Genomic DNA, 57671 nt, shown 5'->3' with positions numbered 1-57671 from the left:
GTGCCCAGCGCATCGAACCGGGCCGCAAACGGACGACGGCAGGGCGGCCTGCGGTAAACGCTAATGCAAGTTTACTTGCATTAGCGGGCGGGATGCGAAAACATGTCGACTCGTTCAATCGCGCTCAGGAGGGTGGAGTGAAGTCAGTGACGTTTTTCAAGTCAGGTACAGAGGTGGCCGGCGAGCACATCCTCAGGATGGAAGTCCAAAGGGCAAGACATGTGATGGCCCTGTTGATGGAGAAATTGGGCGCGGAAGGCATGGTGCGCCTATTCGCGAAGGAGATCGCGGAGCACGAGTCGAATGAACGGGACTGGGCGCTAACGGCAAATGGGCACTTCAGGTCGTCGGCTGTCGAAGCGCACGTCGCGGTCGGAGACGGCGCAGCGTTTGTGAAGTGGTTCTGGGAGGGCTATGGCGGTCCGAACAGTCCTGCGATGCTGCGCGCTCATCCCGAGCATCTCGGTGCGCTGCCGTTCTCCGACGGACGTGTGGGCATTCTCGAGGTGCCAGGCCATACGAAGTCACCGGCACTTTTGAGGTTGCGGCATCTGGAGAACTGGAGTGGCATCCCGATCGAACTGGCGCGCGATATGCCACATCGCATGATGGGAAGAATCGAATCGCCTGACGGGGAGACCGTCGGCTACTTGCTGCATCAATTCAGGGATACGTCTCCTGGGTTCGATGCGCGGCTGGAAATCTACTGGCCATCGACCGCGCCGGACGAACTGGTTCGCGGCCACGCCGATCACCTGATGGTCGAGTGGTACAACTGGTTCCAGCTTTACGCCGTCACCCGGACGCAACCGGACGATCTGATGCCTCTGGCGCTTTCCGTGAGTGCATGACATTCGCAGGCTCGCTCGTTTCGAGCGAGCCGTGCGGCGCACCGCACACCTGTGGCGCGGAAGATGGCATCGATCGTGTGACGCAAGGTTCAGATTCAATTGATCAGTACAACTATTTCATCAAGGGAGGCACCGGATCATGAGATACAACAGGAGAGCCCATTCGCTTCTACTGACACCAGTTGCGATCGCGATGTCGGTTTGCTGGTCGAGCGCCTATGCGCAAAGTAGTGTCACCCTGTACGGTGTCGTCGACGCTGGCATCATGTACGCGAGCCGCAGCTTCGACATGGGATCGGGGGCGGGCGGCTCACACCAGATATCGGCAACGGATGGGGGCATCTCGGGTTCCCTCTTCGGAATAACCGGTACGGAGGATCTTGGGGCGGGCACACAGGCGATCTTTACATTGGAAAGCGGTTACACCGCGAACAACGGAGCGCTCGGCAATTCGAACGGGAACCTGTTCGGACGACAAGCATTCGTCGGCCTGACCGGGAAATTCGGGACGATCAAGGCCGGCACGCAATACTCGCCGTTCGGACTCGCAATCGTCGATACGGATGCGAGGCATGCATCGTTCTTCGGCAGCCAGGCCGGCATTTACATGGGCAACTTTTTTGCGACGGGCATCTTCGTTGCAAATGCCGTGTCGTATACGAGCCCGACCATCGCCGGCATACAGGCGAGTGCACTGCTCGCCCTGGGCGGAGATCCGGGCGGATTTCAGGCCGGCCGCCAGTACGCTGCTCGTGTGAGATACGAGTGGAGATATCTGGTGGTCAACGCAGCGCTATTCAGCGGGAACCCCGGTGGTTCGGCAAGCAAATCCACCCCGTTTCCGTCGACGGTCGAATTCGTCGGTCGTACCGTCGGCGCTGCCTACAAATGGGGTGCCGCGACATTCAAAGGATCGTACACGAGCTACAAGATTGCCAGCTCCTTCAACGAGACGGTGTACGCCGTGGGAGGCGAGTATTTCATCACGCCGGCACTGTCTACCGACGTGGGTGTCTGGTACATGCGGGACAGTAACGATCCCTCCAATCATTCGCTGCTGACGTCGGCAGGGCTCTACTACTATCTGTCGAAACAGACGACCTTGTACGGCGCTGCGGCCTTTGTGAATAACCATGGGTTGATGCATACGGGGTTTACGGTGAACGGTGCGTTATACGAACCGACCGGAGGCAGCACGGGTTGTGTTGTCGGTATTCGCCACCTGTTCTAGGCACCTTCGGCACGACGTGAATCGAAGCCCCCGCCAGCCACGGTTGCCGACGCGGGCTTCGCGACTGTGCCCGCACATAGGGTTATACGTTCGAAGCGTCTACGCCGATGGCCATGCATGCAAGGCCATCGTGCTGCGAGAACCGCTTACGTGGCTCTCACGCTTGGTGATCACCGGTTAAAGAATGATCGATCGGCTTGCGTTTTCCGTGGCTGGCGCCGGCAATACCGTGCCATAGTTGGTGCCGAAACCGATTCGTGCAAAACCGTCGCGCTCGCACCAGCCTCGGAAGATGACGGTATCCCCGTCTTCCAGAAACGTGCGATCCTCACCGTTGCGGATGTCTACGGGGCGTGTTCCCCTACCGTCAGTTCGATCAATGCACCGGCTTCGTTCGACGCCGGGCCCGAAACGGTGCCGCTTCCGAGCAAGTCGCCGCTCTGGAGGTTGCAGCCTCCCTTCGTATGGTGCGCAATCATTTGTCCGAGCGTCCAGTACTGGTGCCGGAAGCTGGTGCGTGTCAGGGTGTGCGGTTGCTGCCCTTGCGCGAGTTGCCGCGCGCTGAGGATCGACGCTTCGAGCTGGATGGCGAATGCGCCTGTCAACTGCGAATTCCGGTTCCTATATCATTGCGGCAGTCCGTACTGGGTATCCGCGCTTGCAAGTACAAGAGTAGATTTCTCATACCCGCATGCCGCCGACGGCATCAATCGTTCCTGATATGCAGTAGGGAGTTGCCACATGGAAAAGTCCGAGTTGCGAAATGATCTAGCGGCGTTGCGCGAACTCGTCCGGCAGTTCGTTGACGAGCGCGACTGGGACAAGTTCCATACGCCGAAGAATCTGGCTACAGCGCTTAGCGTCGAAGCAAGCGAATTGCTGGAGCCATTTCAGTGGCTTGTTTCGGGCGAAAAGAGTGAGCTTGGCGAAGCTAACCTGACAGCCGTTCGTCACGAGATGGCTGACGTATTGGTTTATCTGATTCGCCTCGCGGACAAGATGGATGTCGATCTGTTTCAAGCGGTGCTGGAGAAGATGGAAATCAATCGCGCGAAGTATCCTGCTGACAAAGTGCGGGGCGATTCGCGAAAATACTCCGAGTATAAAAATTCAGGGCAATGATGTTGTGCGGCGCCCGGGGCGTGAAGCGACATCCATCGAGGAGCGACTAATGAAAATCATCACCGGTCCGCTGAGCATGTTCGGCGCGAAGGTCGAGATTGCCGCGCACGAGAAGGGTATCGAATTCGAGCGCGTGCTGGTGCCGTTCAGCCAGCAGCGCGGCTACGACCCGAAGCATCCGGACGTCGTGCGCATCAACCCGAAGCGTCAGGTGCCGGTGCTGATCGATGGCGACCTCGAGATGTTCGATTCCACGCAGATCTTCGAGTATCTCGAAGACCTGAAGCCCGACCCCGCGCTATGGCCCGCGCAACCGAAGGCGCGCGCGGTTGCACGTCAGCTCGAACATTGCAGCGATGAAGTGTATTTTCCGCACGTGATCCGGCTGATGGGCCTGGAGGACACGCCGGACCATCCGGCGGCGCAGGCCGCGCGCGACGAAGCAGCGCAATACTACCGACGCATGGAGCGTGTGCTGGCGGATCGGGAATTTCTCGCGGGAACCTTTTCGTACGCGGACATCGCGTTTTACATGGCGCAGTTGTTCGGTGCGCGCAAGGGCGCGCCGATGACGGCGGAGACGCCGAATCTGCTGGCCTGGCGCGAACGGATGACCGCGCGTCCGGCCGTGCGAAAAGTGGCCGGCGCGATGGCCGGCTATCTGGCCTCGATCGACCATCCCGTCCCGGACTTTCTTCGCGGGCTGTATTAGCCGTTTGCGATGCATCGCCCGGCTGACAGCCTGCCGGCCGCCCGGCCGCTAGATGCCGGGCAGCGGATCACCCACCCGTCACCGGCGGAAAGAACGCCACTTCGCTGTCCTCCCGCACGACGAACCCGCCCGTCACCATCTCGAGATTCACGGCCGCCCGCACGGGGCGGTCCATCCGCAGCGCTTCCCCGCTGCGGGCGTCACGCGCGGCGAGCGTGCGGCGCAACGCGTCGACGGTGAGTTCCTGCGCATCGATCTCGACGATTTCCTCGTCGATATGGAGTTGTTCGCGAATGCTCGCAAAGTATTTGATCGTCAGTTTCATGGCGAGGTACGGAGCGTGATCGATGGAGTCCGAGAAATCGGCGCAAGCCGAACGAATACGGCCGGCGCGTTCACCCCCATCGCCGCATCGCGTGATCGTCGTGCGCCTTCGGTTCGACCCAGCCGGCCACGCCGTCGTGCCGGATCTCCTTCTTCCAGAACGGTGCATGCGTTTTCAGGAAGTCCATCACGAACTCGCATGCGTCGAACGCCGATGCGCGGTGCGCGGCGGCCACCACGACGATGACGACGGTGTGACCGAGCGGAATGCGTCCGACCCGATGCACGATCTTCACCGCTTCGAGCCGCCAGCGCGCGCTGGCTTCCTCGACGATGCTCCATAGCGCCTGCTCGGTCATCGTCGGGTAGTGCTCGACTTCGAGTGCGACGACATCGTCGACGTCGCCTTCATTGCGTACGACGCCGAGGAAGTTCACGACCGCGCCGACATTCGGATTCCGAATGATCGGCGCGAGTTCGGCGCCGGCGTCGATCGCAGCATGCTGCACGCGTACCTCGAAACCGGCGGCAATCGACGGCGACGGTTCGGTGTGCGGGTCAGCGACATCGGGATGGCTGCCGGCACGCGACGGATCGTCGGGCGGCGCGGCACGGGATTCGGTGAAACTCGTCATGAAGATTCTCCAGTAGGCGGTGCATCGCGCTTCGCACGGCGGCCGGTCAGCCGCCGACGAGCGACATGCGCACGGTCGGATAGGTCTTGCCCGATGGCCGGGCCGCGCGCGCGGCCCGCCGCTCGGAATAACGATCGTCGCGCTGCGTCCATCGATCGCGCACGGCGGCGGCGAGGCGCTCGTGCGGCTCGGCGTCGTCGAGCCACGGCCGCAGGTCGGTGCCCTGCGTCGCGAACAGGCACGTATAAAGCCGGCCGTCGGCCGATACGCGCGCGCGCGAACACGTGCCGCAGAACGGATGCGACACGCTCGCGATGAAACCGACTTCGCCGGAGCCGTCGATGTGCCGGCAGCGGATCGCGGTTGCGTCGTGCCCCGGCTCGCCGACGAGCACGAGCGGATAGCGTGCTTCGATCAGCTCGCGCATCCGCGCGGCCGGCACGACCTTGTCGCCGGACCACTGATTCGCGCCGCCGACGTCCATGTATTCGATGAAGCGCACGGCCACGCCGCTATGGAGGAAATGCCGCACGAGCGGCAGGATCTGATCGTCGTTCGTGCCGCGCTCGATCACCGCGTTGACCTTCACCGGTGCGAGCCCGACCGCCTGCGCGGCTTCGATGCCGGCGAGCACGCGCGCGACGGGTACGTCGGCGTCGCTCATCCTGCGAAACACGGCTTCGTCGATCGCATCGAGGCTCACGGTCACGCGCGTGAGGCCCGCGTCGCGCAGCGAGCGCGCCTTCGCGGCGAGCAGCGAACCGTTGGTGGTCAGCGCGATTTCGACGGGCTTGCCGTCGACGGTGTTCAGCGTCGCGAGCCGTTCGATCAGCGCTTCGAGGTTGCGGCGCAAAAGCGGTTCGCCGCCGGTGATGCGGATCTTCTCGACGCCGAGCGAGACGAACGCCCGCGCGATCTTTTCCAGGTGGGCGAACGACAGCCGCTCGGACGACGGCATGAACGCATAGTCCGCGCCGAAGCTGTCGCGCGGCATGCAGTAGCCGCAACGGAAATTGCACTGGTCGATGACGGACAGCCGCAAATCGCGCAGCGGCCGCTCGAGCGTGTCGAGCGCGCGGGACGAGGGGCCGGGCGAGGGGCCGGGCGAGGGGCCGCCGGATGACGCGGCGGCCGATGTGGCGGAAACGATGGCATTCACGATCGGTGCGTCTGCCTGCATGAAGTGAGCGGGGTGGCGTCGCCGATCGGCCGCGACTGCGCCGACGTGTCGGCGCACAGATCGTGGCGAGCCTCATCGTGAGGATAGTCTGCCGGACTTTCCCGGCAGAGACACAATCCCGAGCGAAATGCAGGAATACAGTTCCTGCGCGTGCGTGCGCGGCGAGCACGCGTCGTGCCGGCGCTCATGCGAGCCACTGCGCGAAATCGTAGTACGGCACCGCGTCGCCGCGCGCGATGCGTCGTCCGGCCGGCAGCCGCGCGAGCCCGCTTGCCTGCACGAGCGACTGCAGCGTGCCGGCGCCTTGCTCGCGCAGCGTGTCGAGCACGGGCGCGCCGCCGGAATCGACGGTGCGGCGCACGCGCACGAAACGTTCGCGCTGCGGATCCGGCTCGACGTTGATGTCGATCGGCAGCGACGGTACGTCCGGCACGCAATCGTCGCGGCCCTGCAGACGGCGGATCAGCGGCGCGACGAACAGCGCGAACGCGATCATCGCGGCGCCCGGATTGCCGGGCAGCAGCACGACGGGCCGCGCATCGAGCCGCGCGAGCGCCACGGGCTTGCCGGGCTTCATCCGCACGCCCGACACGACGAACGATGCGCCGAACGCGCTCAGCGCGGGGCGCAGCAGGTCCTTGTCGCCGACCGACGCGCCGCCGACGCACACGACCACGTCGCAGCGCGCGGCCAGCCCGTGCAGCGTCCGGCCGACGGCGATCGCGGTGTCGGGCGCGTGCTCGTTCGCCGCGACGATGGCACCGGTTCCCGCGACCAGCGCGGCGAGCATCGGCGCATTGCTGTTGTAGATCTGCTGCGGCGCACGCGGCTGGCCGCACGGCACGAGCTCGTCGCCGGTCGTCAGGATGCCGACCCGCAGCGGCGCGCGCACGTCGATGTGCGCGCAGCCTTGTGCCGCGGCGACGCCCACGTGTATCGCGCCGAGCCGCACGCCGGCCGGCAGCAGCAGATCGCCGGCGCGGACTTCCTCGCCGCGGCGCCGGATATGCGACCCGCTGCGCTGCGGGGCATCGAACGCGACCCAGCCGTCGTTCTCGTGCGCGTGCTCCTGCATCACGACGGTGTCGGCGCCGGGCGGAATCATGCTGCCGGTGAAGATGCGCGCGGCCGTGCGCGGCGCGAGCGGCGCCGGCGTGTCGCCCGCATAGCACCGCTGCGCGACGCGCAGCGGCTCGCCGTGCGCAAGATCCGTGTGACGCACGGCGTAGCCGTCCATCGCGCTGTGGTCGGCGGGCGGCTGGTCGAGCGCGGCGGTCAGCGGCGCGGCGAGTACGTGGCCGGCCGCTTGCGCGATCGGCATGGAGACGGTCGTGTGCAGCGGCGCGAACGCGCCGGCGAACTGCCGTTGGGCGGTATCGAAATCGATCAGGGGTTTCATCGAGCGGTGAGCGCATGCGGTTGTGCATGCGTGGGTTCGGGTGACGGGAGCGCGTCGGGCGACACGTATTCGACGAAGCCGTCGTTGCGGCAGAAGCCGAGCAGCCGTACGCCGGCCTCGCGCGCGACGTCGATCGCGAGCGAGGTCGGCGCCGAGATCGTCGCGATCATCGGGATGCCGACCCGGGCCGCCTTGCGTACCAGCTCGTAGCTTGCGCGGCTCGACAGGAACACGAAGCCCGCGTGGAGATCGGCGCGACGGCGCGCGAGCCGGCCGATCAGCTTGTCGAGCGCGTTGTGGCGGCCGACGTCCTCGCAGACTTCCAGCACGGCGCCGTCGCGGTCGCACCATGCGGCCGCGTGGATGCCGCCGGTCGTGCGCATCAGGATCTGCTGCGCCGGCAGCGCGCGTGCGGCACGCGCGACGGCGTCGGCGCCGATGCCGGCCGCCGCGCCGGCCGCCGCGATGCGCGGTGGATGCAGGTCGAGCTGCGCGATGCTTTCGATTCCGCAGACGCCGCAGCCGGTGCGGCCGGCCAGCGCGCGCCGATGCGCCTTCAGCGCCATGAACGCCTGCTGCGACACGGTGAGCCGCACTTCGGCGCTGCCGGGCCGGCATTCGCTTTCGATGTCGAAGACGTCCGACGCGCGCTCGACGATGCCTTCGCTCAGCGCGAAGCCGAGGCCGAATGCGTCGAGATCGATCGGGGTCGCCATCATCACCGTGTGCGCGATGCCGTTGAACACGAGTGCAACCGGCGTCTCGTCGACGACGCGATCGACGGCGTCCCGCGCGTCGCCGGCGCGATGGCGCATCACGTGGCACGCGCTGCTGCCGGCGGGCGCGTCGGGGCGGTTGCTGGGCTCCATGCGGTTTTCTCCAGGGGATCGGCGGGCGCGTGCGCCAGCCGGCGGGAACGGGGTTCTGCCGGCGGCGGGGCGCGGCGTCGCGCCCGTTTGCCACCGGCAGGTTTCGGGACGATGGTAAGAGCGCGCGATCATCCCGCGGATATACAGCGTTGCACTGCGCAAAGCAGTACAGCTGACGGCCTTTCGGCGCCGAAATGGGTTTTCCGTACACACATCTCCGGCGCCCGGAAAAGCACAGTTTCAGCGCACGTTTGCACGATTGCGAGTATCGTCTGAAACGCGATATCGTCATTCACGCTTCGTTGCCGTGCACTGTTCGATCCGTCCAAGTTGCACGTGCCGTCGCGAAGCCGTCGCGCGATTTCCTGCTTCGAGCTGACGTCCTCACAACCACGAGCAAATTACGGTCATGGAAATCTTCGATGCGTTCCATCTCGCCCGATTGCAGTTCGCGTTCACGGTGTCGTTCCACATCGTGTTTCCCGCGATCAGCATCGGCATGGCGAGCTTCCTGGCGGTGCTGGAATGGCGCTATCTCGTCACCGGCGACGCCGCCTACAAATCCATGTTCCAGTTCTGGTCGAAGATCTTCGCGATCGGCTTCGGGATGGGCGTCGTCTCCGGCGTCGTGATGGCCTACGAGTTCGGCACGAACTGGGCGGGCTTCTCGCGCGTCGCGGGCAACATCACCGGCCCGCTGCTGACTTACGAAGTACTGACGGCATTCTTCCTGGAAGCCGGCTTTCTCGGCGTGATGCTGTTCGGCTGGCAGCGCGTGAGCCCGCGTGCGCACTTCTTCGCGACGCTGATGGTCGCGGTCGGCACGCTGATCTCGACGTTCTGGATCCTCGCGTCGAACAGCTTCATGCAGACGCCGCAAGGCTACAAGATCGAGAACGGCCTCGTCGTGCCGGTCGACTGGTTCAAGATCATCTTCAACCCGTCGTTCCCGTATCGCCTCGTGCACATGACGATCGCGGCGTTCATCGTCGCGGGCTTCATCGTCGCCGCATGCGGCGCATGGCACCTGCTGAAGGGGCGCCGCGACGAGCCGGTGAAGCGCACCTTCTCGATGGCGCTGTGGATGCTGCTGCTGCTCGCGCCGATCCAGATCGTCGTCGGCGATGCGCACGGCCTGAACACGCGCGAATACCAGCCGGCGAAGATCGCCGCGATCGAGGGGCTGTGGGAAACCGAGAAGGGCGGCACCGCGCTGAACCTGTTCGGCTTGCCCGACATGCAGGCCGAAACGACGCGCTATGCGATCCAGGTGCCGCACCTCGGCAGCCTGATCCTCACGCACAGCTGGGACGGCGAGATTCGCGGGCTGAAGGAATTCCCGCCGCAGGACCGCCCGTATTCGCCGGTCGTGTTCTGGACGTTCCGCATCATGGCCGGCCTCGGGATGCTGATGCTGCTCACCGCCGTGCTCGGGCTGCTGTTGAGAAAGGGCGGGCGTTTGTATGAAACGCGCTGGTTCCAGTGGTTCGTCGTGTGCATGGGGCCGTCGGGCATCGTCGCGCTGCTGGCCGGCTGGATCACGACCGAGGTCGGCCGGCAGCCGTGGACCGTGTACGGCGTGCTGCGTACCATCGATTCGGTCGCGCCGCTCAGCGCGCAGCAGGTCGGCGTGTCGCTGCTGATCTTCGTGGTCGTGTATTTCCTGGTGTTCGGAACGGGTATCTACTACATGCTGAAACTGATGAAGCGCGGGCCGGCCGCGCACGCCGGGTATATCGAAATGCACCGGCATCCGGGGTTGCGCAAGAGCGCGCTGTCCACGCCGCTGAACGTCACCGAAGCGGAGTAAGCCATGCAGATCGATCTTCCTGTCGTGTGGGCCGCGATCATCGGCCTCGGCGTGTTCATCTACGTGATGCTGGACGGCTTCGACCTCGGCATCGGCCTGCTGTTTCCGTTCTTCGATGCCAAGGTCGAACGCGAAGTCATGCTGAATACCGTCGCGCCGGTGTGGGACGGCAACGAGACCTTTCTCGTGCTCGGCGGCGCGGGGCTGTACGGCGCGTTCCCGGTCGTCTACTCGACGCTGCTGCCGGCCAACTACCTGCCGCTGATCCTGATGGTGGTCGGGCTGATCTTCCGCGGCGCGGCGTTCGAGCTGCGCGCGAAAGCGAACCGCACGCAGCACCTGTGGGATCTCGCGTTCATCGGCGGCTCCGCGCTCGCCGCGTTCTGCCAGGGGATCACGCTCGGTTCGCTGCTGCAGGGCATCCATATCGTGAACAACCAGTTCGCGGGCGGGCCGTTCGACTGGCTGTCGCCGTTCAGCCTGTTCTGCGGGATCGGCGTGCTCGTCACCTATGCGACGCTCGGCTGCGGCTGGCTGATCCTGAAGGTCGACGGCGAGCTGCAGCGCAAGATGCGGCTCCTGATGAAGCCGCTCACGGGCGTGCTGCTGGCCGTGATGGGCGTGGTCAGCCTGTGGACCGTGATCGGTCTGCCGGCGGTCGCGCATCGCTGGTTCGGCAGCGGCAATCTCGGCTGGTTCCTGCCGGTGCCGGTGCTCGTCGTCGCATGCGTGTGGGGCATCTTCCACACGGTGAAGCACCGGCACGAGGCGACGCCGTTCCTGCTGACGCTCGCGATCGTGTTCCTCGGCTACACGGGGCTCGTGATCAGCATCTGGCCGAACATCGTGCCGCCGTCGCTGACGATCTGGGAGGCATCGTCGAGCCATTCGAGCCAGCTGTTCGCGCTCGTCGGCACCGTGATCGTGCTGCCGGTCATCCTCGTGTACAACGCGATGCAGTACCGCGTGTTCCGCGGCAAGGTGCGCGAGGGCGACGCCGGCTATCACTGACGCGCGGGCCCGGTGACGGGCACGGCCGGTGCGGGCGTATCATCACGCGCAGCGCATCCCGTCATCAGGCCTGGTATCGACGCGACAGCGGCCCGCCACGCGCGGGCCGTTTCGCATCGGGCGCACGGTGTGCATTGCGTATTCCTTTGGCAGTCGAGACAAGATCATGATCGTCAGACCAAGACAAAACTGGCTCAGGATGCTGTTCGTGTGGAACGGCTCCGTGCTGCAATCGATCATTCCGCAACTCGTGTTCATGGCGATCGTCAGTACGCTGGCGGTGTTCACGAACGGGCGCATCTTCGGCGAGAAGATTCCGCTCAATACCGCGCCGTTCACGCTGTTCGGCCTCGCGCTCGCGATCTTCCTCGCGTTTCGCAACAACGCGAGCTTCGAGCGGTTCAAGGAGGCGCGGCATCTGTGGGGCAACCTGCTGATCGCGGCGCGCACCGTCACGTCGCAACTGCGGCGCTACCTGCCCGACAGCGTCGGCGACGCCGAACGCGACCGGCTCGCCGATCTGCTGATCGCGTTCACGTATGCGCTGAAGCATCAGCTGCGCCATACCGATGCGTCGGCAGACCTGCAGCGCATCCTCGGCGCCGAACGTGCCGCCGCGTTCGCACACAAGCGCTACCAGCCGGTCGCGATTCTCGACGAGTTGCGCGGCGGCATCGTGCGCGCGCTCGGTCGCGCGCCGGGCAGCGACGCGACGTGCTGGATGTTCGACGCGCAACTCGCCGAGCTCGGCAAGTCGGTGGGCGGCTGCGAGCGGATTCTGACGACGCCGATCCCGTTCTCGTACAGCGTGCTGCTGCACCGTACCGTGTATGCGTACTGCGTGCTGCTGCCGTTCGGTCTCGTCGATTCGACGGAGTTCTTCACGCCGCTGATCTGCGTGTTCATCGCGTACACGCTGATCGCGCTCGAAGCGATCGCGAACGAGGTCGCGGAGCCGTTCGGTCTCGCGCCGAATGCGCTGGCGCTCGATGCGATGACGCGCACGATCGAGCGCTCGGTGCTGGAGCTCGGCGATCGCGCGATGCCGGAGGAATTCGTGCCGGCGTCGACGTATCAGATCACGTAAGCGGAACAGCAATGCGCGCGGCCGCGCGCGTCATCCGGAGAGGAACGAATGCGTATCTACGTGACGAGCATCTTCGTCGACGACCAGGACAAGGCGCTGGCGTTCTACACCGGCACGCTCGGCTTCAGGCTGAAGAACAACGTGCCGGTGGGCGAGTTTCGCTGGCTGACGGTGGTGTCGAAGGACCAGCCGGACGGCACCGAGCTGCTGCTCGAGCCGTGCAATCATCGCGCCGCGGGGCCATACAGGCAGGCGCTCTACGAGGACGGCATTCCGGCGGCGTCGTTCCAGGTCGACGATCTCGACGCGGAGTTCGCGCGGCTCGACGCGCTCGGCGTGCGCTTCACGCTGGCGCCGATCGATGCGGGGCCGGTGCGCGTCGCGGTGCTCGACGATACGTGCGGGAACCTCGTGCAGTTGATGCAGATGAAGTGACGCCGAGCAGCGTGGGTGGCGATGCGCGGCTCACGGCCGGAGGCGGGCGTGGAAGCGGCCTGCGTGGCGACGCTGCAGGCAATGCCGGCAAATGCGGCGCGATCGGCTCGCGATTCCCGCGGGAGCTAGCTTTCGATCGTTTCGGAATGCCATGTTCCGAGTGACACCGATTTGCGCAACATGCCGACGGTCAGCGCATGTCGCTGGAACGTATGGGGCTTTCCGAGCAGGTATTTTCTCAACACGTGATAGAGCAGCCCTTCTCCCTCCATCAGGAAGTAGCGACCGAAATCGTAGTCCCCGCGATCGACGCCGAACCGGTCGAAAAAACGCTCCATCAAGATGTCGGCGTCGTCGCCGGTCTGCCCCAGATCATCCGCGATCGAGGTGCTGTCCGTAATCGGGTGACGGTCCGATATGGCTGCTTCCTTGCGAATGAATGCTTCCAGCGTGTCCCGGCTTTCGCGGTCGTCCATCAGAAAATCCTGTCCTCGGGTTTCACAATCTGGTTGTACCGGTAAACGGTGCTTCGGACAATATGGAAGACATCCGTGGCAAGCAGCACCCAGCCGACCCCCGGTATTGTTCGTCCGACAAACACGGCGAGTCGATGTGTCAGGATTATCCGCAATCTCTTGATGCTTTTCAGCGTGACCGTCGGCAATACCTTGCGCTTGAACTCATACCGAAATATCGACCTTGACATGACGGAGGCGACGGACGTACCTCGGGTCGTGCCCAACGGCTTGGCTCGGGTTGGAAGAATGGGTAGCCCGGACAGAATCAAAACAACGGCTTCGACATCGTCGATGTTGGGCTGCTTGCAGGTTTCGTCTGCGGCAATCAGGAAGAACAACTCGATCGGAGTCAGGTTTTGCTGATTCTGGTAACGATAGGTGGTCACGCCGTGTCCTCGAAATGCAGGCCAGGCAGGCCGCACGCGCTATACGCCCCGTTCGCCGTCGTTGTTGTCAGCGGCCCACGTTAGCGAAGCGGTCTTTACGGGTCAATGCCGGGAGCCGGCTGATCGCGGCGGCTGTGCTGACGGGCGATCCGCACGCGAGCCGCACGATGGCGGTGGCAGCCCTCTGGTGGCCGGCGAGCGACACGGAACGCTCGCGAAATCGAGCACTTTCTTCGAGGCAACGACGGGAACGGAATCTTTTCCAACTGTTGCGGGCTGCGTCCCGTGTCAACGCGCATGTCGGGCGCACATCGCGTGGCGCAATGCGCGCCACCGTCCCAACTCAATCGAAATACGTGAGCCCCATCGCGCCCTTCACCTCCGCCAGCGTCGCCCCGGCCACCTCGCGCGCGTGCAGCGTGCCGCGCTTCAGGATCGCCATCACCTCGGCCTTGTCCGCCTCGAACTCGCGGCGGCGCGCGCGAATCGGCTCGATCAGCGCCTGCAGCCGCTCGTTGAGCACGCGCTTCACGACGCTGTCGCCGAGGCCGCCGCGACGATAGTGCGCCTTCAGCTCGTCGACCTTCTGCACGTCCGGCTCGAACGCGTCGAGGAACGTGAACACGACGTTGCCCTCGACCTGGCCCGGATCGTTCACGCGCAGATGGTTCGGGTCCGTGTACATGTCCTTCACGGCCTGCGCGATCTCGTCGGGCGTCGAGCCGAGGGTGATCGCGTTGCCGAGCGACTTGCTCATCTTCGCCTTGCCGTCGATGCCCGGCAGCCGCGTGACCGCCGACAGCACGGCCTCGCATTCGACCAGCACCGGCTGGTCGACGGTCGCGTTGAAGCGGCGCACGAGCTCGTTGGTCTGCTCGATCATCGGCAACTGATCGTCGCCGACGGGCACGTGCGTCGCCTTGAACGCGGTGATGTCGGCCGCCTGGCTCACGGGGTAGGTGAGAAAACCGGCGGGGATGTCGCGCTCGAAGCCGCGCAGCCGGATCTCTTCCTTGATGGTCGGATTGCGCTCGAGGCGCGCGACCGTGACGAGGTTCAGCAGATATTGCGACAGCTCGGCGAGCTCGGGCACCTGCGACTGGACGACGATCGTCGAGATCGCCGGGTCGATGCCGACGGCGAGGTAGTCGAGCGCGACTTCGATCACGTTCTCGGTGACGCGCTGGCGGCGGCCCATGTTGTCGGTGAGCGCCTGCGTGTCGGCGAGCAGCAGGAACTGCGTCGCTTCGTGCTGCATCTGCACGCGGGCGCGCAGCGAGCCGATGTAGTGGCCGAGATGCAGCGGGCCGGTCGTGCGGTCGCCGGTGAGGATGATCGGGCGGGTCGGGTGCGTCATGGTAGGGGTTGGCTCCGGGTTATCGAAGCCACCAGCCATGACGCACGCGCAGAAACGACAATGCCGCCATGGCTGGCGGCATCACGTTCGGGACATGCAAAAGGAAACGGGCCGCCTGGGTCAGGCGCGCCACCAGCAGTGCATGTTCGGGGAGGCAGGTCGGGTTTCCATCGCGCAAGTATAGCGCAGCGCCGGCGGGGTGTGCTTCAGCGTACGACGGATTCCAGCGCGAGGCGCGCGACTTCGGCGGACGGCCACAGCAGGTACAGCAGGCCGGCCATCAGCAGCAGCGCGCCGGCGCGTACCACGGGCGTACTGTCCATCTCGCGCAGGGAACGGATGTGCCGCTTCAGTTTCTTCATGCTTGCTGGCGCAACGTGCGCCACTCCAACGGTTGCTGCAACGGGCCGGATTGGCCGGCGCCGGGGTGTTGCGGGTTTGACGGGGCAGGAGGCCGTTCGGCGCGCCGTGTCGACCGGGGTGACCGCTGGGTCGGCCGGCAGGGCGCCGAAAAAAGGGGGCGATCAAACGCCCATTGCCTGCGATCCAGGCCAGGAGACCGGCATCCTAACAGGTCCGCGGGATGGGCACAGTCAAGAATTGTATGACGGACCTGCAGCCGCTCTATCGATTCGACGCTCGGATACCGCCGAGGCGCGCAGCGGAAGAACGCGCGAGACGCCGTCGGACAGCCGCGTCGGGACCGCCGACTTTCGGGCGAACGGGGTACCGGCGGCAGGCGAGACGTCGCTTCAGGGAGTCGGGATACCGATTGCGCTGCCGTACAATGCGCACGGGCGCGAGGAAGCGTCACGGGGCGAGCGCGGAACTCCCGGATGACGCAATCCGAGCGGCATCGATCGACTGCCGGCGCACGACATCCCACCACACCATCAGGAGAAGTCAATGGCACGGCACGAGCCTACGGATCAGAAGCGGCTGCCATCCCCGGCAGTCTTGAAGAGCGATCTGTCGTTTCCGGTAGTAGGCATCGGAGCTTCGGCAGGCGGCACGACGGCCCTGCAGACCTTTTTCGAGAGCGCACCGACCGGCATGGAGATGGCGTTCGTCGTCGTCATGCATCTGGCGCCCGAGCAGGTCAGCCACATGGACGGTGTGCTGCAGCGCACGACCGGTATGCCGGTGCATCAGGTGACGAGCACCATACCGATAGAGAAAAACCACATCTACGTCATCGCGCCCGGCGTGCAACTCGAAATGTCCGACGGTTGCGTTCGCTGTCGCGATAGGGAACCGTCCGACGGCCTGCCGCTCACGATCGATCACTTCTTTCGGACGCTCGCCGATGCGCACGACTGGCGCGCGATCGGCATCGTCATGTCCGGTACCGGCTCCGATGGCGCCGCCGGCCTGAGCGCGATCAAGGCGGCGGGCGGCATCACGCTCGCGCAGACGCCGGACGACGCGGAGTATGCGGAGATGCCGCAGCACGCGATCTCGACGGCCCGCGTCGATATCGTGCTTCCCGCGTCTGAAATGCCGCAACGGCTGCTCGATCTGTGGGCGAACGCACAACGCATCGAACACCAGAGCCTCGAGGCCGAACACGCGCTTCACGGCGTCGACCGGCCCGCGGCGAACGACCCGGAACGGGCGCTGGCCGATATCCTGATGCACCTGCGGGTGCGCACCGGCCACGATTTCAGGCTGTACAAGCGGGCGACCGTGCTGCGGCGCATCGAGCGACGCATGCAGGTCAACGGGCAGCGCGACCTCCTCGCGTACCGCGATTTTCTGCGGACCGCACCCGACGAGGCCACGGCGTTGCTGGCGGACATGCTCATCGGTGTCACGCAGTTCTTTCGTGACCGCGAAGCCTTCGATTACCTCGAACGCGAAGTGATCGCTTCGTTGTTCGGATCGCAATCCCTCGAGGAGCAGGTGCGCGTGTGGGTGGCCGGGTGCGCTACCGGGGAAGAGGCGTACTCGATCTCGCTGCTGCTGGCGCGTGCGAAAGAAGCGGCCATGTCGAGCCAGGCCATTCAGGTGTTTGCCACCGATATCGACGATGCGGCGATCGTGCGGGCGCGGACCGGTTCCTATCCGCTGTCGATCGCGGGCGATGTGCCGGCCGCGCTTCTGCAGCGGTATTTCACGCGCGAAGGCGCGCACTACGTGATCGCGAAGGCTGTGCGCGAACGCATCCTGTTCGCCGCGCACAGCCTGCTGCGCGATCCGCCGTTCTCGCATCTGGATCTGATCTCGTGCCGCAACGTGCTGATCTATCTGGAGCGCGCGGTGCAGCGGCAGATCCTGGAGCTGTTCCATTTCGCGTTGCGCCCCAATGGCTACCTGTTCCTGGGCACCGCGGAATCCGCGGACGCCGCCGACGATCTGTTTACCGTCGTGGACAAGAAGCGCCGGATTTACCGCGCGCGTATCGTCACGCATCGTGCAAAGCCTGCCACGGGCTTTCCGCCGATGTTCCAGATCGAATCCGGCATGTCCGACGAGCGAGCGTCGCCGCAGCCGCAACTGCGTGTGCCCGTCAGCCCGGTGCAACGCAATTTCTCCTATTCGGAACTCCATCAGCGCGCGCTGGAAACGTATTCCCCGCCGAGCGTCATCATCGACCGCGAATCGAACGTGGTTCACCTGTCGGATAATGCCGGGCGGTTCCTGAGACATGTCGGGGGCGAGTTGTCCAGCAACATCATGACGCTGGTGCTGCCCGACCTGAGGCTCGATCTGCGCACCGCGATCTTCCGGGCGCTGCAAACCGGTACGAGCGTCGAGGCGCGCCGTGTCAAATGGGCGCACGACGCGCGCGTGTCGTGGATCAACATGACCGTCAGGCCGTTTCACGACAAGGTCGCGAGCGCGGAGTTTCTGCTCATCGTATTCGACGAGGTGGCAGGCCGCATGACCGACGAGGACCAGACCGAAGCGAGCGGACAGGATCCGGTTCTCGCGCAGCTCGAACAGGAACTGCAGCATAGCCGGGAGCAGCTGGCGACGATCATCGAGCAGTACGAAACGTCGGTCGAGGAACTGAAAGCGTCGAACGAGGAACTGCAGGCGATCAACGAGGAATTGCGTTCCACCAGCGAGGAGCTGGAAAGCAGCAAGGAAGAGCTGCAATCGGTCAACGAGGAGCTGACGACGGCGAATGCCGAAATGCAGGCGAGAATCGAAGACACGGCAAAGGCCAACGACGACCTCCACAATATCATCGCGTCGAGCGAAATCGCGACCGTGTTCGTCGACAAGGAGATCCGCGTCAAGCGATTCACGCCCAACGCAACGGCCATCTTCAATCTGATCGATACCGATCTCGGCCGCTCGCTGTTTCATATCACTCACAAGCTGCGCTATCCGACGTTGGCCGACGATGTCCGCCAGTCGTTTCAGTCGCTGCGACTGATCGAGCGAGAGATCGAGAGCGACGCGGGCCGGTGGTATCTGATGCGGCTGCTGCCGTATCGTACGGCGGACGACCATATCGACGGCGCGGTGATCACGCTCATCGACATCACCGACCGGCATCACGCGGAAGAAGTGGCCCGCGCGGGCGAGCAGCGCCTGCGGCTCGTCGCGCAGTCGACCAAGGACTACGCGATCATCATCCAGGACAACAACGGATCGATCGTGAGCTGGAACGCCGGTGCCGAGCGCATCTTCGGCTATACGGAAGACGAGATGATCGGCCAGGACGTGGAGCTGATCTACGAACCGAACGACCGGCAGGCGCGAGCGCCGGCGCGCGAGCGCGACGTCGCGACCCGCGAAGGACGCGCGGACGACGAGCGCTGGCACCGCACCAAGGACGGGCGCCGGATCTTCTGCAGCGGCGTGGTCGCGCCGATTTCCGACACCTCGTTCAACGGTTTCGCGAAGATCGTCCGCGACATGACGCAGCACAAGGAGAGCGACGACGCGAATCGCGAAGCGCTCGCGCGGGAACAGGCGGCACGCGAGCAAGCGCTCAGCTCGAATCAGTTGAAGGACGAGTTCATTGCCGTGCTGTCGCACGAATTGAGGCATCCGCTCAACCTGATCGGCGTCAAGTCGGAGATGCTGCCGCGCCTTCCCGAGACGCGCGACATTCCCGCCGTTCGCGAAGCCGCCGAATCGATCCGGCAGGCCGTACGTGCACAGGCGCAGATCATCGACGACCTGCTCGACCTGTCGCGCATTCAGACCGGCAAGCTCGCACTGCAGCTGTCGCGGGTGGATCTGTCGGCCGTGCTGCGGACCATCGCGGATACGTGCGAGGCCGAGGCGCACGCGCGCGGCCTCGTCCTCACGACCGAGTTGCCCGCCGAACCGGCGATCGCACTCGCCGATCCGGTTCGGTGCGAGCAGATTTTCTGGAACCTGATGTCCAACGCGCTCAAGTTCACCCAGTCGCGCGGACGCATCGTGCTGCGTCTGGCGCAGGAAGGCGCGATGCTGCGCGTCGACGTCGCGGACGACGGCCAGGGTATCGACGGCGAAATGCTCCCGCACATCTTCGACATGTTCCGCCAGTCGCCCCGCGACAGGGCGCGCGGCGGCCTGGGCATCGGGCTGGCGCTCGTGCGGCAGCTCGTCGAGATGCATGGCGGCCGTATTTCCGCCGCTTCCGCCGGCCTGGGGCTGGGGGCCACGATGACGGTATGGCTGCCGACCGCGTCGGACGAGCGTGCCGTGGTCGCCGGCGGCCGTGCCGACGGAAGTATCGCCGGCCTGCGCGTGCTGCTCGTCGAGGACGACATGGAAACGGCGCGGTCGCTGACGGCGCTGCTGCAGCTGGCCGGGGCGGTGGTCAACGCAGCCGACAGCGGCACGTCGGCGCTCGCGATGCTGCCGGACACGCCGACCGACGTCATCTTGTCCGACATAGGCCTTGCCGACATGGACGGCTACGAGTTCATTCAGCAAGTCAGAGCCAACCCGCAATGGGCGAACATCAAGGCGATCGCGTTGACGGGCCGCAATCGGCAGCACGACGTCCGGGCTGCGTCGGCGGCCGGATTCGACCGGCACCTCGCCAAGCCGCTCGATTTCGCGATGCTGCTCGATGCGTTGGGCGGCCGTCGCTGAAGCCACCGGCCTGAAGCAAGTCGCACGCGCGCGTATCGCCACGGACGGCGAGACGCCGCAAGTCGTCTGCGTCGTGCTGGCCCGGCGCGTGCTTCGCATCGATCGAATGGCGGAGCGCGGCGGGGGCGGACCATGACGACCGTACCCGCGTCGGGCGACGTGCATCGCGTGCATGACGGTATCTCGCGTCGGGCATGAATTTTGCGCCGCCTTCCCAAAGGAGGCGCTATGGACCATCGAGATATTGTCGCCATCGCCGCGTCCAGAGGCGGCCTCACCGTCCTCCGGGCGTTGGCGAAGGGCTTCGCCGCCGATTTCCCGGTGCCGATTTGCATCGTGCAGCACATCGGCCGGCATCGGACGATGTTGCCGGAACTGATGGCCCGATGGGGCAGCCTGAATGCGAGCGCGGCGATACACGGGGAACGCGCGTGCGCCGGTCGCATTTATATCGCGCCCCCGGATCGCCATATGATTCTGCGCAGCGGGCATTTCTCGCTGCTCGATACCGCCGCGGAAAACTACGCGCGGCCGGCCGCGGACCCGCTGTTCCGGTCAATTGCGCGCGAATACGGCCCGCGGGCGGTCGGCGTGGTCCTCAGCGGCGACCTGGATGACGGCGCGGCCGGCCTGGCCGCGATCCGGGCACGCGGCGGCTACGGTATCGTCCAGGATCCGGCCGATTGCGAGGCGCCTTCGATGCCGCGCAGCGCGCTTGCTGCAGCAGGCGCCGATGCCGTCGCAAAAGCGGAGGAGTTGCCGCAGGCGATCCATGCAGCAGTCCATGGCGCGCCCGCGAAGGAGGGCGAGAAAATGGCAGACTTGCGCGGTCTCGATGACGAGACCCGAATTGCAGAGGGAGGCGTCGTGGCGCCTGAGCTTCTCGATACGATCGGCGAACGGTCCGCGCTCACTTGTCCCAGTTGTGCCGGCGTGCTGTGGCGCATGCGCGACGACCGTCCGCTACGGTATCGGTGCCATACCGGGCATGCATTCTCCGCGCTGTCCCTGGACGACGCGGAGGCCCAGGAGGCGGAAGACGCGATATGGGTGGCGATACGGGCGGTTCACGAGCGCATCATTTTCGCGCGCGAACGGCAGCAATGGGCGCAGCGCACAGGAAACGCCGAGGACGTTGCGATCGAACAGGCGCGCATCGACGAAAATCAGCGGCTCGCGGATGTTTTGCGCAACGCGCTGGGGACAGCGATACGTGAGCGTGAAATTGAGTGACGTGCGAATCGATGACGTGCTGTTGCGCAGTCGTTTGTTATTTCAGGGGTGGAAAACAACGACGGCGTGTCGATATTACAAGTCGCGGCTGGTCGACGGTCGCACGTGCGAATCCACACTGTTCCCGGTTCGGCCTGAACGGTTCGACCTCATCGTGCGCAGCGGCGTCGACGCGAGCCTCGTCGGCTGACTCTTGCGCGCCCGGCAACCTGTGACGCCCGGGCATTTCGCACCGTACGCTGCGCGCGTTACACGACCCGCACGGGATTCGTTATCTGCGCGCGGCACCGAAGCATCGCAGCAATCGGTATTTTGCGCGTGATCGAGGTTGACTAAGATCAAGCCCTCGAGCGGACGCCAGTATCGTCAACCGGTCCGCCCGTGCCCGGACCATGCACATCCCGACTCATTCCCGTCCGTTCATTTCCGTGCCGGAAAGCGAGCAGCGCCCACGTGTACACGTGGCCTGCTACAGCGCAGCGGGCCGGACTCCCGCAATGAGCATCCACCGATGGACAAGTCAACTGCCGGCCCGACAGTCGGGCACCGGTTCGTGAGGAGACGTTTGATGTCTGAAGTCGAAGCTTCGCTGGATCAGCGTGACCGGTTCGTCTATGTGTCGGCCAGGGACCCGCTCACGCGGCCGCTGTTCGACGAGCTGGCGTACGAATACAGCAGCCGCTATGCCGCCTATATTCCTGCAGAGGAACTCGACAAGGAGCTCGTGCGCTATCCGGTCGAAGCGTTTGCGCCGCCTCAAGGCGCGTTTCTGCTGCTGTTGAGAGCAGGCCAGGCCATCGCGGGCGGTGCATTCATGCGCCATCACACACCGGCCACGGCGGAGTTCAAGCGGATCTGGGTCAGTCACGCGCATCGTCGTCAGGGGCTCGCGCGGCGCGTACTGGCCGAGCTCGAGGCGCAGGCGCTCCGGCAAGGCTACACGCGCGTCCATCTGGGAACCGGGCCGCGACAACCCGAAGCGGTCGGCCTTTACCGGTCCTCCGGCTATACGTTGCTGTCGTCGCACGATTTCGGCGAGGACGCGCCTCCCGGTGTGCTGTTCGAGAAGTATCTGCTGCCGGTTCAGCCGGCGCACGCAAGCAGCGCGGATTGAATCGATGACGCCGGACGAGCCGCATGCTTGCGCGCACACCGACCTCGGAGATGCCGTTGCCCGCGCGCGACCGTCCGCGCGGTTCAGCTGGCCGGTGCGATGGATCGATGCGCGCGGTGCGTCGCACGATGCGCGCGCCAGTGCCGACATCGTGCTCGGCATCTGCGTCGCGATGGGCTTCACCACGCTTCTCGATCAGGCGATCTTCACGCTTGCGGTGCCGATGCTCAGAAGCGGACTGCATGCGTCTACAGCCGAAATACAGCTGATCACGTCGGTTTACTCCATTGCGTTCGGTATCGCGCTCGTCCCCGCCGGCCGGCTCGGCGACGTGATCGGGCGCCGCGTGCTGTTTCTGGTCGGGCTCGCGATGTTCACGGGTTTCAGCGTACTGGGCGGATTGGCGGACGACGCGCGAACGGTGATCATCGCGCGCGTGCTGCAACGGCTCGGCGCGGGGATGATCAATACGCAGATATTCGGCTTGATCCAGGATCTGTTCACCGGCTCGGCGCAAGCCAGGGCACTCGGACGATACGCGATGGCAGGCGGTTTGTCGGGGCTCGTCGGACCGATGCTTGGCGGGCTGATTCTTGCATCGGTGCCACCGGATGTGGGCTGGCGGCTGCTGTTCCTCGTCAATGCGCCGTTCGGGATTGTCGTGTTCTGTCTGGCGCTTCGGTATTTGCCGCGCCACCGACTCTCGGATGGCCGGTTTTCGATCGACCTGATCGGGTTGGTTCTTCTGTCGGCGATCACGCTCGCGCTCATGCTTGCCACGTTGGTCGGCAGTGCCGCCATGCCGCCGCGCCGCATCTGCGTCGCGGTCGCGCTGGCCGGCGTGCCGTTGTTCGTTGCATGGGAGGCCGCGTATCAGCGTCGCGGCGGCACGCCGATCCTGTCGCGCGGGCTGGTCGGTTCAAGCGGCTATGTGCTCGGCACGCTCGTCGCGATGTGCCAGTTTGCAGCGGGCGTCACGCTCGGGATGGTCAGTGCGTTGTTCTTTCTCGACGGCTTGCATCTCGACCCGCTGCTTTATGCCGCGCTGTCGGTTCCTGCGGCGCTCGCATCGATCGCATCGGCGATGTGGAGCTGGCGTTTCGTCGGGCGCTTCGGCCGTGGCGGGACGGTATTCGCCATCGCGTGTTATGCGTTTGCAGTCGCCGCGCAAGGTTTGGCGACCGAATACTTCGAGGTTCGCTGGGTCGTCCTGACGTATCCGGCGATCGTCTTGCTGCAGGGATTCGCCAGCGGCCTGATCCATGCGCCGAACCAGGCGATGACGCTCGCGCAGATCGGCCAGGACGAAGGGCGCGGGCTGGCGGCCGGGTTCCTGCAGCTATCGCAGCGGCTTGCCTGCTCGATCGGCATGTCATGGGGAACCGGTGTCTTCCTGATGCAGGCATCGTCTTCAGCCGGTGTGGTGGCATACCGCGATGCGTTCGCCGAAGTGTTGATGCCGATATTGCTCCTGGTCGCCGCTGCATTCGCGGCGGCATGCGCGGACTGGATAAGCAGACGAGCGCAGCGCCCGAAGGCGTGACTAGCTGGGCGGGCCGCTTTTGCCGCGCATTCCAATCTTTACGATATGTAATCCTGATTGTATGTATCTGTGTGCATAACGATTTCAAAAATGCTTGGTTTGCGCGTGAAGGGTTAACGCGCACTATTGGGCCACGCGATACGGAGAATTAACCGTGTCGAACAAATCGATCCCATCCGGCAAATCAGAGGCAGATGACTCGCAGCATCTGGCGTATCAGTGACAGACGAAGTAATCGACACATCCCCGCTTGACCCGCTCGCATTGCCCATGTTCGACGAGCTGTCGGTCGAGTATTCCACGCGCTACCAGGACTTTCGCTCCGTGCCTGCGGAAGTCGTGCGTGATGAACTCCTGACGTACCCGGCAGCACTATTTGCACCGCCGGACGGCGCGTTCGTGCTGATTCGGCGAGGTGACGACGTCGTAGGTGGCGGCGCGTTTCAGCGCTACGACGAAACGACCGCCGAGCTCAAGCGCATCTGGGCGCATTCCGGCGTGCGTCGCCAAGGCGTTGCGCGCCGCGTGGTGGCCGAGCTCGAATCCCGTGCGTTGCGGCAGGGGTATCGGCGCGTTTATCTGACGACCGGATTTCGTCAACCGGAGGCGTCGGCGCTCTATGCCGGCACCGGCTACGTACCGCTGTACGATCCGGCGATCGCACTGGAAGTGCATTGGCGACTGCCTTTTGCGAAGGATCTGCTCGAGCCGGGCCGTACCGATCGCTTGCAGGATTTGAAGCCGGACAGGCCGTTGGGTCGGCCGTTCGGCGCATGACGAATGAATACTTCCACGGGATATCGAAAAATGAATCGTCGTCGCGGAATCCGCCTGACATTGTCCGGTGCGTTTGCCCTCCTGGTCATCGGCGTGGCTGGCATCGCGCAGTCGGCGCCGTCGTTGAACCTGAGTCCCGACCAGCATGATCGGCCGCGCGTCACGCCGGATGCCGAGGCCATCAAGTTGATACCCGCGAACTTCCGCTTCGTCGAAAAGGGCGTGCTGACCGTCGGGATCTCGGTGAGCGTGCCGCCGATCAGCGTGTATGCGACGGATGCGAAGACGATCGTCGGGGCCGATCCGGATCTCGCGCAGCTGGTTGCGGACGAACTCGGGCTGAAGCTCAAGCTCGTGCCGCTCGCATGGGCGGACTGGCCGCTCGCCGTCGCGTCGGGCAAGGTCGACGCGGTGCTGTCGAATGTGACGGTGACCGAAGCGCGCAAGCAGAAGTTCGACTTCTCGACCTATCGCCGCGACGTGCTCGGCTTCTACGTCGAGCAGAACAGCGCGATCAAGCAGATTCGCGAGCCGAAGGATATCGCGGGGTTGCGCGTGATCGGCGACTCGGGAACCAACCAGGAAAAAATCCTGCTCGCGTGGGACAAGGAAAATGTCGCGCACGGATTGAAGCCGATTCACGTGCTGTATTACGACGATCCTTCAGTGCGGACGCTGGCGCTGGCATCTGGGCGTGCCGACGCGATTTTCAGCGTCAACGCGGTGTTGGCTTACCAGGAGAGTCAGGGTGCGAAGATCAGGCAGGTCGGCACGGTCAGCGGCGGATGGCCGCACACGGCCGAGGTGGCCGTCACGACCCGCAAGGACGGCGGTCTTGCAGCGCCGATCACCTATGCGATCAACGATCTGATTCAGAACGGCAAGTATCGCCAGGTACTCGGCCGCTGGAATCTCGACAGCGAGGCGATCACGAAGGCCTCGACCAATCCTCCCGGGCTTCCCGATCTCTGATCTGGCTTTGAGCGGCTGAAGGTGAGCCGCCACCCGGAATAGCGTTTGAAGAATCGTATGTACTACTACTAAAGGGCATCGCGTAGCGTGCCTTCAATCGGCAAAGAGCGGAGAAATCATGCGGCACACACGGGGCGAAGGGGTTTCGCCGAAGACGCGCAGGACAGTGATATCGGTGGCAGTGGCAGCGGGTGTTTTTCATGGCGCGGCCTGGGCGCAGGAAGCGGGAGCGGGGGACGGAGCGGCTGCGGTCGCGACGCCGGCCAGTAGTGCGGCCGCACCGGCATCGTCGGCTACGGCTACGGCTACGGCTACGGCCGCGCCGGACGGCAAGGTACAGGTGCAGGATCGCGTCGTGATCACGGGCTCGCGCACCGAGACGCGGGCGAGCAAGAGCCTGACGCCGATCGACGTGATCGGCGGCGATCAGTTGCGTGCGACCGGGCAGACCAACCTGCGCGATGCGTTGGTGAAACTGTCGCCGTCGATCACGCGGACCTCGTACTCGGGCGACACCGGCGTGCTGACCGATACGCTGTCGCTGCATGGCCTGACGCCCGACCACGTGCTCGTGCTGGTGAACGGCAAGCGCCGCCATACGACCGCGAACATCTCGCTGGACCCGGGCCTGAACCAGGGCTCGACCGGCGCGGATATCGATACCATCCCGGTAGGCCTGATCGATCACATCGAAGTGCTGCGTGACGGCGCATCCGCGCAGTATGGTTCCGATGCGATCGCGGGCGTGATCAACATCATCCTGAAGCGCAATGCGAGCGGCGGCGAACTCGCGACGACCAACGGGCAAACATACTCCGGCGACGGTTTCAAGACGAGCGAATCCGCGACGATCGGCCTGAATCTCGCCGACAAGGGTTTTCTCGATCTGAGCGCCGGCTTCGACCGGCAGAACCATACGATCCGGACGGGGCCCGACGATTATTTCGGGCGGTTTCCGCAGGGGCAGGGTTATTACAACCCGATCCTCGGCGACCCCTCCAGTTCGCGCGAAACGGTCGGCTTCAACGCCGGCTATTACCTCGGCGACGACGTCGAGCTCTACGGGTTCGGCACCTACGCGCACCGGAACGGCGACGCGTACCAGAACTATCGTCCGCCGTCGGTCCTGCCGCAGGTCTACCCGAACGGATTCGTGCCGGTCGAGACGATCAACGAGAACGATTACTCGGTGACGGCCGGTGTGAAGGGCAAGAACCTGTTCGGCTGGGCATGGGATCTGAGCTCGACCTATGGCGGCGACTACAGCGTGTTCGGGATGCGCAACTCCGCCAACACGGGGCTGTATGCGGCAACGGGATTTACGCCGTCCACGTTCCATCTGTCGACCGTCAGCAACACCCAGCTGACGAACAACCTCGACTTGTCGCGGGCATTCAATGTCCCGCTGCTGCCCGCGCCGCTGAATGTCGCGGTGGGCGTCGAGCAGCGTCGCGAAACCTATACGATCCGCAACGGCGAGCAGGTGTCGTGGATCGACGGCGGCTCCGCTGCGTTGCCGGGCCTGGCGCCGGTGAGCGCGAGCGACATCTCGCGCAACGTGATCGGCACGTACGTCGATCTGTCGACCTACCTGACGCCGAAATGGCAGGTGGATCTGGCGGGCCGCTACGAGCACTACAACGACGTCGGCGACACGACCAACGGCAAGATTTCGACCCGCTACCAGTTCTCGCCGGCCATCGCGGTTCGCGGCAGCGTGAGTTCGGGCTTTCGTGCGCCGTCGCTGGCCCAGGAGTCCTACACCAGCGTGACGACGTCGCCGGCGTCCGTGGGCGGCATCCTGGCAACGACATCGGCCGGCGCGCGCCTGATCGGTGCGCAGGCGCTGAAGCCCGAGGAGTCGACCAGCTACAACTTCGGCTTCGTGCTGAATCCCGTTCGAAACCTGCAGCTGACGATCGACGCCTATCAGATCAACATCCGCAACCGGATCGTGCTTGGCGGAACCGCGTCGGGCGCGGCGGCCATCGCCGCGCTGGAAGGGGCCGGGTTGACGGTGCCGGGCTCGGTGCCGGCATCGGCGGTCAGCGCAAGTTACTTCACCAACGGCGCCAACACGCGCACGCGCGGGATCGACCTGGCAGGCACCTATCACACCGGTTTCGGCCGCTATGGCCAGGTGGACTGGGATTTCGGCGTGAACCTGAATACGACCTCGGTCACGCACGTGGCGAACGGATCGAACGGGAAACCGTCGCTGAACGCGCAACAGATCGCGTCGCTGTCGACCACGACGCCGAAGAACAAGATCATCATCGGCGGCACGTGGCGACTCGACAAGTGGGCGGTCACGCTGCATGAAACGCGCTACGGCAAGACCTCCGGCGAGGCGACCTACATCGTCGGCCCGAACGCGTTCTCGACCTCGCAGTTCGTCCACTTCGAGGACGCCGCGCGGTATGTGACCGACGTCGAAGTGCGCTATGACGTGACCAAGAAATTCCAGATCGCGGCAGGCGCGCAAAACCTGTTCGACGTTCGCCCGAGCAAGTTGCCGTATGAAGCGCAACTGGAGGGCATCCAGTACAGCGGCGGCAGCACGATCGGCGTGAATGGCGGATTCTATTATCTGCGGGCACGCTATCTGTTCTGATCGAACGACCATATCCATAGCAGAAATGACCGTAACGGGACGATGCTCCGTTATCCATAATGAATGATCTGTCCGGCATGTTGCGCCGTATCGGCACTCGCCGGGCGCCGCTTCGCTCCGGCGGGGCGGCCGTTCTACAAGGTTGAGCTTCATGTCTTATTCCCTTTCGATTCTCGACAAAAGCCCGATTGCGGAAGGCTCGAGCGCGCACGACGCGCTGAGCTTCACGATCGCACTCGCGAAGCGTGCCGAAGCACTCGGCTACAAGCGCTACTGGATCGCGGAACACCACGGCGCGCCCGGTCTCGCGAGTTCGGCGCCTGAAATCGTCGTGTCGCATTTGCTCGCGCACACGTCGCGGATTCGCGTCGGGTCGGGCGGCGTGATGCTTCAGCATTACAGCCCTTACAAGGTCGCCGAGTCGTTTCGCGTGCTGGCTGCCATCGCCCCCGGGCGCGTCGATCTCGGCGTGGGCAAGGCGCCCGGCGGGCTGCCGCTCGCCACGCGCGCGTTGCAGTGGTTTCACGACAAGTCGAAGAAGCCGGACTTCGCCGGCCAACTCGCCGAGCTCGATGCGTTTCTCGGCGACGGCGTCGCGCCGGATCATCCGCTCGCGGGCGCGCTCGCACTGCCCGCACCTGCGGAGGCGCCGCAACGGATCCTGCTGGGCGGCAGTCCGGAAAGTGCCGAACTGGCCGCGCGGCATGGCTGGCAGTTCTGCTACGCAGGCCACTTCAACGGCGACATTGCCAATATCGAGCGGTCGATCGGCGTCTATCGGAACGCGACGGGCCAGGTGCCGCTGCTCGCACTGTTCGCGGTCGCCGCGGAGTCGTCCGAGGACGCGAAACAGCAGGTCGGCGCGCTGAGGATCTTCAAGCTGCGTTTCGGGAACGGGCAGAGCGTCAACCTGCCAAGCGCGGACGCGGCGGCCGATTTCGCGCGCCAGATCGGTGCGACCGACTATCGGATCGACGAGCTGCATCCGCAGGTGCTGGCCGGCACCGCGCAAGAGGTGCGCCGGGAACTGGATGCGCTGCATCAGCGCTTCGGGATCGACGAGTTCGTGATCGACAACCCGGTCACGGACCCCGCGAAACGTCTTGCATCGATCGAAGCGCTCGCGCGCGTCGAGCAACCCGTCGGCGTTTGATGGCGATCGCCTCTTTTCCTTCTTTCGCATGCGGATCTGAACATGACCCAACGTAACCTGACATTCGGACTGATCCTTCACGGCGCCGGCGGCCACATGAATTCGTGGAAGCATCCGGCCGGTCCCGCCGATGCGAGCGTCAATATCGATTTCGTGACCGGCATCGCGCAGAAGGCCGAAGCCAACGGCGTGGCATTCGTGTTCGTCGCCGACGGCCTCTACATCAACGAGAAATCGATCCCGCATTTCCTGAACCGCTTCGAGCCGATCTCGCTCCTGTCCGCGCTTGCGACGGCGACATCGAAGATCGGCCTGGCCGGCACGCTGTCCACGTCGTACAGCCATCCGTTCACGGTGGCGCGCCAGTTCGCATCGCTCGACCTGATCAGCGGCGGCCGTGCCGGCTGGAACGTCGTGACGTCGCCGCTCGAAGGATCCGCGAAGAACTACGGCGGCGAACATCCGGATCATGCGCTGCGTTACGAGATCGCCGACGAATATCTGGAAACGGTGCAAGGCCTGTGGGACAGCTGGGACGACGACGCGTTCGTGCGCGACCGCACGACCGGCCGCTTCTTCGATCGCGACAAGCTGCACACGCTGAACCACAAGGGCCGCTTTTTCGACGTGGCCGGGGCGCTGAACATCCAGCGCTCGCCGCAAGGGCAACCGGTGATTTTCCAGGCGGGATCGTCGGATCCCGGCATCGCGCTGGCCGGCAAGTATGCCGATGCGGTGTTTACGCATGCGCCATCGCTCGACGAGACGCGCGAATTTGCCGAACGCGTGCGCGACAGCGCGGTGGCGCACGGTCGCGCACGAACCGACGTGAAGATCTTCCCCGGCATCGGGCCGATCGTCGGCACGACGCGTGAAGAAGCCGAGGAAAAGTACCGCGCGATTCGCGACCTGCTCACGATCGACGAAGCGTTGGCTTACCTCGGCCGCTTCTTCGAGCATCACGATTTTTCGCAGTATCCGCTCGACGCGCCGTTTCCCGAGTTGGGCGAGCTCGGCAAGAACAGCTTCCGTTCCACGACCGATCGCATCAAGGAAGAGGCGAGGAAAAACGGTTCGACACTGAGGGAAGTGGCGCTTGAAGTGGCAACGCCGAAACCCGCGTTCATCGGCACCGGCGAGGAAGTCGCGGACGAACTGATCCGCTGGGTCGATGCAGGCGCGGCCGACGGCTTCATCCTCGCGTTCCAGGTGCAGAGCGAAGGGCTCGACGATATCGTCCGTCACGTGATCCCCGCACTCGAAGCGCGGGGTCGCTATCACCGCGCGTTGCCGGGCGCCACGCTGCGCGACCATCTCGGCTTGCCGCGTCGCGCGAGCCGCTACGCAACCGCAGAGACCGCGTGATGAACGACCTCTCGCGGATTGCCGGCCATGCACCGTTCGTGCCCGATGCCGCGGCACCGGCGGGCCCCGACTACGCGGATTACCGCGTCGTTCCCGCCCGCTATCCGGCGAGGACGGCCGGCACCGTCGCGGCGATCGTGCTGATCGCTTCCGTTCTCTATTCGGTGCTCGGCAACCCGCGCTGGGGCTGGAACGTCTTTGCGCATTCGTTTTTCTCGGAGGCCGTGCTCGCGGGCCTCGGGCAGACGCTGCTGCTGACGGCGCTCGGTGCGGTGCTCGGCTTCGCGCTGGCCATTCCGCTCGCGCTCGCGCGGCTCTCGCGTTCGCCGCTGCTGTCCGCGTGCTCATGGGCGTACATCTGGCTGTTCCGCTCGATTCCGACGATCGTGCTGCTGCTGTTGCTGAACAATCTCGGCTATCTGTACGACACGGTCAGGCTCGGTATTCCGTTCACGGACATCGTGTTCGTGCACGGCCCGACTACCGACCTGATCACGCCGTTCATGGCCGCCATTCTCGGGCTCACGCTGACCCAGGCCGCGTTTGCGGCAGAGGCGATCCGCGGCGGCATCCTGTCGGTCGATCACGGGCAACGCGAAGCCGCGGCCGCGCTCGGCCTGCCGCGCGCGCGGCAGACCTGGCGCATCGTGTTGCCTCAGGCGATGCGCGCGATCCTGCCTGCCGCGTTCAACGACGTGATCGGGCTCGCGAAGGGCACGGCGGTCGTCTATATCCTCGCGATGCCGGATCTGTTCTACACGGTGCAGATCATTTACCACCGCAACCTCGAAGTGATCCCGATGCTGATGGTCGCGACCGTCTGGTATCTGGTGATCCTGACCGTGTTGTCGGCGATCCAGGTGCATATCGAGCGCCACTATGCGCGCGGCGCGACGCGTGACGCGGTGGCCGTATCGGGTTTCTTCGCAGTCCTGCGCAGAGGCCGCGTCGCGGTCGACGCGCTGCTGTTCCGTGGCTCGGCGGCTGGCGCCCGGCCGGCCGACGCTGCCGCGCCGGGCACGGAGACGGCCGGCTGGGCAAAGCAGCGCGTCGGCGCGGCCGTCGGCATTCATCGCGTATCGAAGAGCTTCGGATCGCTGAAGGTGCTCGACAACGTGTCGCTGGCGATTCCGTCGGGGAGCGTGACGGTCGTGCTCGGGCAGTCGGGATCCGGCAAGTCGACGCTGTTGCGCACCATCAACCATCTGGAGCGCGTGGACGAGGGGTTCATCGACATCGACGGCGAGCTGGTCGGCTATCGCCGAGACGGGCGCACGCTTTACGAGCTCAAGGAAAAGGACATCCTGCGCCGCCGCGCCGAAGTCGGCATGGTGTTCCAGAGCTTCAACCTGTTCCCGCATTTGACCGTGCTCGAGAACATCGTCGAGGCGCCGGTCGCGGCCGGCCTGTCGCGTGCCGAGGCGGAAGCGGAAGCACGCGCGCTGCTGGCCCGGGTGGGCCTCGCCGGCAAGGCCGACGCGTGGCCGCGTCAGTTGTCCGGCGGGCAGCAGCAGCGCGTCGCGATCGCGCGCGCGCTGGCGCTGAAGCCGACGGTGTTGCTGTTCGACGAGCCGACTTCCGCGCTCGATCCGGAACTCGTGAACGAAGTGCTCGACGTGATTCGTCAGCTTGCCCGTTCCGGGACCACGCTGATCATCGTCACGCACGAAATCGGTTTTGCGCGGGAAGTGGCGGACACGATCGTTTTCATGGATGGCGGGCGCGTCGTGGAGTCGGGGCCGCCGTCAGCGGTGCTTGCGGCCCCTGCGCATCCGCGTACGCGCGAGTTCCTGTCCAAGGTGCTGTCGTAGTGGTGCCGTGCATCGCGTATCGCGCGGGTGACATCGCATCGGCACCACGGAAAATGTCGAAGGATGAAAAAAGTGAGCAACGTACGCATTGATCATATTGCCTTCCTGACGCCGGGAAATTATCCCGACGAAGACGCGAGCGCGGGATTCGAGCGGACGCTCGAACTGTTCCGCGCGGGCGAGGCGCTCGGTTACGACAGCGCGTGGGTACGGCAGCGCCATCTCGAGCGCGCGGTGTCGTCGGCCGCCACGTTTCTGGCGGCGGCGAGCCAGCGCACGACGCGGATCGGACTCGGTGCGGCGGTGATCCAGATGGGCTACGAGAATCCGTTCCGGCTGGCCGAGGATCTCGCGACCGTCGACGTGCTGTCGCACGGGCGGCTGAACGTCGGACTCAGCGCGGGTGCGCCGAATCACGGCGCGCTGCTGGGCGAGCGGCTGTTCGACACCGATCCGGATCTCGTCGACTTCTCGCACGCGCGTGTGGCACGCCTGCGCCGCAATCTTGCCGGCGACTGGCTCGGCGACGACGACACGTTCGTGGAGTCGGCCGCGGGCCGCGTGCGGCCGCGCGTGGGCCCCTATGCGCCCGGATTGACGGGCCGGCTCTGGTACGGCGGCGGCTCGCGGCGCTCGATCGAGTGGGCTGCCCGAAACGGCTTCAACCTGCTGATCGGCAATCTGACCACGGGCGAGGGAACCGACAGTTACGTCGACGCGCAGCTCCGGCAGCTCGAGCTGTACCGCGCGCACTGGAGCGAAGCCGCTGCGCCCCGTATTGCGCTGGGGCGCGTGATCGTGCCGACCGACGGTGCGAACGCCCGCGAGCGTGAACGCTATCGCGCGTTTGCCGACGCGCGCCATGCGCGTACGCTCGCGCCGCAGGGCGAGCGGCGCACGCTGTTCGCACCGGATCTCGTCGGCACCTCGGACGAGATCGTGGAGCGGCTGCTGGCCGACCCGGTGGTCGGACAGGTGCGGGAGCTGCGCCTCGAATTGCCTTACGACCTGCCGTTCGAGAATTACCGGCAGATTCTCGACGACTTCGTCACGCGTATCGCCCCGGCGCTCGGGTGGCAGCCGGTTGACCGGCGCGAGCCCGCCGCGGCCTGACGTGATCGACATGACCTTCCATCGAATGGAGCACGCGACCGAAGCCGGCGATCGACCGGATGCCGGCGGGCACGGCGCCGCACTGGCCCGGCGCGCGCGCACGGCTCGCGTCGCGTTGCGAGCGGGCGGCGCCGCACCTTCGACCTCGTTGCAACTGGACCGAACATGACAACCGCTTCTCAATCGCGGCTCGCGGCCATCGGCCGCCCGCGCCGCTTCGGCAACAAGCAGACTCATCCGGTGCGCCGCTTCGGCGGCATCGCGATCGCCATCGTCCTGCATCTCGTGCTGATCTGGGCGCTGGTGAGCGGCCTCGCGACCCGGGTCGTTCAGATCGTCCAGAAGCCGATCGAAACCCGGATCATCGTGCCGGTGAAGCCGCCGCCGCCGCCCCCTCCGCCGAAGCCGGTCGAGAAGGTCGTGTCGAAGCCGCGGGTGGCACCGCCGCCGCCGCCGTACGTGCCGCCGCCCGAGGTGCGCGTGCAGGCGCCGCCGCAGCCGACCATCACGCACCAGGACGTGCCGGCGCCGAGCGCCCCGGTGCACGAGGCGCCGCCCGCGCCGGCGCCCGTGCCGGTCGCGAAGCCGGTGAATCACGAGATCGGCGTGGTCTGCCCGAATTCGGACGAAGTCCGATCGTCGATCGTCTATCCGCCGGAGGCGCAGGACAACAACATCACGGGCGATGTCACGGTCGAATTCACGGTGGACCCGGACGGGCACGTGACGAACCTGCGGCTCGCGCAACCGGCCGACCCGGTGCTCAATCGTGCGGCGCTCAATGCGGTCAAGCGCTTTCACTGCATTGCGCAGGGGCAGCCCGTGCGCGTGCGCGTACCGTTTTCCTTCAACCTGAATTGACGCAGGGCACGGCAAGCGGTTGGACCGGGCCGGTTTTTCGAATCGACACATGACGCACACGGAGTCCTTATGAACAAGCGTTTTCGCGCCGCGATCGCGGCAAGTCTGATGATCACGGCCGGCATCGGCGGCACGCTGGTCGCACCGCAAGCCGTGTTGGCACAACAAGCGGCGGCGTCCGCGCCGAGCCCGGCGCCCTCGAACGTGGCGCTGACCTCGGCGGCGCCGGCCACCGCAAGTGCGGCCGATCATGCGGTGCCGCCGCCCGAGCCCGCGACGTCCGCCACGGTCGAGAATCCGTACGGGCTGGGCGCACTGTGGGCAAACGGCGACTTTGTCGCCCGCTTCGTGCTCGGGCTGCTCGTCGTCATGTCGCTCGGCAGCTGGTACATCATGATCACCAAGTTCGTCGAGCAGGCGCGCGCGAACGGCCGCGCGAAATCGGCCGACGAGCAGGTCTGGAATGCGCCGACGCTGGCCGAGGGCGCCGCTCAGCTCGACGATGCGTCGCCGTTTCGTTTCATCGCCGAGAACGCGATCGAAGCGGGCGAACACCACGACACCGCGCTGCTCGACTCGGTCGACCGCAATACCTGGATCGACCTGAACATCGAGCGTTCGATCACCAGCGTGTCGAACCGTCTTCAGGACGGCCTCGCGTTTCTCGGCACGGTGGGTTCCACCGCGCCGTTCGTCGGCCTGTTCGGCACCGTGTGGGGCATCTATCACGCGCTGACCGCCATCGGCATCGCGGGGCAGGCGTCGATCGACAAGGTCGCCGGCCCGGTGGGCGAGGCGCTGATCATGACGGCGATCGGCCTCGCGGTGGCCGTGCCGGCCGTGCTCGGCTACAACTTTCTCGTGCGCCGCAACAAGTCGGTGATGGAGCGCGTGCGCGATTTCGGCGCGCAACTGCACACCGTATTGCTCGCGGGCGGCAGGCGCGCGGCGGGCAGCATCGCGACGCCGGCGGCACAGGCGCCGCAGGCGCTGGCGGTTCAGTCGTAAGCGGGGCGCGTCATGGCAATCAGTGTCGGCAGTGACGACAACGACGAGGTCATTTCGGCGATCAACACGACGCCGCTCGTGGATGTGATGCTGGTATTGCTGATCATCTTCCTGATCACGATCCCGGTGGTGACGCATACGATCCAGGTGCAGTTGCCGACGGAGCGCGTGCAACCGCTGCAGACGCAGCCGAAAAGCATCGAGATCGCGGTGAACCGGCAGGGCGACGTCTTCTGGGGCACCGAGCACGTGGATCTGCCGATGCTGGTGGCCCGGCTGAAAGACGCTTCGGCGCAGGCGCCGCAGCCGGACGTGCACGTGCGCGGCGACCAGGCCACGCCCTATCAGTACATCGGCAAGGTCGTGACCGCGTGCGAGCGGGCCGGGATCGGCAAGGTCGCCTTCATCACGCAGCCGCCCGCACGGGGCGGATAAGGAGTTCGAACGATGGGTATGAACGCAGGCTCCGGTGCAGGCCGGGGCGATCCCGAGGTGATGGTCGACATCAACACCACGCCGCTGATCGACGTGATGCTGGTGCTGCTGATCATGTTGATCATCACGATCCCGATCCAGATGCATTCGGTGAAGATGAACCTGCCGGTGGGCAATCCGCCGGTGCCGCCGCATCCGCCGCAGGTCGTGCAGATCGATATCGGCGCGGACGGGGCCGTCAACTGGAACGGCACCGCAGTGGGCGGCGCGGCCGCGCTCGACGCGAAGTTCCGCGAGGTGGCGGCCGAGGCCGACCAGGACGAGATCCGGTTGCGTCCGGACAAGTCCGCACCTTACAAGGCGGTGGCCGAAGTGCTGGCCTCCGCCCAGCGCGAAGGTGCGACGAAGATCGGGTTGATCGGCAGCGAGCAGTTCTCGCAATGAGTCATTCGAACGCGTCGGCGATCGCTCGAGCTTCAGCGCTCGATGACTCATCGCCGCGCATCGGGCAGTCGCTCTTTCCCCGATCTCGGCACCGATGAAGTCGAGATCGAGGAGCAGGCGCCTTTACACACAATTTCTGTAGAACGAATCGATACCAATCATGAGCGAAGCGCAGGCAGTGCGGCAGGACGGGCGTTCCAGGCAGATTCATCTAGGCGCGACGATCCACGGCCCTGGTGGACATTACGCCGGGTGGCGTCATCCCGACGCGGTAATCGACGCGAGTATCAATCCGGATTTCGCGAAGCGCGTGGCCCGCGAGGCCGAGGCCGCGAAGTTCGATTTCGTGTTCGTCGCGGACGGCCTGCATATCAACGCGAAATCGATCCCGCACTTCCTGAATCGTTTCGAGCCGCTCACGCTGCTGTCGGCACTGTCGGCCGTCACCGAGCGCGTGGGGCTGGTGGGGACGCTGTCGACGTCGTACAGCGAGCCGTTCACGATTGCGCGGCAGTTCGCGAGCCTCGATCACCTGAGCCGGGGGCGTGCAGGCTGGAACGTCGTGACGTCGCCGCTTGAAGGTTCCGCGCGGAATTTCTCGCGCACCGAGCATCCGGAACATGACGAACGTTACCGGATCGCAGACGAATATCTCGAGGTCACGAAGGGGCTCTGGGATTCATGGGAGGAAGACGCGTTCGTGCGCGACCGCGCGAGCGGCGTGTTCTTCGATCCGGCCAAGCTCCATACGCTCGATCACAAGGGCAAGTATTTCTCGGTCGAGGGGCCGCTGAACGTCGGGCGTACGCCGCAGGCTCGCCCGATCCTGTTCCAGGCCGGCGCGTCCGACGCCGGCAAGCAACTCGCGGCCACGCATGCGGATGCCGTCTTCACCCATCACGATACGCTCGCCCAGGCGCGTGACTTCTATGCGGATCTGAAGCAGCAGGTGAGCCAGCACGGGCGTCACCCCGACGAGCTGAAGATTTTCCAGGGGATCGGCGTGATCGTCGGGCGGACGTCCGAGGACGCGGAGCAGCAATACCAGGACAGCCTGAAACTGATCACGGTCGGCAGCGCGCTCGACCATCTCGGGCGATTTTTCGAACATCACGATTTTGGCCAGTATCCGCTCGACGCGCCGTTTCCAGAGCTCGGCGACCTCGGCAGCAACAGTTTCCGCAGCGGGACCGACGAGATCAAGCGCAATGCGCGCGAGCGCGGACTGACGTTGCGCCAGGTCGCGCTCGAAGCGGCGGCACCGCGGCCGCGTTTCATCGGTACGCCTGAGCACATCGCGGACGGCTTGCAGGAATGGTTCGAAGCCGACGCCGCGGACGGGTTCATCGTCGGCGGTGGTACACCTACGGCGTTCACCGCATTCGTCGAACAGGTGGTGCCGATTCTTCGGCAACGCGGCCTGTTTCGCGCCGAGTATCGAGGTGCGACCTTGCGCGACCATCTCGACGTGAGTTATCCGCGCAATCGCTACGCGGCGGCATGAAACTCACGGGTACTTGCCGGTCGAGCCGTGCGACTCGAGAACGGCTGCTTCACGCTCTCGTGGGAGGAGGGATGGGACGCCCCTGGTTCGCCTTCGTGCTCATATTGGCCGCTCAAGGGTGCGTCGAGTCTTTTGTTCGCAGCAGGCCTCTTGTCCGGAGGGCGCAGCTTGCGAGCCCGGGAGGCTGCGCTGCCCGATTTGACCGACGACCCTAGTCAGCCTCTTCGCTCGCCATGCGCTCCATCCATTGCTCGAACGCGGACACGGCGGCATCGTCGGCGCGATCCGCGTTCGTGACAAGCATGTAGTCGTCGGCAGCCCACGCAGGCGATGCGATCGGACACACGAGGCGCCCCTCGGCGAGATCGCGCCGGATCAGCGGCAGCGATGCCAGCGCCACACCCAGGCCCTCGATGGCTGCGCCAAGCTGAAGATTCACGTGATCGAATTCGACATGGCGCGCGGCCCGTAGATCCGGAGCGCCGGCTTCCTTCAGCCAGTGCGACCATGCGGAGCGCGTCGTGGCCGAATGCAGCAGCACGTGATCGCGCAGGTCGGTCACGCTCTGTATCGGATGCTGCCGCAGCAAGGCGGGACTGCAGGCGGGCACGCGCAGATCGGGCATCAACGGTCGCGAAACGATGTCGGCGCCTTGCTCGGGACCGGAGCGAACACCGATATCGAAAGCGCCGGCGACATAGCGCAGCTTGCGCGATGTCGTCGACACCTTCACGTCGATGTCGGGATACCGCACATGGAAATCGGCGAGCCGTGGCAGCAGCCAGCACAGCGCAAAGCTCATCGGCACGTTCACCCGCACGACGCCCGATATCCGCTGCCTGAATGGATTGTGACGCAGCCGCACGACCGCGGTACCGAGGCGCTCGAACGCGTGGCTGACGTCGTTCAGCAACGCGGCGCCTTCGTCGGTCAGCACGACGCCGCGCGGGCGACGCTCGAACAACGGCAGGCCGAACCAGTCCTCCAGCAGCCTGATCTGTTTTCCCACGGCCCAGTGGGTGACATGAAGCTCCGCCGCAGCGCCCGCGAAGCTGCCGTGCCGCGCGACCGCATCGAAAGCGCGTAGCGCATTGAGCGGGGGCAACGCGTCGCGGTTCTGCGCAGCATCTCGGCTTTCGTCCATGACGTGACTTTTTTTCTCGACGGACGCAATTTTAGCTCAATTGAAATGGCTGGCAGCCCGGTCATAGAATTGACCCGTCCAACCCGAGACGCACACGACGAGCGGCTTCGATCAGCCACTCGTCCAGAGAACATGACCATGCGCTTGCCGGTTTTTTCCCTGCCCGCGATGCGGGAGACTGCGCGATCACGACCGCGCGTGCTGTGGCTAGCCTGCATCGCGCACGCGACCCACGATGGCTATACGGACATGATCTACGCGCTGCTACCGCTGTGGCAGTCGGAGTTCGGACTCGATTTTGCGGCGCTGGCTATCCTGCGCGGCGTCTATGCCGGCACGATGGCGGCGCTGCAATTGCCGGCAGGGCGTCTCGCACAACGCCTGGGCAGTCGCGGCCCGCTTGCATGCGGCACGCTGCTCGCGGCGCTGGGCTACGCGATCGCGGGCGTGTCGGGCGGGCTGCTCGGTTTGTGCGTCGCGCTGGCGATTTCCGGCAGCGGATCCAGCACGCAGCATCCGATCGCATCGGGCGCGATCTCCCGCGCCTATGGCCGTGATGCGAGAGGCCCGCTGAGCATCTACAACTTTTCCGGCGATCTGGGGAAATCCGCGCTGCCGGCAGCCATTTCGCTGCTCGTGACGATGATGCCGTGGCGTTACGCGCTATGGATCGTCGCCGGATTGGGTTGTATCGTTGCCGCGGTCATCGCGTTCGGTTTTCCCGAAGTACCACGTGGCGCACGGATGACGGCGGCGAAAGAGCAGACGTCGACTCGACGCGGTAGCACCGGGGCGACGGGATTCTCCGCACTGTTTTCCATCGGCGTGCTCGATACGGCCGTACGCATGGGACTGCTGACCTTTCTGCCTTTCCTGCTCAGCGCGAAGGGCATCTCGCCCGGACTGGTCGGAACGGCCCTCGCGCTTGTCTTCATTGGCGGTGCGGCCGGAAAATTCGTGTGCGGCTGGCTGGGCGCGCGCATCGGTGTGGTGCGTACGGTGCTGCTCACGGAAGGCGGGACAGCGGCGCTCATCGTCGCGGTGATGTATCTGCCGCTGGCGCTTGCCATGGTGCTGTTACCGGTTCTCGGCATGATGCTCAATGGCACGTCGTCGGTGCTGTACGGAACCGTTCCGGAGCTGGCCGCGCCCGAGCGCACCGAGCGCGCGTTCGCGATTTTCTATACGGGAACGATCGCATCGGGCGCGATATCGCCTGTCCTCTACGGTTTCCTGGGCGACAGGATCGGTGTGCACGGCGCGACGTACGCGACCGCATTGACCGCCCTGGCGATTTTCCCGCTGGCCGTCGCACTGCGCCCGCATCTGGCGGATGATTCAACAGGATGAATACCATGACACACGCCGACTACCCGAGCGTCGCGCTCGTCGGTCCGGGCGCAATCGGAACGACCGTGGCCGCGGCCCTTCATGAAGCCGGCCGCACGCCGGTGATCTGCGGCCGCTCTGCGCACGAGCAGCTCGCGTTGCGCTTCGATGGCGGCGAGATCGTCGTGCCCGGCCCCGTGCTGACCGATCCGGGAGCGGTCACGGGGCGGTTCGATCTTGTATTCGTTGCGGTCAAGTCGACGCAGGTGGCGAGCGCGGCACCTTGGGTCGCCGCGCTGTGCGATGCGAAGACCGTCGTCTGCGTGCTGCAAAATGGCGTCGAGCAAAAAGCCACCTTCGCACCGTATGCGGCCGGCGCCGCGGTCGTGCCGTCGATCGTCTGGTTTCCTGCGCAACGCGAGTCAGGCTCGTCGGTGTGGCTGCGCGGTACACCGCGGCTCACGCTTCCCGATACGCCGGCGAGCAACGTGGTGGTGTCGGCGTTGCGCGGCACGCGATGCTCGGTCGAGGTGGCGGAGGATTTCATCTCGCTCGCATGGCGGAAACTTTTGCAGAACGCGGTCGCGGGACTCATGGTGCTCACCGGCCGCCGCGCCGGCATGTTCTCGCGTACCGACATCACCGAACTGTCGCTTGCGTACCTGCGCGAATGTCTCGAGGTCGCCCGTGCGGAGGGCGCGAAGCTGGGCGATGAAGTGCCTCGGGAGATCGTCGATGGATTCCATCGCGCCCCACCCGATCTGGGTACGTCCATTCTTGCCGATCGGCAGGGCAACCGCCCGCTCGAATGGGACTGTCGCAATGGCGTCGTGCAGCGATACGGACGATCTCACGGAATTGCGACGCCGATCAGCGATCTGGTCGTGCCGCTGCTCGCGGCCGCCAGCGACGGTCCGGGCTAGTAGCAGCGGCTGGTGGAAGACGGCCAGCGCGAGCCGCTCGCGATTTGCGATCGCGTGGCCGCGCGCTGCAGGCGTGGTTCTGGAACGACCGTCTCCGCCGGCCGTACCAGGCGGCGGGCGGGGCCCCGAGCACATGTCTGGGTTCAACCGACGCGTCGACGCATGGCGTTCTGTTCTGGTAGCGCCACGGAAACGTGGCTGCGCTGGCGTGCCTATGCGGAGCGACGCAGCGAGACGGCGATACATAGGCGCAGGGGCCGCCATCCGATTCGGCGGATCCGTGGCCCCTGCAGCATCCCGCGCGCGACGCGCCGTCGGCGGTTCGGAAGAACGCCGGTCGGCTTCGATGATCTTATTCCGACGCGGCCGATGCCGCGCGTGCCGCTTTGGCTTTCTTTTCCGCGTGGTGGTGGCCGATTGCGCAACCCGCAGCGGCACCGATTGCGCCATGGTGCCCGGCAACGTGGCCGGCGACACCGCCGACGGCGGCCCCCTTCAGGCACCCCGCAGCAAATCCCGACAGCGGAACTGCCGTCAAGGCGATGCAAATTGCCAATAGAGAAAAGGATCGCATTGATAGTCTCCCGGTAAAACGAATTGCGTTATCAGGCTTCATCTTCAGAAAGGAGTGGTCATCGTGGAAAAGGACACGCATTGACAGCGCATGAGTCGCATCGCCGGCTTGGCTATACACATGACGTTGCCTTCCCGCTCGTCGCGGGCTGGACGCTTGGATCCGTACCGCGCGGGCATTTCAGAAGAGGTGCGTGAACAGAAAGAACAGCACCAGCAGCCCGATCGGTACGCCGAGCAGCCATGCGATCAGATACTTGCCCATGTCGGCGTCCTCCGTGCGGCCGCGACGCGACGTGCGTCGCGGCCGATTGAGACTACCCCCGCGTTACGGCGTTACAGCTCGCGATCGAAATCCTTCAACTGCCGCTCGGCTTCGTCGCGCGCGATCCCGTAACGCTCCTGGATCCTGCCGACCAGATAGTCGCGGTTGCCTTCGGCGACTTGCAGATCGTCGTCGGTCAGCTTGCCCCACTTGGCCTTCAGCTTGCCGGTCAGTTGTTTCCATTGACCCTTGATCTTGTCTTCGTTCATCGTTTGCTCCTGTCATAAGGGGAGAAAAGCGGGGAAGAAAAGCGCGGCGCTCGGCCGCGTAACAGCTCAGGCCTTCGCCTTCAGGCCGGACGAGTCGACGTGCTTCACGCCCTTGACCGCGCGCGTCACGGCGATCGCTTTCTTCACCGCGGTCTTGGACGGCAGCACGCCCGTCAGCGTCACGACGCCGTCCACCGTCTTCACGCTGATGTCGGTGCTCTTCACGCCCTCGGTGGTCGCGAGTTCGCTCTTCACCTTGGTCGTGATCCACGTGTCGGTCACGGGCTGGTCCGATCCGTTCGTCATGCCGCTGTCGGCCGACGACGACGCCTGCGCCTGTGCATCCGTGAGCGGCGCGGCGGACAGAAGGAAGGCCGCGCTGACGGCCAGCAGCGTGGAAAGGTGCGAAGCTTTGTTCACTGACGTTCTCCTTCGGTTGTCGTGGTGGAGGGAATGAACCGGTAGGTGCTTAGCACGTCGCGTTCCCGGCGCGCCCGCGGGCGATCTGCGCGTCGTCGCCGGCTCACGCGGCGGCACGCTCCGCCGACCCACGTCGGTGGCTGGCGGCATCGCGGGGAGCGGTGTCGGGGCGGGCCCGACGGAAATCTGCGCGACCCCCGCGCACGATTTTTGCGACGCCGGCGGTAGCGCCATTTCCCGCATTCGAAGCGCTCCCGGCTTCGACGGCGATCCGTGGTCGCTGCGGTAAGATTTTGCGCAAGAATGACAATGCCCCCGCAGGCAGGTGACGCTGCGCCGCCCGGTTTCGCCGCTTGTTTTCCGGATCCGGCGGCGGGTTGCGATGCCGGCAACGGGCTCTCCGAAGACTTTGAGCGATGAAAGCCAACACAGAGTCGGTTGCGGCGCCGGAGGCAAGCCGCCGGTGCAGTCATTTCGTTCAGTTCTATGATTCCGACGTCGAATTGACGGAGGAGGTCGGCGCTTTCCTGCTGCAAGCGCTGGAGGCCGGCGGCCGTGCCATTGCGATCGCCGCCGCCGATCATCTCGCTGCGTTGGCGTCATGGCTCGACGCAGCGCGGACGGTGCGGCTCGACGCGCAGGATGCGATTCTCATTGACGCGCAGCGCGCCCTCGATGGCTTCATGATCGACGGTTGGCCGGACGACGCGCGATTCATGGCGACGGTCGGAGCGCTCGTTGCGGATGCCGCGCGAGTGGGGCAGCCGGTGCATGCATTCGGCGAGATGGTTGCCCTGCTGTACGCGCAGGGGCGCGGCGAAGCGGCGCTGCGGCTGGAGGAGCTCTGGAACCGGCTCGCCGACGCGCACCGCTTCTCGCTTTTCTGCGCGTATCCGCAGCGCGCGTTCGTCGGCGCGCGGCACACGCGGCTGTTCGGTCACATTTGCAATGCGCACCAGCACGTGCTGCTCGCCCGCCCGTTGCGCGACGCCGGCATAGAGGATCTGCATTTGAGGCTCGCGCTCGCCGAGCAGCGCGCGAGATCGCTCGAAGACGAGATGGAGCGGCGAAGGGCTGCCGAGCATCAACGCGACGCAGTGCTGATGAATTTGCCGATCGCGTCGGCGCTATTGGTCGGTCGTCAGCATACGTTCCAGTTGGCGAACCCTCGCTATCTCGCGATGGTGGGCCGTGCCGACCTGATCGGCCTCGCGTTTCTGGACGCGTTCCCTGAGCAGGTGGACGGCGCGATTGCCGCGGCGCTGCAGCGCGTGTTTGCCGATGGCGTGCCGGTCGTTCGAGAAGAGTACAAGACGGCGACCACCGATTCGTCGGAGCGCGTTCACACGCTTTACTTCGAGCCCTTGCGTGCGTCGTCGGGCGAAGTCGAGGGTGTGATTCTCAGCGCGGTGGAGGTCACGGAATATGTGCGCGCACGCGACGTCGTCGAGAAGTCGCGGATCGAACGCGAAGCGCTGCTCGCGGATTTGCGCAATGCCAATGGCGCAAAGGATCGGTTTTTCGCGATGCTCGGCCACGAGCTTCGCAATCCGCTCGCACCGATCTCGACCGCTCTGGCGCTCGTGCGCCAGCAAAACGGCGGTGCGTCGGACCCGCTTCACGACATCATCGAGCGCCAGGTTGCGCATCTTTCGAGGCTCGTCGAGGATCTGCTGGACGTGAGCCGCATCACGCACGGCGCCATCGAACTGGTCCGCGAGCCGGTGCCGGTCGCGACCGTACTCGCGCATGCGATCGAGGCAGCGAATCCGTTGATCGCGCAACGTTCGCAGACCTTGGCGCTCGGCCTCGCAGACGGCGGCGGCACGGTGTTCGGCGACGCCGGCCGCCTCACCCAGGTGTTCGGCAATCTGCTGAACAATGCGGCGAAATTCACGCAGGCCGGCGGACACATCCGGGTCAAGGCCGTGTCGACCGATACCGAGGTCGTCGTGTCGGTGACGGACAACGGCGCGGGTATCGACGCGGATTTGATGCCGCGTCTGTTCGTGCTTTTCGAGCAGGGGCAAGCGACGATCGACCGTGCCAATGGCGGCCTCGGCATCGGGCTTGCGCTCGTGAAGAGTCTCGTGGAACTGCACGGCGGTACGGTAGTGGCAAGTAGCGGCGGGCCGGGGCAAGGTTCGACGTTCACCGTTACGCTGCCGGCCGTCGCGGCGGCTACCGGTGTGCCGCCGGAGGAGCGGGCCACGCCTGCGCCGGATGGCAACGGTGCGCGCGTGTTGCTGGTCGACGATAACAAGGACAACCTCACGGTGATGGAATCCTATCTCGTCGGGCTGGGATTTCACGTGACCACCGCGACGGACTCGGCGACGGCGCTCGAAGTGGCTGCCGCACTGTCCCCTGCGTTCGCAATACTCGACATCGGCTTGCCCGGCATGGACGGATACGAACTGGCTCGCGCGCTGCGCAAGCACCCAAGGGCGACACCGCTGCGGATGTTCGCGCTGACCGGCTATGGTCAGCCCGAAGACCGCAGACGTTCCGAGGAAGCGGGATTCGAGCGGCATTTCGTCAAGCCGATCAAGTTGAAGGAACTGGTCGAAGCGCTGACGGCGGCTCCGGGTACAAGCGAGTCGCCGCCGGGTACGACCCAATAGCGCGGCACGCGTGGTCTTGCGAATTCCGCTGAGGATCGTGATGCCGCTCCAATGTGCCCCAGCTTTTTGCTCGTCAACAACCACAAAAAACATCATTTCCCCGAAGTCTGCCTGTCAGCAGAATGTCTCCATTCCCACTCGCGCGATAACAGGCACCGCCCATGTCGCAGCGAGCCGCACTTCAGAAGGAGACAGCCGTGGCAGTGCAAACAACTTCAATCGATACGCTGGTCGTCGGTGCCGGGCAGGCCGGCGTGGCCATGAGCGAACACCTCGGCAAGCTCGGCGTGCCGCATCTCGTGCTGGAGCGCGACCGCATCGCCGAACGCTGGCGCACCGGACGCTGGGATTCGCTGGTCGCGAACGGCCCTGCGTGGCACGACCGCTTCCCGGGGCTCGAATTCGACGGGCTCGACCCCGATGCGTTCGCGTCGAAGGACCAGGTCGCCGACTACTTCGAAGCGTATGCGCGCAAGTTCGATGCACCGATCCGCACCGGCGTCGAAGTGAAGCAGGTCACGCGCAACGCGGGCAAGCCGGGCTTCGTCGTCGAGACGTCCGACGGCACGATCGAGGCGAACCGCGTGGTCGTCGCGACGGGGCCGTTCCAGCGCCCGGTGATTCCGCCGATCGCGCCGGACGACGCCAGCCTCGTGCAGATCCACTCCGCCGACTATCGCAACCCGGCGCAACTGCCGGACGGCGCGGTGCTGGTGGTCGGCGCCGGTTCGTCCGGCGTGCAGATCGCCGATGAACTGCAGCGCGCGGGCCGGCACGTCTATCTGTCGGTCGGCCCGCACGACCGGCCGCCGCGTGCGTATCGCGGCCGCGACTTCTGCTGGTGGCTCGGCGTGCTCGGCGAATGGGACAAGGAAGTCGCGACGCCCGGCCGCGAACACGTGACGATCGCCGTGAGCGGCGCGCGCGGCGGTCACACGGTCGACTTCCGCGCGCTCGCGCAGCAGGGCGTGACGCTCGTCGGGCTGACGAAGTCGTTCGACGGCGGCGTCGCGGTCTTCGAGCGCGATCTCGCGATCAATCTGGCGCGCGGCGACGAGAACTACCTGTCGCTGCTCGACGCGGCCGACGCCTATGCCGCCCGCAACGGCCTCGACCTGCCGGAAGAACCGGAAGCCCGCCGCATCCTGCCGAATCCGGACTGCGTGACGCAGCCGATCCTCGCGCTCGACCTGGCCGGCGCCGGCGTCACGTCGATCGTGTGGGCGACCGGTTACGCGCTCGACTACGACTGGCTGAAGGTCGACGCGTTCGCGGCGAACGGCAAGCCGCAGCATCAGCGCGGCGTGTCGAAGGAGCCGGGCATCTATTTCGTCGGGCTGCCGTGGCTGTCGCGTCGCGGCTCCAGCTTCATCTGGGGCGTGTGGCACGACGCGAAGCACATCGCCGACCACATCGCCACGCAGCGCAAGTACCTCGATTATCACGACGCGTCGCAACGCCGCGCAAAAACGCGCACGGAGCAGGGCGACACGGCATACGCGGCGCGGGCCGATGCCCGCCCGCTCGTCGACGCAATCGGCTGATCCGCATTCGCACCGCGGCCCGCGCGTTCCACGACGCCCGGGCGCCGAGCCAACCCGAACCCGAACCCCGCCGCGCCGCGACCGCTTCCGGCCCGGTGCGCGAACCCACCGACATTCGAAGGACCTCGATGAGCCAGCCTACCCACACGCGTATCCGCATGTTCAACACGAAGGATACCTACCCGAACCAGACGCTCGACAACGACCTGTGCCAGGCCGTGCGGGCCGGCAACACCGTCTACGTGCGCGGCCAGGTCGGCACCGATTTCGACGGCAACCTGATCGGCCTCGGCGACCCGCGCGCGCAGGCCGAGCAGGCGATGAAGAACGTGAAGCAGTTGCTCGACGAAGCCGGCAGCGACATCACGCACATCGTGAAGACGACGACCTACCTGATCGATCCGCGCTATCGCGAGCCGGTGTACCAGGAGGTCGGCAAGTGGCTGAAGGGCGTGTACCCGATCTCGACGGGGCTCGTCGTGTCGGCGCTCGGCCAGCCGCAGTGGCTGATGGAGATCGACGTGATCGCGGTGATCCCGGACAACTGGCAGCCGAACCGCGCATAGGAGCCGACATGACATTCTCCATCGTCGGGCGCTGCCCGGAAACGGGCCAGGTCGGGATCGCGATCAGCTCGTCGAGCATCGCGGTGGGTGCGCGCTGCCCGTGGGTGCGCGCAGGCGTCGGCGCGGTCGCGACGCAGAACATCACGCTGCCGGCGCTCGGCCCGCAGATCCTCGATCTGATCGAACACGCGCAGCTCGCGCCGGCCGACGCGCTCGACCGCGCGCTCAGCGCGAACGGCTGGCGCCAGTACCGGCAGGTCACGGTGATCGACGGGCAGGGACAGACGGCGTGCTTCACGGGCAAGGAAGCGCTCGGCACGCATCATGCGGTGCAGGGCGAGCAATGCGTGGCGGCGGGCAACCTGCTGGCCGCGCCGGCGGTGATCGACGCGATGGCGCGCGCGTTCGAGCAGGCGCCGGGGCTGCTCGCCGATCGCCTGCTGGCCGCGATGCACGCGGCGATCGCGGCGGGCGGCGAGGCGGGGCCGGTGCATTCGGCCGCGCTGAAGGTGGCGGGCGACGTGACCTGGCCGATCGTCGACCTGCGCGTCGACTGGGCGGACGCCGACCCGATCGGGCAACTCGATGCGCTGTGGCACGCCTATCGTCCGCAGATGCAGGACTACCAGACGCGCGCGCTGAATCCGACGGCCGCGCCGAGCTATGGAGTGCCGGGCGATGAGTGATCCGTCGAGCCGCGCGCTGCTCGAACGGCTGATCGGCTTCGCGACGGTCAGCCGCGATTCGAACCTCGCGATGATCGAGTTCATTCGCGACTATCTCGACGGCTTCGGCGTCGCGAGCGAGCTGTTCTACAACGCGGAACGCACGAAGGCGAGCCTGTACGCGACGATCGGCCCGCACGATCGCGGCGGCATCGCGCTGTCGGGCCATACCGACGTGGTGCCGGTCGACGGGCAGGCGTGGACGGTCGAGCCGTTCCGGCTGACCGAGCGTGACGGCCGGCTGTACGGGCGCGGCACGGCCGACATGAAGGGCTTCATCGCGTCGGTGCTCGCGGCGGTGCCGGCGTTCGTCGCGCGGCCGTCGAGCCTGCCCGTGCATCTCGCGTTCTCGTACGACGAAGAAGTCGGCTGTCTCGGCGTGCGGCCGATGCTCGACGCACTGGCCGCGCGCGAACACCGGCCGCGCCTGTGCGTGATCGGCGAGCCGACGGAGCTCAAGCCGGTGCTCGGTCACAAGGGCAAGCTCGCGATGCGCTGTCACGTGAAGGGCGCGGCGTGCCACTCCGCGTATGCGCCGCTCGGCGTCAACGCGATCGACTACGCGGCGAAGCTGATCGGCCGGCTCGGCGAGATCGGCGCAGCGCTCGCGCGGCCCGAGCATCACGACAGCCGCTTCGATCCACCGTTCTCGACCGTGCAGACGGGGCTGATCAACGGCGGCCGCGCGCTGAACATCGTGCCGGCCGAGTGCGAGTTCGATTTCGAGGTGCGCGCGCTGCCGGCGTTCGATGCGCACGACGTGCCGAGAAAGCTGCAGGACTATGCGGAATCCGAACTGTTGCCGAAGATGCGCGCGGTGCAGGCCGACACCGACATTCGTCTGCAGCCGCTCGGCGCGTATCCGGGGCTCGCGACGTCGCCGGACAGCGAAGCCGCGCGATTGCTCGCGATGCTGAGCGGTTCCGATGCGTTCGGCACCGTCGCGTTCGGCACCGAGGGCGGGCTGTTCGGGCAGGCCGGCATTCCGACGGTGGTGTGCGGGCCGGGCAGCATGGACCAGGGGCACAAGCCGGACGAGTTCGTCACGCTCGAGCAACTGCACGGATGCGACGCGATGCTGGGTCGTCTCGTTGCGTATCTCGCTTCGGCGGGCTGACCCAACGACATCGAACCGCATCAGCCTGCATCGGCTTGCATCGAGCTGCGTAACCGCACGCTGCCGCTTCGCGGCGCGTGCGGTTTTGCCTTTGCGTGCGTCGTCAGCGCGCCGATTCCGCGACGATCTGCGCGAGCCGCTCGCGGCAGAAGTCGACGAACGACTGCGCCTGCTTCGTGAGCTGCCCGCGCTTCAGGCGCGCGGTGACGAGCCCCGACGGGCTCACCGTTTCGCTCAGGCCGATCGTCACGACGCGCCGGCCGTCGTACGTGTATTCGGAATGCGGTCGCGTGACGAGCAGCGAGAAGCCGAAGCCCTGGCCGACCATGCCGCGCACCATCTCGATCGACGGCGAGCCGAACACGATGTTCGGCGTCAGCCCGAGTTCGTGAAACAGGCTGACGAAGTACGTGCGGCTCGGCTGCACGTCGAGCAGGATCATCGGCTCGACGCTGAGATCGCGCAGCGACACGTGCGCCTGCCCGGCAAAACGATGGTTCTCGGGCAGCAGCACGTACGGCTGCTGCGGCGGCATCAGCGGTTCGGTCTCGATCGTGCCGTCGAGGTCGTGGTCGTAGAGAAACGCGAGATCGAACGTGCCGGCGGTCAGCCCCTGCACGAGTTCCTGCTGGTCGCCGTCGCGCAGCCGGATGTTGACGCCGGGGTAGCGCTCGCGAAACCCCGCGATCAGTTGCGGCAGATAGAGCGGCGCGACCGTCTCGAAGCAGCCGATGTCGATTTGCCCGGTGATGACGTCGTTGTCGGCCAGCGCGTTCTGTTCGAATTCGTGCGCGATGCGCAGCAGCTCCTGCGCTTTCCGGTAGAAGCGCGTGCCGCTCGGTGTCAGCGACACGCCCTGCGCGTGATGGCGAATGAACAGCTTCACGCCGAAGCTTTCCTCGAGGCCCTTGATCGCGCTGGAGATCGACGGTTGTGCGATGAAGAGTTGACGTGACGCTTCGGCGACGCTGCCGGATTCCACCGTCGTCAGGAAATATTTCAGTTGCCGCAAAGTGTAGTGAGCCACGAGCACCCTCTGATACCGGCGCCGCCGCGTGACCGGCGGCGCGCATTCTGTCCATTGCCGTGCGTAGCACGTTACCCGAAGAAGCGTTGCGCCGGAATTTTCGCTGCAGAGTTTTTTCGTATGTCCCGGAAATATTTTTAGTATTTTCCGGTCGCGCGATGCGTGGCGCACCATCGTCTCCAACCTGGATCGCAGCGACGCCGCACACGCGTTGGCGCCGTGTTCATTCGTCCCCGCTTGCATCGCGCCATGGTGCGCGATCGGCGCGTCGTCGACCGCGTATCCGGCCCGCTTGCAGGCGCGCATCTCGTCGCGCCGGCTGACACGGAAAGCGCGCATCGCGCGCCAGACAGGAGACATCGCCATGACCACCGCGGACCGCAACGCGTCCCCCATGATAGAGAAACACACGATCGGCTACGTGCCGCCCGCCGATCGCCACGGCAAGGTACGCGACCTGTTCACGCTCTGGTTCGGCGGCAACATCGCGCCGCTGCCGATCGTGACGGGCGCGCTCGGCGTGCAGATCTTTCACCTGAACCTGATGTGGGGCATCGTCGCGATCGTCGTCGGCCAGGCAGTCGGCGGCGTGCTGATGGCGCTGCATTCGGCGCAGGGGCCGCAGATGGGCATTCCGCAGATGATCCAGAGTCGCGCGCAGTTCGGCTCGTGGGGCGCGCTGCTGGTCACGGTGATCGCCGCGGTGATGTACGTGGGCTTCTTCGCATCGAATATCGTGCTCGCCGGCAAGTCGGTGCACGGCATCGCGTCGTCGGTGCCGGTGCCCGCGGGCATCGTGATCGGCGCGGTGGGCTCGGGGCTGATCGGGATCGTCGGCTACCGGTTCATCCACATCCTGAACCGGATCGGCACGTGGGTGCTCGGCATCGGCATTCTCGTCGGCTTCTGGATGATCCTGTCGCACGTGAGCACCGCCGATTTCCTCACGCGCGGCGGCTTCGACTTCGCGGGCTGGCTCGCGACGGTGTCGCTGTCGGCGTTGTGGCAGATCGCGTTCGCGCCGTACGTGTCGGACTATTCGCGCTATCTGCCGGAAGACGTCGGTGTCGCGTCGACGTTCTGGGCGACCTATCTCGGCTGCGCGATCGGCTCGACGCTCGCGTTCGTCTTCGGCGCGGTCGCAGTGCTCGCGGTGCCCGCCGGCGCGGACACGATGGATGCGGTAAAGCAGGCGACGGGCCCGCTCGGGCCGCTGATGCTCGTGCTGTTCCTGCTGAGCGTGATCAGCCACAACGCGCTGAACCTGTACGGCGCGGTGCTCGCGGTGATCACGTCGGTGCAGACGTTCGCGTACCGGTGGATTCCGACCGCGAAGGCGCGCGCGGTCGTGTCGGTCGTGATCTTCGTCGCGTGCTGCTATGCGGCGATCGGCGCGTCGACGAACTTCGTCGGCAATCAAGTCGACCTGGTGCTCGCGCTGCTCGTCGTGCTGGTGCCGTGGACGGCGATCAACCTGATCGACTTCTACGTGATCCACAAGGGCAAGTACGACATCAAGTCGATCTTCATGGCGGACGGCGGCGTGTATGGCCGCTTCAATCCGCAGGCGCTGCTCGCGTATGCGATCGGGATCCTCGTGCAGATTCCGTTCATGAACACGCCGATGTATGCGGGCCCGATTCCCGCGCATCTCGGCGGCGCCGACCTGTCGTGGGTCGTCGGGCTCGTGCTGACGTCGCCGCTGTACTACTGGCTCGCGACGCGCGACAGCGCGTATCGGCGTCGCCAGACCGGCGCGCAGTTGCCGCCGTCGGCGGCGCGGTAAGCGGCGCGTGCCGCGACGTGATGTGACGTGACGTGACGCAAAAAAACCGCCGCATCGATGACGATGCGGCGGCCGTGGGGAGGGCAGCGATGCGGCAGGCCGGCTCGCGTGCGTCGCGAGCCGGCCTTGCGGGTCAGACGACCGCCGAGCGCGCGACGCGCACCGGCACCGACTTGTACGACGGCGTGCCGCTTTCCTTGTCGATGTAGTCGAGCGGCACGAGCACGTTCGCTTCCGGGTAATACGCGCCGACCGACCCCGGCGCGATGTCGTACTCGATCGCCGTGATCTTCTCGAGGCGCAGCTTGCGGCCCGACGCGGTGATCGTCTCGATGTCGACGAGGTCGCCGTGCTCGAGCCCGTACTTCTCGAGATCCGCGACGTTCATGAACAGCACGTCGCGTCGTCCGAACACGCCGCGATAGCGGTCGTCGAGCCCGTAGATCGTCGTGTTGTACTGATCGTGGCTGCGCAGCGTGATGAGCCGCAGCACCTGTTCGCCGCCGAGCACGTCCGCGTCTTCCTTCACGCCGGTGTAGACGGAGAACATCGCCTTGCCGGTCGGCGTCGGCCACACGCGCTCGGTGGGCGGCAGCGGCAGCCGGAAGCCGCCGGGCGTGCGGATCCGCTCGTTGAACGCCTCGAAGCCGGGCACCGTGCGATCGATCAGGTCGCGGATGCGGTCGTAGTCGGCGATCAGGTCGAGCCACGCGACCTTGCTGGCCGGCAGCGTCGCATGCGCGATCCCCGCGACGATCGCTGGCTCGGAGCGCAGCGCGTCCGACGCTGGCTTCAGCTTGCCGGCGGACGCGTGCACCATCGACATCGAATCCTCGACGGTGATCGACTGCCGGCCGCTCGCCTGCACGTCGAGCTCGGTGCGGCCGAGCACGGGCAGGATGTAGGTTTCCTTCGCGACCAGCAGGTGCGAGCGGTTCAGTTTCGTGCCGAGATGCACGCTCAGGTCGAGCTTGCCCATCGCCGGGAACGACAGATCGGGATCGGGCAGCGCGACCGCGAAGTTGCCGCCGAGGCACAAGAGCGCCTTGGCCTGCCCGTCGATCATGGCCTGCATCGCCTGCACGGCATCGTGCCCGTGATGCGCGGGCGGCTTGAAGCCGCACACCTCCTCGATCTTCTGCAGGAACTCGGCCGACGGCTTCTCGGTGATGCCGACCGTGCGGTTGCCCTGCACGTTCGAGTGGCCGCGCAGCGGACACACGCCCGCGCCGGGCTTGCCGATGTTGCCGCGCATCAGCAGCAGGTCGGCGATCAGGCGCACGGTTGCGGTGCCCTTGTTGTGCTGCGTGACGCCCATCCCGTACGTGACGATCGTCGCGTTCGACTTCGCATACGCGAGCGCGACCTGTTCGAGCTGCGCCTGGGCGAGGCCGCTCGCGCGTTCGATGTCATCCCACGACGTGGCCTGCAGGTCGGCGGCGAACGTATCGAAGCCTTCGGTGTGCTGCGCGATGAAGTCGCGGTCGAGCACGTCGCCGCGCTCCGCTTCGAGCTGCAGCAACGCCTTCATGATGCCCTTGAGCGCGGCCGCGTCGCCGCCCGCATCGACCTGGTAGTACGTCGAGGCGATGCGCGTCGAGCCGAACGACGCCATCTCGATCATGTCCTGCGGATCGGCGAAGCGTTCGAGCGCGCGTTCGCGCAGCGGGTTGAACACGATGATCGGCACGTTGCGGCGCGAACACTCGTGCAGCGTCCCCATCATCCGCGGGTGGTTCGTGCCGGGGTTATGGCCGATCGAGATGATCAGCTCGCAGTGGTCGAAATCCTCCAGCGACACGGTGCCCTTGCCGATCCCGATCGACTGCGGCAGGCCGACGCTGGTCGGCTCGTGACACATGTTCGAGCAGTCGGGGAAGTTGTTGGTGCCGAGTTCGCGCGCGAACAGCTGATACAGATACGCGGCTTCGTTCGACGCGCGGCCCGACGTATAGAACTCGACCTGCTCGGGCGGCAGCGCGCGCAGCACTTCGCCGATGCGCGCGAACGCGTCGACCCATGCGACCGCGCGGAACGTGTCGGTCGCGCGATCGTAGACGAGCGGATGCGTGAGCCGGCCCATGTTCTCCAGCTCGTAGTCCGACATGCGCAGCAGCGACGATACGGTGTTCGCCGCGAAGAACTCGGGCGTCACGCGCTTGGTCGTCGCTTCCCACGTGACGGCCTTCGCACCGTTCTCGCAGAACTGGAACGTCGACTTGTGTTCCTTGTCGGGCCACGCGCAGCCCGGACAGTCGAAGCCGTCGGGCTGGTTGGTCCGCATCAGCACGATCGGCGCCTCGATGGTTTCCATCTGCGTGCGCACCGCTTCGGCTGTCGCGCGAAGCGCGCCCCAACCGCCGGCGGGCCCATCGTACTTCCTGATGCCTGGCACTTCGCGTCGATTTGTCATGTGAGTCTCCTTGAGCCGGTTCCGCTGCCGGGTGGCTCGGGTTGCGCCGCATCGCGGCGTGGGGCGGCTCCGTCCCGTGGACGGAGCCGGTCATGCATGCCTGCGCATCGGCACCCGCGCGGGTGTCAGTGCGCGTCCTTCTTCGTACCGGAAGCCTTCTTGCCGGACGGCTTCGCAGCGGGCGGCGGCGCGTCGGATCTTGCTTCGCGATCCTTCGCATCGTCCGAGGCCTTCGTCGCGTTGCCGTTCGGCTTCGCCTTGTCCTTGTCCTTGTCCTTGTCCTTGCCGTCTGCGCTCGGCTTCGCGTGCTTCGCTTCGGCCCGTGCGAGCTTGATGAACTTGACTGCATCGCTGGCCTTGTCGTAATCGACTTCGACGCGATCGCCGGACTGCAGCTTGTCCGCGAGGATCTCCTTCGCGAGCTTCGTCTCGATGATCTGACGCACCTGGCGCTTCAGTTCGCGCGCACCGAACTCCGGCTGATAGCCGGCTTCGGTCAGGTGTTCGACGAGCGAGTCGCCCATCACGAGCGTGATGTCCTGCGCGGCGGCGGTGCGCACCACGCGGTCGAGCTGGATCTGCACGATCGAGCGGATGTTCTCCTTCGACAGCGCATGGAACACGATCACTTCGTCGATCCGGTTCAGGAACTCGGGGCGGAAGTGGCCCTTCAGCACCTGCATCAGTTCGTCGCGGATCGCCTTGTCGGTCTTGCGCGCGGCCTCCGGCTGCGTGAGGTTGTCCATGATGATCGCGGCGCCGAGGTTGCTCGTCGCGATGATGATCGTGTTGCTGAAGTCGACGACGCGGCCCTTGCCGTCGGTGAGACGCCCGTCGTCGAACACCTGCAGCAGCACGTTGTACACGTCGGGATGCGCCTTCTCGATCTCGTCGAGCAGGATCACGCTGTACGGCCGGCGCCGCACGCGCTCGGTGAGCTGGCCGCCTTCGTCGTAGCCGACGTAGCCGGGCGGCGCGCCGATCAGCCGCGCGACCGCGTGCCGCTCCATGTACTCGGACATGTCGATGCGGATGATCGCCTGCTCGTCGCCGAACACGGTCTCGGCCAGCGCCTTCGCGAGCTCGGTCTTGCCGACGCCCGTCGGCCCGAGGAACAGGAACGTCGCGATCGGCCGGTGGGTCTGGCCGAGCCCCGCGCGCGACAGCCGCACCGCATCGCTGACGGCGACCACCGCATCGTTCTGGCCGACCACGCGCTCGCGCAGCTGCTCCTCCATCTTCAGCAGCTTCTGGCGCTCTTCCTGCGTGAGCTCGGACACCGGAATGCCGGTCAGCCGCGACACGACTTCGGCGACCGATTCGACGGTCACCTCGAGCGTTTCGGAGCCGGTCTTGCGCTGCCACGCTTCCATCTTCTCGTCGAGCGATCGCTGCTTCTCGTTGATCTGCTCCTCGAACTGCTTGGCCTCGTCGAAGCGCTTGCGCGACGTCGCGTAGTCCTGCTCGCGCTTCAGTTGCGCGATCTGCGCTTCGCCTTCCTGGATGTCGACCGGGCGCGAGGTCGCGCCGATCCGCACGCGCGCGGCAGCCTGGTCGATCAGGTCGATCGCCTTGTCGGGCAGGAAGCGCGACGTGATGTAGCGATCGGCGAACTCGGCGGCCGCGACGAACGCGTCGTCGGCGAACGTCACCTGATGGTGCGCCTCGAGGCTGTCGCGCAGCCCGCGCAGGATCACGATCGTCTGTTCGACGCTCGGCTCCGGCACGAATACCGGCTGGAAGCGCCGTTCGAGCGCCGCGTCCTTCTCGATGTGCTTCTGGTATTCGTTGAGCGTGGTCGCGCCGATCAGGCTCAGCTCGCCGCGCGCGAGCGCGGGCTTCAGCACGTTCGCGATGTCGAGGCCGCCTTCGCCGCCGCCCTGGCCCGCGCCGACGATCGTGTGCAGCTCGTCGATGAACAGGATCAGTTCGTCGTGCTTCGCAGTCACTTCGTCGATCAGCTGCTTCGCGCGCTCCTCGAATTCGCCGCGATACTTCGCGCCGGCCACCATCGAGTTGATGTTGACTTCGACGAGCCGTTTGCCGCGCAGCACTTCGGGCACGTCGCCGTTCACGATCCGCTGCGCGAGGCCCTCGACGATCGCCGTCTTGCCGACGCCCGGCTCGCCGATCAGCACCGGGTTGTTCTTCTTGCGGCGCGCGAGCACCTCGATCGTGCTCTCGATTTCCTGCGCGCGGCCGAGCACCGGATCGAGCTTGCCCTGGCGCGCGATCGCGGTGAGGTCGCGGCCGAACTTGTCGAGGTTCGGCGTACCCGTCGGCGCATCGACGCGGCCGTCTTCCGCGCCCTTGCCGACGACCTTCACGACCTTCTGGCGCAGCGCCTCCGGCGTTACGCCGTATTTCTTCAGCAGCGTGCCGGCAATGCTGTCCGGCACCGACGCGAGACCGATCAGCAGATGCTCGGGGCCGATGTACGAGTGACCGAGATCGCGCGATGCCTGGAACGCGTACTGCACGGCCTTCTTCACGCGCGGCGAGATCGACAGCTTGTCGAGCGACGCGTCCGGGGACGCCGTGCCGGTGTGCGCGTGCTCGTCGATGTAGGCCTTGATGTCCTGCGGCGACAGCTTCAGTTCCTTCAACAGCGCCGCGCACACGTCGGTGTCGGCGAGTGCGTACAGCAGGTGTTCGGTGTCGAGTTCGGTGCGGCGCAGCTCGTGCGCCTTTTCGGCTGCACGCTGCAGCAGTTCGAGCGTCTGCTCGCTGAACGCGTCGGTCGGGTCGACCGATTCGCGCGGAATCTCGGCGGCGAGCGGCGCTTCGTCGCCAGGCTCGCCGAACAGCGACGAACCGCCACCGCCCAGCAGGGAATCGAACGGGTTCAGCATGCTCTGATGCCGCATCAGCTGACGGAAGTGGTAGTCGCAGATCGAGATCGTCTTGCGTTCGCCGTCCTGCATCACGGTTGCGCGCGCAACGGCCGGCCGCGCGTGACAGATATCGCAAAGTGCGGGCATGGTGGTCTGGCTCCTGTCATTGAACATGGATCGAAGGGAAGTCCC

Annotated in this window: 50 protein-coding genes and 1 pseudogene; 34 read left to right on the top strand and 17 right to left on the bottom strand. The window is 65.7% G+C overall.

The window, feature by feature from the left end:
* Positions 1-137: 137 nt before the first annotated feature.
* Both O1Q03_RS21350 and O1Q03_RS21345 read left to right on the top strand, forming a co-directional pair.
* Entirely contained in the window at positions 138-851 is a 714-nt protein-coding gene (locus O1Q03_RS21350; protein WP_269505925.1) for a hypothetical protein, read from the top strand.
* A gap of 139 nt (positions 852-990) precedes the next feature.
* Positions 991-2082 (top strand): porin, encoded by a 1092-nt coding sequence (locus O1Q03_RS21345; protein ID WP_269505923.1) that lies wholly within the window; start codon positions 991-993, stop codon positions 2080-2082.
* A 177-nt stretch (positions 2083-2259) separates the two neighbouring features.
* Here O1Q03_RS21345 and O1Q03_RS21340 read toward each other — a convergent pair.
* Positions 2260-2684, bottom strand: a pseudogene (locus O1Q03_RS21340) (fumarylacetoacetate hydrolase family protein); the annotation flags it as partial.
* Between the two features lie 139 nt (positions 2685-2823).
* Between O1Q03_RS21340 and O1Q03_RS21335 the strand changes: the two are divergent.
* Positions 2824-3204 (top strand): nucleotide pyrophosphohydrolase, encoded by a 381-nt coding sequence (locus O1Q03_RS21335; RefSeq protein WP_269505922.1) that lies wholly within the window; start codon positions 2824-2826, stop codon positions 3202-3204.
* Positions 3205-3253: 49 nt separating this feature from the next.
* Positions 3254-3916 carry a glutathione S-transferase family protein gene (locus O1Q03_RS21330; protein WP_269505920.1) on the top strand — a complete coding sequence of 221 codons (663 nt, stop codon included), beginning with the start codon at positions 3254-3256 and terminating at the stop codon, positions 3914-3916.
* Positions 3917-3983: 67 nt separating this feature from the next.
* On the opposite strand, the gene moaD is transcribed toward O1Q03_RS21330, so the two are convergent.
* The 5 genes from moaD to fdhD form a co-directional block, all read right to left on the bottom strand.
* Positions 3984-4241, bottom strand: coding sequence for a molybdopterin converting factor subunit 1 (gene moaD, locus O1Q03_RS21325; RefSeq protein ID WP_269505919.1), 258 nt, complete (start codon positions 4239-4241; stop codon positions 3984-3986).
* Positions 4242-4311: 70 nt separating this feature from the next.
* Complete coding sequence (locus O1Q03_RS21320) at positions 4312-4875, bottom strand: molybdenum cofactor biosynthesis protein MoaE (protein WP_269505918.1); 564 nt, start codon at positions 4873-4875, stop codon at positions 4312-4314.
* 46 nt (positions 4876-4921) lie between these two features.
* Positions 4922-6055: a GTP 3',8-cyclase MoaA gene (gene moaA, locus O1Q03_RS21315; protein ID WP_269505917.1), complete on the bottom strand. Its 1134-nt coding sequence runs from the start codon at positions 6053-6055 to the stop codon at positions 4922-4924.
* Positions 6056-6239: 184 nt separating this feature from the next.
* Positions 6240-7454: a molybdopterin molybdotransferase MoeA gene (locus O1Q03_RS21310; protein ID WP_269505916.1), complete on the bottom strand. Its 1215-nt coding sequence runs from the start codon at positions 7452-7454 to the stop codon at positions 6240-6242.
* On the bottom strand, positions 7451-8323 hold the full coding sequence (fdhD, locus tag O1Q03_RS21305) for a formate dehydrogenase accessory sulfurtransferase FdhD (RefSeq protein WP_269505915.1): 873 nt from the start codon (positions 8321-8323) through the stop codon (positions 7451-7453). The genes O1Q03_RS21310 and fdhD overlap by 4 nt, the downstream gene beginning before the upstream one ends.
* 409 nt (positions 8324-8732) lie before the next feature.
* Here fdhD and O1Q03_RS21300 point away from each other — a divergent pair, with 409 nt between their 5' ends.
* The 4 genes from O1Q03_RS21300 (at position 8733) to O1Q03_RS21285 (ending at position 12666) form a co-directional block, all read left to right on the top strand.
* The gene (locus tag O1Q03_RS21300; RefSeq protein ID WP_269505914.1) at positions 8733-10133 is read left to right on the top strand and encodes a cytochrome ubiquinol oxidase subunit I; all 1401 of its coding nucleotides are present in this window, start codon (positions 8733-8735) and stop codon (positions 10131-10133) included.
* A 3-nt stretch (positions 10134-10136) separates the two neighbouring features.
* Positions 10137-11144 carry a cytochrome d ubiquinol oxidase subunit II gene (gene cydB / locus O1Q03_RS21295; RefSeq protein ID WP_269505913.1) on the top strand — a complete coding sequence of 336 codons (1008 nt, stop codon included), beginning with the start codon at positions 10137-10139 and terminating at the stop codon, positions 11142-11144.
* 166 nt (positions 11145-11310) lie between these two features.
* Positions 11311-12231, top strand: coding sequence for a bestrophin family protein (locus O1Q03_RS21290; protein ID WP_269505912.1), 921 nt, complete (start codon positions 11311-11313; stop codon positions 12229-12231).
* A gap of 48 nt (positions 12232-12279) precedes the next feature.
* Positions 12280-12666 carry a VOC family protein gene (locus O1Q03_RS21285; RefSeq protein ID WP_269505911.1) on the top strand — a complete coding sequence of 129 codons (387 nt, stop codon included), beginning with the start codon at positions 12280-12282 and terminating at the stop codon, positions 12664-12666.
* A gap of 125 nt (positions 12667-12791) precedes the next feature.
* Here O1Q03_RS21285 and O1Q03_RS21280 read toward each other — a convergent pair whose 3' ends face one another.
* The 4 genes from O1Q03_RS21280 to O1Q03_RS21265 form a co-directional block, all read right to left on the bottom strand.
* Positions 12792-13142, bottom strand: coding sequence for a DUF1493 family protein (locus O1Q03_RS21280; protein WP_269505910.1), 351 nt, complete (start codon positions 13140-13142; stop codon positions 12792-12794).
* The gene (locus tag O1Q03_RS21275) at positions 13142-13570 is read right to left on the bottom strand and encodes an STM2901 family protein (RefSeq protein ID WP_269505908.1); all 429 of its coding nucleotides are present in this window, start codon (positions 13568-13570) and stop codon (positions 13142-13144) included. Before O1Q03_RS21275 ends, O1Q03_RS21280 begins: the two co-directional genes overlap by 1 nt.
* 343 nt (positions 13571-13913) lie before the next feature.
* Positions 13914-14927, bottom strand: coding sequence for a tryptophan--tRNA ligase (gene trpS, locus O1Q03_RS21270; protein WP_269505906.1), 1014 nt, complete (start codon positions 14925-14927; stop codon positions 13914-13916).
* Positions 14928-15133: 206 nt separating this feature from the next.
* A complete protein-coding gene (locus O1Q03_RS21265; protein ID WP_269505905.1) occupies positions 15134-15289 on the bottom strand; it encodes a hypothetical protein in 156 nt (51 codons plus the stop codon).
* Positions 15290-15833: 544 nt separating this feature from the next.
* On the opposite strand from O1Q03_RS21265, the gene O1Q03_RS21260 reads away from it, so the two are divergent.
* The 18 genes from O1Q03_RS21260 (at position 15834) to O1Q03_RS21175 (ending at position 37920) form a co-directional block, all read left to right on the top strand.
* A complete protein-coding gene (locus tag O1Q03_RS21260; protein WP_269505904.1) occupies positions 15834-19973 on the top strand; it encodes a CheR family methyltransferase in 4140 nt (1379 codons plus the stop codon).
* Positions 19974-20201: 228 nt separating this feature from the next.
* Positions 20202-21206: a chemotaxis protein CheB gene (locus O1Q03_RS21255; RefSeq protein ID WP_269505902.1), complete on the top strand. Its 1005-nt coding sequence runs from the start codon at positions 20202-20204 to the stop codon at positions 21204-21206.
* Positions 21187-21396 carry a hypothetical protein gene (locus O1Q03_RS21250; protein WP_269505901.1) on the top strand — a complete coding sequence of 70 codons (210 nt, stop codon included), beginning with the start codon at positions 21187-21189 and terminating at the stop codon, positions 21394-21396. The genes O1Q03_RS21255 and O1Q03_RS21250 overlap by 20 nt, the downstream gene beginning before the upstream one ends.
* 378 nt (positions 21397-21774) lie before the next feature.
* Positions 21775-22320: a GNAT family N-acetyltransferase gene (locus O1Q03_RS21245; protein ID WP_269505900.1), complete on the top strand. Its 546-nt coding sequence runs from the start codon at positions 21775-21777 to the stop codon at positions 22318-22320.
* A 4-nt stretch (positions 22321-22324) separates the two neighbouring features.
* Positions 22325-23863, top strand: coding sequence for an MFS transporter (locus O1Q03_RS21240; RefSeq protein ID WP_269505899.1), 1539 nt, complete (start codon positions 22325-22327; stop codon positions 23861-23863).
* A 219-nt stretch (positions 23864-24082) separates the two neighbouring features.
* Positions 24083-24640, top strand: coding sequence for a GNAT family N-acetyltransferase (locus tag O1Q03_RS21235; protein WP_269505898.1), 558 nt, complete (start codon positions 24083-24085; stop codon positions 24638-24640).
* A 30-nt stretch (positions 24641-24670) separates the two neighbouring features.
* A complete protein-coding gene (locus O1Q03_RS21230; protein ID WP_269505897.1) occupies positions 24671-25612 on the top strand; it encodes an ABC transporter substrate-binding protein in 942 nt (313 codons plus the stop codon).
* 118 nt (positions 25613-25730) lie between these two features.
* On the top strand, positions 25731-28226 hold the full coding sequence (locus O1Q03_RS21225; RefSeq protein ID WP_269505896.1) for a TonB-dependent receptor plug domain-containing protein: 2496 nt from the start codon (positions 25731-25733) through the stop codon (positions 28224-28226).
* A gap of 151 nt (positions 28227-28377) precedes the next feature.
* Positions 28378-29379: an LLM class flavin-dependent oxidoreductase gene (locus tag O1Q03_RS21220; RefSeq protein WP_269505895.1), complete on the top strand. Its 1002-nt coding sequence runs from the start codon at positions 28378-28380 to the stop codon at positions 29377-29379.
* A 42-nt stretch (positions 29380-29421) separates the two neighbouring features.
* A complete protein-coding gene (locus O1Q03_RS21215) occupies positions 29422-30744 on the top strand; it encodes an LLM class flavin-dependent oxidoreductase (protein WP_269505894.1) in 1323 nt (440 codons plus the stop codon).
* Positions 30744-32555: an amino acid ABC transporter permease/ATP-binding protein gene (locus tag O1Q03_RS21210; protein ID WP_269505893.1), complete on the top strand. Its 1812-nt coding sequence runs from the start codon at positions 30744-30746 to the stop codon at positions 32553-32555. Before O1Q03_RS21215 ends, O1Q03_RS21210 begins: the two co-directional genes overlap by 1 nt.
* A gap of 63 nt (positions 32556-32618) precedes the next feature.
* Positions 32619-33668: an LLM class flavin-dependent oxidoreductase gene (locus tag O1Q03_RS21205; protein ID WP_442865818.1), complete on the top strand. Its 1050-nt coding sequence runs from the start codon at positions 32619-32621 to the stop codon at positions 33666-33668.
* 1 nt (position 33669) lies between these two features.
* Positions 33670-33837, top strand: a complete 168-nt coding sequence (locus O1Q03_RS21200) for a hypothetical protein (protein ID WP_269505890.1) — start codon at positions 33670-33672, stop codon at positions 33835-33837.
* Positions 33834-34529, top strand: coding sequence for an energy transducer TonB (locus O1Q03_RS21195; protein WP_269505889.1), 696 nt, complete (start codon positions 33834-33836; stop codon positions 34527-34529). The genes O1Q03_RS21200 and O1Q03_RS21195 overlap by 4 nt, the downstream gene beginning before the upstream one ends.
* 69 nt (positions 34530-34598) lie before the next feature.
* Positions 34599-35537, top strand: coding sequence for a MotA/TolQ/ExbB proton channel family protein (locus tag O1Q03_RS21190; protein ID WP_269505887.1), 939 nt, complete (start codon positions 34599-34601; stop codon positions 35535-35537).
* A gap of 12 nt (positions 35538-35549) precedes the next feature.
* A complete protein-coding gene (locus tag O1Q03_RS21185) occupies positions 35550-35972 on the top strand; it encodes an ExbD/TolR family protein (protein ID WP_269505885.1) in 423 nt (140 codons plus the stop codon).
* Between the two features lie 12 nt (positions 35973-35984).
* Entirely contained in the window at positions 35985-36416 is a 432-nt protein-coding gene (locus O1Q03_RS21180) for an ExbD/TolR family protein (protein ID WP_269505884.1), read from the top strand.
* A gap of 160 nt (positions 36417-36576) precedes the next feature.
* Positions 36577-37920, top strand: a complete 1344-nt coding sequence (locus tag O1Q03_RS21175) for an LLM class flavin-dependent oxidoreductase (RefSeq protein ID WP_269505883.1) — start codon at positions 36577-36579, stop codon at positions 37918-37920.
* Positions 37921-38131: 211 nt separating this feature from the next.
* On the opposite strand, the gene gcvA is transcribed toward O1Q03_RS21175, so the two are convergent.
* Positions 38132-39064, bottom strand: coding sequence for a transcriptional regulator GcvA (gcvA, locus tag O1Q03_RS21170; RefSeq protein ID WP_269505882.1), 933 nt, complete (start codon positions 39062-39064; stop codon positions 38132-38134).
* A gap of 138 nt (positions 39065-39202) precedes the next feature.
* Here gcvA and O1Q03_RS21165 point away from each other — a divergent pair, with 138 nt between their 5' ends.
* Together O1Q03_RS21165 and O1Q03_RS21160 are read left to right on the top strand one after the other, a co-directional pair.
* Positions 39203-40414, top strand: coding sequence for an MFS transporter (locus tag O1Q03_RS21165; protein ID WP_269505976.1), 1212 nt, complete (start codon positions 39203-39205; stop codon positions 40412-40414).
* A gap of 5 nt (positions 40415-40419) precedes the next feature.
* Entirely contained in the window at positions 40420-41316 is an 897-nt protein-coding gene (locus O1Q03_RS21160; protein WP_269505881.1) for an oxidoreductase, read from the top strand.
* Positions 41317-41668: 352 nt separating this feature from the next.
* On the opposite strand, the gene O1Q03_RS21155 is transcribed toward O1Q03_RS21160, so the two are convergent.
* The 3 genes from O1Q03_RS21155 to O1Q03_RS21145 form a co-directional block, all read right to left on the bottom strand.
* The gene (locus tag O1Q03_RS21155) at positions 41669-41890 is read right to left on the bottom strand and encodes a hypothetical protein (RefSeq protein ID WP_269505975.1); all 222 of its coding nucleotides are present in this window, start codon (positions 41888-41890) and stop codon (positions 41669-41671) included.
* A 335-nt stretch (positions 41891-42225) separates the two neighbouring features.
* Positions 42226-42423, bottom strand: coding sequence for a CsbD family protein (locus tag O1Q03_RS21150; RefSeq protein ID WP_269505880.1), 198 nt, complete (start codon positions 42421-42423; stop codon positions 42226-42228).
* Positions 42424-42489: 66 nt separating this feature from the next.
* Positions 42490-42843 (bottom strand): BON domain-containing protein, encoded by a 354-nt coding sequence (locus O1Q03_RS21145; RefSeq protein WP_269505879.1) that lies wholly within the window; start codon positions 42841-42843, stop codon positions 42490-42492.
* A 416-nt stretch (positions 42844-43259) separates the two neighbouring features.
* Between O1Q03_RS21145 and O1Q03_RS21140 the strand changes: the two genes are divergently transcribed.
* The 5 genes from O1Q03_RS21140 (at position 43260) to argE (ending at position 49419) form a co-directional block, all read left to right on the top strand.
* On the top strand, positions 43260-45467 hold the full coding sequence (locus O1Q03_RS21140; RefSeq protein ID WP_269505878.1) for a hybrid sensor histidine kinase/response regulator: 2208 nt from the start codon (positions 43260-43262) through the stop codon (positions 45465-45467).
* 197 nt (positions 45468-45664) lie between these two features.
* Positions 45665-47011 carry a flavin-containing monooxygenase gene (locus O1Q03_RS21135; RefSeq protein WP_269505877.1) on the top strand — a complete coding sequence of 449 codons (1347 nt, stop codon included), beginning with the start codon at positions 45665-45667 and terminating at the stop codon, positions 47009-47011.
* Between the two features lie 128 nt (positions 47012-47139).
* Complete coding sequence (locus tag O1Q03_RS21130) at positions 47140-47577, top strand: RidA family protein (protein WP_269505876.1); 438 nt, start codon at positions 47140-47142, stop codon at positions 47575-47577.
* 8 nt (positions 47578-47585) lie between these two features.
* Positions 47586-48263 (top strand): DUF1028 domain-containing protein, encoded by a 678-nt coding sequence (locus O1Q03_RS21125; protein ID WP_269505875.1) that lies wholly within the window; start codon positions 47586-47588, stop codon positions 48261-48263.
* Entirely contained in the window at positions 48256-49419 is a 1164-nt protein-coding gene (gene argE / locus O1Q03_RS21120) for an acetylornithine deacetylase (protein WP_269505874.1), read from the top strand. The genes O1Q03_RS21125 and argE overlap by 8 nt, the downstream gene beginning before the upstream one ends.
* Before the next feature lie 103 nt (positions 49420-49522).
* Here argE and O1Q03_RS21115 read toward each other — a convergent pair whose 3' ends face one another.
* Positions 49523-50446, bottom strand: coding sequence for a LysR substrate-binding domain-containing protein (locus tag O1Q03_RS21115; protein ID WP_269505873.1), 924 nt, complete (start codon positions 50444-50446; stop codon positions 49523-49525).
* 364 nt (positions 50447-50810) lie between these two features.
* Between O1Q03_RS21115 and O1Q03_RS21110 the strand changes: the two genes are divergently transcribed.
* Positions 50811-52232 carry a purine-cytosine permease family protein gene (locus O1Q03_RS21110; RefSeq protein WP_269505872.1) on the top strand — a complete coding sequence of 474 codons (1422 nt, stop codon included), beginning with the start codon at positions 50811-50813 and terminating at the stop codon, positions 52230-52232.
* Between the two features lie 133 nt (positions 52233-52365).
* On the opposite strand, the gene O1Q03_RS21105 is transcribed toward O1Q03_RS21110, so the two are convergent.
* Together O1Q03_RS21105 and O1Q03_RS21100 are read right to left on the bottom strand one after the other, a co-directional pair.
* On the bottom strand, positions 52366-54645 hold the full coding sequence (locus O1Q03_RS21105; protein WP_269505871.1) for an FdhF/YdeP family oxidoreductase: 2280 nt from the start codon (positions 54643-54645) through the stop codon (positions 52366-52368).
* Between the two features lie 125 nt (positions 54646-54770).
* Positions 54771-57626, bottom strand: a complete 2856-nt coding sequence (locus O1Q03_RS21100) for an ATP-dependent Clp protease ATP-binding subunit (protein ID WP_269505870.1) — start codon at positions 57624-57626, stop codon at positions 54771-54773.
* Between the last annotated feature and the right edge of the window lie 45 nt (positions 57627-57671).

It is taken from the genome of Burkholderia sp. IMCC1007, from assembly GCF_027257875.1.
Taxonomy (GTDB): domain Bacteria; phylum Pseudomonadota; class Gammaproteobacteria; order Burkholderiales; family Burkholderiaceae; genus Burkholderia.
This window is presented reverse-complemented; position numbering and strand designations above follow the sequence as displayed.

Excerpts from the sequence above, each read along its gene's own strand:
- O1Q03_RS21345 (WP_269505923.1), top strand. The coding sequence starts at position 991 with ATGAGATACAACAGGAGAGCCCATTCGCTTCTACTGACACCAGTTGCG.
- O1Q03_RS21335 (WP_269505922.1), top strand. The coding sequence starts at position 2,824 with ATGGAAAAGTCCGAGTTGCGAAATGATCTAGCGGCGTTGCGCGAACTC.
- O1Q03_RS21330 (WP_269505920.1), top strand. The coding sequence starts at position 3,254 with ATGAAAATCATCACCGGTCCGCTGAGCATGTTCGGCGCGAAGGTCGAG.
- moaD (WP_269505919.1), bottom strand. The coding sequence starts at position 4,241 with ATGAAACTGACGATCAAATACTTTGCGAGCATTCGCGAACAACTCCAT.
- O1Q03_RS21320 (WP_269505918.1), bottom strand. The coding sequence starts at position 4,875 with ATGACGAGTTTCACCGAATCCCGTGCCGCGCCGCCCGACGATCCGTCG.
- moaA (WP_269505917.1), bottom strand. The coding sequence starts at position 6,055 with ATGCAGGCAGACGCACCGATCGTGAATGCCATCGTTTCCGCCACATCG.
- O1Q03_RS21310 (WP_269505916.1), bottom strand. The coding sequence starts at position 7,454 with ATGAAACCCCTGATCGATTTCGATACCGCCCAACGGCAGTTCGCCGGC.
- fdhD (WP_269505915.1), bottom strand. The coding sequence starts at position 8,323 with ATGGAGCCCAGCAACCGCCCCGACGCGCCCGCCGGCAGCAGCGCGTGC.
- O1Q03_RS21300 (WP_269505914.1), top strand. The coding sequence starts at position 8,733 with ATGGAAATCTTCGATGCGTTCCATCTCGCCCGATTGCAGTTCGCGTTC.
- cydB (WP_269505913.1), top strand. The coding sequence starts at position 10,137 with ATGCAGATCGATCTTCCTGTCGTGTGGGCCGCGATCATCGGCCTCGGC.
- O1Q03_RS21290 (WP_269505912.1), top strand. The coding sequence starts at position 11,311 with ATGATCGTCAGACCAAGACAAAACTGGCTCAGGATGCTGTTCGTGTGG.
- O1Q03_RS21285 (WP_269505911.1), top strand. The coding sequence starts at position 12,280 with ATGCGTATCTACGTGACGAGCATCTTCGTCGACGACCAGGACAAGGCG.
- O1Q03_RS21280 (WP_269505910.1), bottom strand. The coding sequence starts at position 13,142 with ATGGACGACCGCGAAAGCCGGGACACGCTGGAAGCATTCATTCGCAAG.
- trpS (WP_269505906.1), bottom strand. The coding sequence starts at position 14,927 with ATGACGCACCCGACCCGCCCGATCATCCTCACCGGCGACCGCACGACC.
- O1Q03_RS21265 (WP_269505905.1), bottom strand. The coding sequence starts at position 15,289 with ATGAAGAAACTGAAGCGGCACATCCGTTCCCTGCGCGAGATGGACAGT.
- O1Q03_RS21260 (WP_269505904.1), top strand. The coding sequence starts at position 15,834 with ATGGCACGGCACGAGCCTACGGATCAGAAGCGGCTGCCATCCCCGGCA.
- O1Q03_RS21255 (WP_269505902.1), top strand. The coding sequence starts at position 20,202 with ATGGACCATCGAGATATTGTCGCCATCGCCGCGTCCAGAGGCGGCCTC.
- O1Q03_RS21245 (WP_269505900.1), top strand. The coding sequence starts at position 21,775 with ATGTCTGAAGTCGAAGCTTCGCTGGATCAGCGTGACCGGTTCGTCTAT.
- O1Q03_RS21240 (WP_269505899.1), top strand. The coding sequence starts at position 22,325 with ATGACGCCGGACGAGCCGCATGCTTGCGCGCACACCGACCTCGGAGAT.
- O1Q03_RS21230 (WP_269505897.1), top strand. The coding sequence starts at position 24,671 with ATGAATCGTCGTCGCGGAATCCGCCTGACATTGTCCGGTGCGTTTGCC.
- O1Q03_RS21225 (WP_269505896.1), top strand. The coding sequence starts at position 25,731 with ATGCGGCACACACGGGGCGAAGGGGTTTCGCCGAAGACGCGCAGGACA.
- O1Q03_RS21220 (WP_269505895.1), top strand. The coding sequence starts at position 28,378 with ATGTCTTATTCCCTTTCGATTCTCGACAAAAGCCCGATTGCGGAAGGC.
- O1Q03_RS21215 (WP_269505894.1), top strand. The coding sequence starts at position 29,422 with ATGACCCAACGTAACCTGACATTCGGACTGATCCTTCACGGCGCCGGC.
- O1Q03_RS21210 (WP_269505893.1), top strand. The coding sequence starts at position 30,744 with ATGAACGACCTCTCGCGGATTGCCGGCCATGCACCGTTCGTGCCCGAT.
- O1Q03_RS21205 (WP_442865818.1), top strand. The coding sequence starts at position 32,619 with ATGAAAAAAGTGAGCAACGTACGCATTGATCATATTGCCTTCCTGACG.
- O1Q03_RS21195 (WP_269505889.1), top strand. The coding sequence starts at position 33,834 with ATGACAACCGCTTCTCAATCGCGGCTCGCGGCCATCGGCCGCCCGCGC.
- O1Q03_RS21190 (WP_269505887.1), top strand. The coding sequence starts at position 34,599 with ATGAACAAGCGTTTTCGCGCCGCGATCGCGGCAAGTCTGATGATCACG.
- O1Q03_RS21185 (WP_269505885.1), top strand. The coding sequence starts at position 35,550 with ATGGCAATCAGTGTCGGCAGTGACGACAACGACGAGGTCATTTCGGCG.
- O1Q03_RS21180 (WP_269505884.1), top strand. The coding sequence starts at position 35,985 with ATGGGTATGAACGCAGGCTCCGGTGCAGGCCGGGGCGATCCCGAGGTG.
- O1Q03_RS21175 (WP_269505883.1), top strand. The coding sequence starts at position 36,577 with ATGAGCGAAGCGCAGGCAGTGCGGCAGGACGGGCGTTCCAGGCAGATT.
- gcvA (WP_269505882.1), bottom strand. The coding sequence starts at position 39,064 with ATGGACGAAAGCCGAGATGCTGCGCAGAACCGCGACGCGTTGCCCCCG.
- O1Q03_RS21165 (WP_269505976.1), top strand. The coding sequence starts at position 39,203 with ATGCGCTTGCCGGTTTTTTCCCTGCCCGCGATGCGGGAGACTGCGCGA.
- O1Q03_RS21160 (WP_269505881.1), top strand. The coding sequence starts at position 40,420 with ATGACACACGCCGACTACCCGAGCGTCGCGCTCGTCGGTCCGGGCGCA.
- O1Q03_RS21155 (WP_269505975.1), bottom strand. The coding sequence starts at position 41,890 with ATGCGATCCTTTTCTCTATTGGCAATTTGCATCGCCTTGACGGCAGTT.
- O1Q03_RS21150 (WP_269505880.1), bottom strand. The coding sequence starts at position 42,423 with ATGAACGAAGACAAGATCAAGGGTCAATGGAAACAACTGACCGGCAAG.
- O1Q03_RS21140 (WP_269505878.1), top strand. The coding sequence starts at position 43,260 with ATGAAAGCCAACACAGAGTCGGTTGCGGCGCCGGAGGCAAGCCGCCGG.
- O1Q03_RS21130 (WP_269505876.1), top strand. The coding sequence starts at position 47,140 with ATGAGCCAGCCTACCCACACGCGTATCCGCATGTTCAACACGAAGGAT.
- O1Q03_RS21125 (WP_269505875.1), top strand. The coding sequence starts at position 47,586 with ATGACATTCTCCATCGTCGGGCGCTGCCCGGAAACGGGCCAGGTCGGG.
- argE (WP_269505874.1), top strand. The coding sequence starts at position 48,256 with ATGAGTGATCCGTCGAGCCGCGCGCTGCTCGAACGGCTGATCGGCTTC.
- O1Q03_RS21110 (WP_269505872.1), top strand. The coding sequence starts at position 50,811 with ATGACCACCGCGGACCGCAACGCGTCCCCCATGATAGAGAAACACACG.
- O1Q03_RS21105 (WP_269505871.1), bottom strand. The coding sequence starts at position 54,645 with ATGACAAATCGACGCGAAGTGCCAGGCATCAGGAAGTACGATGGGCCC.
- O1Q03_RS21100 (WP_269505870.1), bottom strand. The coding sequence starts at position 57,626 with ATGCCCGCACTTTGCGATATCTGTCACGCGCGGCCGGCCGTTGCGCGC.